The sequence below is a fragment of the Microvirga terrae genome (assembly GCF_013307435.2).
GTDB lineage: Bacteria > Pseudomonadota > Alphaproteobacteria > Rhizobiales > Beijerinckiaceae > Microvirga > Microvirga terrae.
The window spans coordinates 2110839-2164435 of sequence record NZ_CP102845.1 but is presented as its reverse complement, the minus strand read 5'-3'; the positions used below and the strand labels follow the sequence as shown (position 1 = coordinate 2164435).

The window sequence follows — 53597 nt, the reverse complement described above, 5'->3', positions numbered from 1 at the left end:
CCGCTTCAGCCATGGCGATCTTCTCGGGAGATATTCCGGGCTGTCTGCTGCGCATTCCCGGAACACCTGCGTCCGCCGCTTACACGGACGAGGCCTATGCATTGACCCGGAAGGGTCAGGCAGAAGTCGCTCTCGGTGCAGGCCTGTGGTTCAGCGCGCTTGGAGGAATCGCCGGAACGATCTCCCTCGTCGTGATGGCGCCCGCGCTCGCAGAGCTCGCACTGAATTTCTCGACATTCGAGTATTTCTGGCTCGCCTTTCTGGGCCTGATGTGCGCCACATTGGTCGCGCGGTCGTCCCCCGTGAAGGCCATCGCCAGCATGTTGCTCGGGCTTCTCATTGCGTGCATCGGCATGGAAAATCCCGGCGGCGTGCCTCGCTTCACATTCGGGATCACGGAACTCCTTGGCGGCGTCGAGGCGATTCCGGCCCTGGTCGGCGTCTTTGCAGTCTCCGAGGTGATCCGCGCCATGGTGTCACCCGAACCGCCTCCCCTGCCGCGTCGCAAGTTCGGAAGCATTCTGTCCGGTCAACTCGACCTCACCCGGAAATACTGGCGTCAGATGACTCGGGGCAATATCGTCGGCATCATCATCGGCGTTCTGCCGGGAGCCGGCGCGGATATGGCGGCCTGGGTTAGCTATGCGATGTCGAAGCGGTTCTCCAAGGAGCCGAAGAAATTCGGCACCGGTCATCCCGAAGGCCTCGTCGAAGCGGGGGCAAGCAACAATGCGAGCCTGGCCAGTGGCTGGGTGCCTTCCCTGCTATTCGGCATCCCCGGTGATACGATCACCGCGATCGCCATCGGCGTTCTGTACATGAAGGGGCTCAATCCCGGCCCGACTCTCTTCACAGAGAGAGCCTCGAGCATGTATGCGCTCTACATCATCTTTGTTCTTGCCAATATTCTGATGATTCCCCTCGGGATCGTCATGATCCGCGCGGCGAGTTCCGTTCTGCGGGCTCCCCGAGCGACAGTGATGCCGGTGATCCTCGTCTGTTGCGCCGTAGGGGCCTTCGCGACGGGGAACAACCTGTTCGCAGTCGTTCTCGTGGCAGCCTTCGGCGCTATCGGCTACGTGATGGAGAACAACGGCTATCCCGTCGCCGCAATGGTGCTCGGCATCGTGATGGGCACCATGGTCGAACAGAGCTTTGTCACGTCGCTCATCAAGTCCGACGGAAGCCTGCTGCCATTCTTCGATCGTCCCGTCTCGGCTGTTCTGGCAGCAATGACCATAGGCGCGCTACTGTGGCCCGTTTTCATCTGGTCTTGGAAGCGCATCCGACCTCGGCAACAAGGGCAGGCGCTGTGAGAGAACGGATGATCGACATGATAGATACCTTCGCGCCGGGGCTCTTTCGTGGCCGGACAGTGCTGGCCCTCGGTGGCACAAGCGGGATCGGGCTCGGCGCGGCGCGGGCTTTCCATGATCTCGGCGGGCAAGTCGTGGCCACCGGCGCCACCGAGGCCGAGTGCATCGCTGCAAGTGATGCATTCGGTTCGAGCGGAATCGATTTTACTCTCCTCGACGTGCGCGACGGTGCTGCCATTGAGACGCTCGTCGCTGGGCTCGAGCGCCTCGATGTGCTCGTCAACGCCGCAGGCGTGATCCGGCGCGACGCGGAACATGATCCGGATGTCTTTGCCGAAACTATAGCTATCAATCTAACCGGCACGATGCGGGCCTGCACGGCGGCGAAACCAAAACTGGCGTCGGCGAGGGGCTGCGTTGTGAACATTGCCTCAATGCTCACCTTCTTCGGCGGGGCCCGTGTCCCGGGCTATGCGGCGTCAAAGGGCGGCGTGGGTCAGTTGACCAAGAGCCTGGCTGCCGCGTGGGCCAGTGACGGCATCCGCGTGAACGCCGTTGCACCTGGTTGGATCGCCACCCCGCTGACGCAGGCCCTTCAGGATGATCCGGAGCGGGCAGGTCCGATACTGGCCCGAACGCCCATGGGCCGCTGGGGCACGCCGGACGAGGTCGCTGCCGGGATCGTCTTCCTGGCCTCTCCCGCCGCGGGTTTCGTCACCGGCGCCATCCTGCCGATCGACGGCGGCTATCTGACTGTGTGAACCTGAGAAATCTTGGAGGCCCCTATGAGCCAATCGGATCCGGTCCCCCCGCCTGCGAATGACAAGTGGATTCCTTACCGCCACCCGCAGCCGAAGGATTCGCCGCCGGAACTGGTGGTCCCGAACGCGATCCCAACGGACGAGCGCATCTGGGTGCCCGTCGAGAAGAATGTCTGGTTCCGCCCTCTCCTCCTGGCGGCCTCCCGCGGATATTGGATGAACCTGCTGAGAGTCCGAAAGTCGGGCGTGCTCTCATGCCACCGGCACCCGCAACCCGTCCATGCCTTCGTGCTCAAGGGCGAATGGCGCTACCTCGAGCACGACTGGGTGGCGACGGAGGGCTCCTACGCCTATGAAGCGCCGGGGGAGACCCATACCCTCGTGGTTGAACCTCATGTAGAGGAGATGATCACGTTATTCCAAGTGAATGGCGCCATGATCTATGTCGACCCGGATGGCAAGGCCGTCGGGTTCGACGACGTGTTCACGCGCATTGACAAATGCCGGGCCCATTATAGCCGGAACGGCCTAGGGGCGGACTACATCGACCAATTCATCCGATGAGGATCGCTCGTCCTCATGGAAGCCTTCGAGCAGTGACATCTAAGTGGTGTGAACGTCCGCAAGGGGTCAATCCGAGAAATATGCGCCTTTATCAGAAGGTCTGGTGTTCCCTCATGAAGGGGACGTCGAGCCACTTCCCCCGCGGGTCATGAACCCACGTCCTGCCGTGATCGGGGTCCCGCCCGGGAAAGGGCATCGATCAGAGAAGGATGATCGTCGCCGGAAGCCCTACTGCCGATGGGCAGGAGGCATGGGGAAACCTCGTGCACGCGAGGGTGTGCCGTTAGAGGAGCGGAGCCATCGTTCGCAAGTGCGTCTGTCTGATGACGGTGTCCCAGCACCTCATAGCCGACAATCGTGACCGGCGGCGCGAGCATGAGGATGATCAGGCAAATCGCCATGTCAATGCCGGCGAACGCCGCGACAACCGCCAGCACGACGACGCCAGTCGTCCCAACCAGCAACCAAGCGTGAAAGGGGTTGAAGCGGCCAAGGCGGGTCGTTCAAGACGCCAAGCATGTTCAGCGAGCAGATCACCAGCGCCGTTGAGAAGGCTACGGGCCTGCGGGTGCGGACCCATCAGTTTCGTCATGCCGCCGCAGTCCTAATCCTCAAGCGCGAGCCGGGCAACTATGAGTTCGTGCGCGGGACCCTGGGGCACAAGAGCCTGAAGACCACCACGAAGTTCTACATCGGCTTGGAGAGCTTCACGGCGACTGAGCGCTTTGGCGAGATGGTCGACACGCATCTTGATGGCGAGGAGTGAGCATGATCACCTCCTTGCCCCTTGACGAATGGCCTGCTACCGACCCCCTCGCATGGCTTCGGGCGTGCGAGCTTGGTGCGGGTTGGAGACGCGGGAGCGCGGCGTCCCGATGGACGCCGATCACCCGAGAGGATCTTGAGCGCCGTTACGGCTACTTCCACGAGTCGCTCCGGGAACGCGGCGCTCTCGATTTTCAGGCCGGAGCAGGTCGGCTGATTACGCCTGAGAACGTTGACTGCTACATCGAGCGCGTCCACTCTGGCTGGACCTCTGTGACCCTGGCCGGCTCAGTGTACAAGCTGCGAACCATAGCGAGGATCCTAGCGCCTGCTTCGGATCTTGAGTGGCTAACCGGGATCGCCAAAGACCTAGACCTTGTCGCCTACCCGCTGGAGCGGTTTGATCGTGTCGTCCTCTCCGAGGTCCTGATCACGGCAGGCCTCACGCTTGTCACGGAAGCCCAGGCAAGTCGCAGGCGGCGACCAATCTGGCGGGCGGGTCAGATCCGTGACGGGCTTATGGTCGCCATGCTGGCTTACTGCCCCATTCGGCTGAAGAACTTCTCGGAGCTCGAACTCGGCCACAGCTTTGCGCGTGAGCAGGACCGCCGGACGATCAAACTGCCGGGCCCAAATGTCAAGAACAGGCGGGCTGATCTCCGCCTTATCCGAGAACGCCTCAATCCTGCAATCGGTTTGTATCTCACCTGGGCAAGACCACGGCTGATGCGGCACACCGACGAGTTCATGATCGGGGATGAACAAAGCAAGTTGCTTACTGGTCCACTTTGGGTCGGGCAGTATGGCGAGGCACTCAGCTATGGCAGTGTCGAACGAAGGATTATGGAGACTACGAAGTCCGTCATTGGACGAGCTCTCAGCCCACACGATTTCCGGCGAAGTGGGGCTTTCACCGCTTGGTATCGAGCAGGAGCCGAGCCGCATCTGGCGAGCGGCTTGTTACAGCACGACGAGGAACTCGTCGACGAGAATTACAATCTTGCCAGCAGTCTGGAAGTTGCTGACCTGTTCGGTGGATGGATCGACAACATAGCCGGATCCTGATGTTGAAGGGAGCAAGGGAGATCCCTTACCCTTCCAAAGGTCCGCTTTAAGCCTATCACCCGACCTAAAGGTTAGGTCCGGAACGTGCCATTTCCAGACATTTCGAGTCTTGAGCGCTCAACTTTGCAGAAGACCATTTGTTGAACTGCCGGGTCTCCTCAGTGCCATTTCACAAGGCGCTCGGCGCCCTTCCTGGGCTGCACCCACATCGGCCAGCACGATGCTGTCGCGACGACACTTCAGAGCTTTGCCCACGGTCTCCTCAGACTCACCTGCTGTATCGCGGTTGGCGATGTCGATGAAGTTGATCCTTGCATCCAACGCTCTGTGGATGAGCCGAATGTTCAGCCGTCGACTTGGCGTTGGATTAAGCACTCATAAGACTATCTTTAGGTTGATCATGCTCGGGTTTTTTGCTTCGTTGCGCGAAGAGCTCTTCCGGCCCGAGATCAGGATCGACAGATCTCAATAGCTCTGGGGATGGGTCACGCCACAGGTGGCTAGGCGCCGAACGCGCCGTCGATGGTGTGCATCGCCCCCGTCACAAAGCCCGCCTCCGGACCCGCCAGCCAAGCCACCATCCCAGCAACCTCCTCGGGTCGCCCGTGGCGCTTGATGGCCATGAAGCTGTGCATCAGGTCCCTCATCGGCCCGCCTTCGGGGTTTGCGTCGGTATCGATCGGTCCAGGTTGTACGATGTTGATCGTGATGCCGCGTGGTCCAAAGTCCCGCGCCAAGCCACGCGCCATGCCCTGCAGGGCCGACTTGCTGAGCGCGTAGGATGCCATGCCCGGGACGGGCATCCTATCGCCGTTCACCGAACCGATCACAATGATCCGCCCACCGTTCGGCATCTGCCGCGCGGCCTCGACCGAAGCGTGATAGGGAGCGTGGACGTTGACGCGAAACAGGCGGTCTATCGCGTCCGGGTCCTGCTCCAGTGCGTCGCCGAACAGGGCGAACCCAGCATTCACAACCAGCACGTCCACGGGACTGCTGTCCCGCACCCGCGCAATCACTGCGTCCCGGTCGGCACTGTCGGTCAGGACGGCCGTGCTGCCCGTTTCGGCCGCCAGCTGCTGCGCCGCCTCATGCGATCCGGCATAGGTGAAGGTTACCTGCGCACCGTCGGCCCTGAAGCGCCGCACGATCGCGGCTCCAATCCCACGGCTGCCGCCGAGCACCAAAACTGACTTTCCTTCGAACAGACCCATCGGGGCCTCCCTTGAGACTTAATGTAGGTCGCACTACATAATTGATCGATTGATCGGGTTCAACGTTTTTGTAATGGTCACTACAAATAATTCCAAACGGCGGGGTCGGCCCCGGCGCTTCGATCCTCAAGAGGCGCTCGCCACCGCCCAGCATCTTTTCCATGCACGCGGCTACGATGCGGTCAGTGTCGCTGACGTTACCGAGGCGCTCGGCATCAACCCGCCGAGCTTCTACGCAGCGTTCGGCAACAAGGCCGGCCTTTACAGCCGTGTTCTCGAACACTGGGCCAGCACTGGGGCCATTCCACTGCGCGACATATTGCGACCGGACCGCCCCGTGGCCGAAGCCCTCGCCGCTGTACTGGAGGAAGCCGCCCGCCGCTACGCAGCCAATTGCGCGGCGGCGGGTTGCCTCGTGCTGGAAGGCACCCGATGCAACGACCCGGAGGCGCGCGAGGCGGCGCGCGCCTTCAATATCGCCGGGGAGGAACTGATCCGCGACTACGTCGCCGCGCGCCATCCGGAGGACGCCGCCCGTGTGACGGATTTCGTCAGCACGACCATGTCGGGTCTCTCCGCCAAGGCGCGCAATGGGCACGGCTTGGACCAGCTCCTTGCCACTGCCCGTCTCGCCGGCTTGGCCCTTGCGCAGGTCCTCCCCGCCTGAGCGCCACGCCCGCTGGTCGACCAACCATCGCTTTTTGCTATTAGGACGCAAGCGTCTGGCGGGTGCAACAGCATCTGCAGGCCTCAGTCCTCCAACGCCAGCGGCCAGCCGTGGTGGAAGTGAATCGGCTCCGCGTCCTTCTGACCCCGGTCCTTGTAGAAAATCTCGACGCCATCGTCGGTCGGAACGGAGCTCATTGCCTTGCTCCTTCTCGGTGTGGAGGGAGCCCGCGAGGCCAGCCGGATCGCGGGTCGCCTGGGGCCTAGTCCGCGCTATCGCAGCGCCGCGATCACCACTTCGGCCAGAGCCGCCGAGGATTGCGGGTTCTGACCGGTGAACAGGTTGCCGTCCTTGACGACGTGCGTGCTCCAGTTCGGTCCCTGCTCGAAGTGGGCCCCCAATTCGCGCAGCGTCTCGGCCAGCAGCCAGGGGGCGTTCTCGGCCGTTCCGAACTCAATCTCCTCCTCGTCGCTCAGCGAGGTCATCTTGCGTCCGGCGAAAGGCCAGCGGCCGTTCTCGTCGCGTGCCGCGAGCAGCGCCGCGGGACCGTGGCACACCGCGGCGATGACCTTCGACTCGCGGTCGGCCTCGAGCAGCACCCGACCCATGTCGGGATCCTTGTAGAGGTCCTCAACCGGCCCGTGCCCGCCCGGAACGACGATCGCGTCGTAGTGGCCGACATCGATCTCGGCGAGCACAAGCGGGTTTTCGATCCGCTGCGCGTTTTGCGCGAGATAGGCGCGCATGCGCTCCGCCACCGCCTTGCCCACTGCCCGAGGATCGAGGCTGCGCTTGTCCATCGTCGGCACGATGCCGCCAGGGCTGGCAAGATCGACCCGGAAACCAGCGCGGATGAAGGCCTCGTCGAGGTCGACGAACTCCTGGGCCCAGACACCGGATTCGTAGGCCGATCCGTCGGCACGGGTCCATGTGTCCGCGGCGGAAAGAACGATTAGGACATTGTTCATCGATATTCTCCTGCTGGTTGCCAAAAGATGACAGGTGGATGGGGCGAGCAGTCAGATGTTCTGGCCGCCCGACACTTCGATCCGCTGCGCCGTGACCCAGCGGTTATCGCGGCCGAGCAGACTCGCGATGGCCGGGCCGATGTCGTCGGGCACGCCGACGCGGCCGAGCGCGATCATATTGGCGAAGGCCTCGTTGTATTCGGGCGTGTCGCGTACCGCCCCGCCGAGGAAGTCGGTCTCGATCGCACCCGGGGCGATGACGTTTGCAGTGATGCCGCGGCTGCCGAGCTCCTTGGCCATGTAGAGCGTGAGTATCTCGATCGCCCCTTTCGCGGCCGAATAGGCCGAGAAGCCCGGGTAAGAGACGCGGGTCAGGCCCGACGAGAAGTTGACGATTCGCCCGCCGTCGGCGAGTAGCGGGAGCAGCGCCTGGGTGAGGAAGAAAACGCCCTTTACGTGCACGTCGAAGAGCCGGTCGAACTGCGCCTCCGTGGTTTCGGCGAAGCTCGCCATCTCGCCGTGCCCGGCGTTGTTCACCAAGTGGTCGAAGTTCCCGCGATCCCACGACTGGAGCAGCGCGCGAATACGCTCGACGAACGCCGGAAGCGCGGCGATGTCGCCGACATCGAGCTGCAGCGCGGCGGCCCTTTGGCCGAGCGCCTCGATTTCCGCGACCACTTCCTGCGCCTGCTCGGCATCGCTGCGGTAGGTGAAGATCACGTCGCCGCCGCGACGGGCTATGCTTATGGCGGTGTTGCGGCCGAGGCCGCGGCTGCCGCCCGTAATGATCGAAGTGGTGATCATCGGTAGGTCCTTTCGTGGTGCTTAGGGTGTCGGCGACCCGCCGACGGGTTTTGGGGGCCAGGCCTCAGGGTTCGTCGCCGAGGGCGGCTTGCGGAGTTGCGGTGCGCTGCATCGGGCTCTTGCTCGCGAGGGGGTGAAGTCGGACCATGGCGCGGCTGCACGCGCCCTCGCGAAGGAGCGCGCCGACCGCCGCGAGCATGACCGCGAGCGCGGCGCCGCCGGCGACGATCATGACCAAGCTGACCGCGCCGGAAGGCACGGACAGAGCCTGGACGAGGAAGGCGCCTAGCAGCCCGCCGACCGTAGTCACCGCGAACAGGGCGACTCCCGCGCTCAGCAGGCCGAGCGCGCGGAGCTGCAGGTGGATGCGCTGTTCGGCGAGCGACAGGGCGCGTTCCGGATCGATGTAAAGCAGCGACAGTCTGTCATCGCCCGACGCAATCAGCGCGCGAAACTCGCGCCATTGCGTGACCGCGAGGTTGTAGCGCGTGGTCGCGCCGTTTTGGAGAATCGCGCAGGCGTTCGTCAGTATCGCCGGGCCGGTGATGAAGCTCAGCGCCGAAAAGGGGTCGTACGGCATGACCTTGCTCCTTCTGCACACGCGCGCTCACGGCCCCGAAAATGCGGGCTGGCCAGCGGACGCTCTCGATTGTTCGTGATGCTTGGCTGGCATGCCCGCCAGCCAGTGCTCTTTGGCTGAGCCCAAAGATGGCTCATCCGCAGTCGCAGCGGAAAGACTTTGTAGCTTTCTCGACCATACCTGGTAGGCATGGCTGATGGAACTTCGTCATCTTCGATACTTCGTCGCCGTCGCCGAGGAAGGCAGCCTGACGGTTGCCGCCGAGAAGCGCCTGCACACCGCACAGCCTTCCTTGAGCCGCCAGCTACGCGACCTCGAGCTTGAGGTCGGCACCCAGTTGTTCGTCCGCACCTCGCGTGGGGTTGTGCTCACGGCAGCAGGGCAGGCTTTCCTCGACCATGCGCGGCTGGCGCTCGGGCAAGCGGCCGAAGCGGTCGCCGCTGCTCGGCGTGCGGTCCGACCGGCCAAGGCCAGCTTCTCGGTCGGTTTTCTGACGGGCCAGGAAGTCGAGTGGCTGTCGCACGTGACCCAGGTCTTGCGCGATCAGCTCAAGGATATTGACTTTCGCGTCACCAGCGACTTCTCGCCCGCCATTGCCGCCGCCGTGCAGCGCGGTGAACTAGATCTCGGCTTCTCGCGCATCGAGCCCCAGCCCGACGTCACCTACAAGGTGATCGCCGAGGAGCCGATCGTGGCTATTCTGCCGCGCGAGCATCCGCTCGCCGAACGTTCCGAGATCGACCCGGCCGACCTCGATCAGGTTCCCTTCATCGGCTATTCGGATACCCCTCATGTCCTGCGGAGCATCGTCGAGCGTTACCTGCGCGAGCGCGGCGTGGCGGTGGCGCCGAGCCACTTTCTCGATGGATTCGCGACGGGCATATCGCTCGTCGCGTCCACAGGGGGCCTCACGCTTCTCCCGGCGTATGTCGAACGGCTGCTGCCCCAGTCAGTCGTGAGCCGGCCGCTGGTGGGAAGCCCTCCGATGATTGAAATCGCCGCCGGCTACCGAGCTGACAATCTGTCGCCCGTGCTAGCGAGCTTCTTGCAGAATATCGACCAACTCATCGCTTCTCGTTCTGCCATGATCAGGCGTAGTTTCCCGCCATAGTCACTCGTGTGCGGCGGTTAGCTTTCGTACACTGCGTTGACATGGAAGTCCGACTCAAACACCTGTGAGCTTGCAAGAAGACGGTCGGCAGCCGGCCAGTTCCGATCGTTGTGGCCGCTGCGGTACAAAGGCGGCTTTGGGTCACGAGCAGGAGATCGCTGGCCGCCTTGGAGGGTCTGCTTACCCCTGCACTAGGGACGTAAGGCTAAGGTCGGCCCGGTGCCGCGAGCCGACCTACAGTGATTTGCGCTGTCTACTCGCCAGCCGCCACCTGTTCAGGCGTCGTGAGGGTTGTGACGCACCGGCTTATGCCAGCGGCTCCTGCCAATGCGGGTATGTGACGTAGGCGGTGATTGCTCCCTGAGCATGCGACCGGATGGTGACCACTTCACCCTTGGGCATATAGACAATCTCGCCCGGACCAGCAGTGACCGTGCCGTCACTCGATGTCACCGACAGGCTTCCCTCCAGAACCACCATCACGTCGTGCACGGCGAGAGTCTCATCAATGCTCTGGTTGGGCCCGTAGCGACCGTAGCCAATGGTGATAGGTCCCCCGTGATGTTGGTCTATCAGATTGCCTGCCCACACCTCCCCGTCCTGGCCAGGCGAGCGCTCGAACGATGCATCGGCGACAGACAACTTATGAACCTTCATGGGCATAGCTCCATTTTCCGCTAGAGTCTGAGCAAGATACGATACTCCATTGCAGAAGCGCGCTTTTGTGTTTAGCGCATGATCGGGTCTGGTGGCGTTTCAGACGGCCGCTGGAATCCGCGCGATTGCCTTGATCTCGAAGTCGAAGCCGGCGAGCCAATTCACTCCGACAGCCGTCCAGTTGGGATACGGCTCGTTAGGAAACACGTTGTCCTTGACGGACATGACGGTCCCGAACTGTGCCTCTGGATCGGTATGGAATGTGGTCACATCAACGATGTCATCGAACGTGCCGCCAGCCGCTTTCAGAACCTCGCTGAGGTTGTCGAAAGCAAGCTCAACCTGCTTTGCGAAGTCAGGCTCAGGCGAGCCGTCCTCGCGGCTGCCGACCTGCCCTGAGACAAAGAGCAGATCGCCGGACCGGATAGCAGCAGAGTAGCGGTGCATCTCGTAGAGTGCCTGCCGGCCGGCAGGGAAGACGGCGTTGCGCTTGGACATTTGTGTCTCCTCATCCATGTCGAATGGAACCTCAGAACGAAGGCACGTCCCATGAGAGTACTGGGATCTGCCTTGTTTGAGCAGGAGATAGTAGCCCTGGGCTTGCACGGTTAGACGTTGAAATCGACATGGTCTGATGCAAAATGGCCATCAATGATGCGCCCTTCCCTCAACGATCTCACCGCCTTTGTGGCAGTTGCCACCCATCGCAGCTTCCGTCGTGCCGCGGATGAACTCGGCACGGCGCCATCCACACTGAGCCACGCAATGCGAGGGCTTGAGGAACGCCTAGGCGTACGCCTTCTCAACCGAACAACCCGCAGCGTCTCACCAACTGAAGCGGGGCTTGAGATGCTCAGCCGGTTGCAGGTGGCGCTCACGTCCTTGGACGAGGCATTGGACGCCGTCTCCGCCTTCCGAGGCCAAGTGGCAGGCAGAGTCCGGATCAATGCACCGCGGGTGGCCGCGGCCGTTCTCGTCCGTGAGGTCCTCCCGCGCATGGCCGAACGGTTCCCCGATGTGACGGTTGATCTCGTCGTCGAGGGACGCTTGGTTGACATCGTGTCGGGCGGCTTCGATGCCGGTGTCCGTCTTATCGAAGCCATTCCGAAGGACATGATCGCGGTGCCCCTCGCCCGCCCGATCGGGTTCGTCTGTGTTGCATCACCGGCCTATCTCGAGCGCGCCGGTGAGCCGACAACTCCGGACGACCTTCAGCATCATCGCTGCATCGGCCACCGCACGCCGAGCGGCAAGCTGTACCAGTGGGAGTTCGAGCGGGCTGGGCAGGAATTGACGATCGATACAAGCGGACCCGTGGTTCTCGATGACGAGGGACTGATGGCGGACGCGGCCGCACACGGCTTGGGGATCGCGTATGTGGCGAGCTGGGCTGCCGAAGCCGCCATTGCAGAGGGGCGACTGCGGACGGTGTTGTCCGCCTGGATGCACGAACCGGGGCGAGCGGCCATCTACTACCCGGGACACCGAGCCGTGCCGCCGGCCTTGCGGGCCTTCCTCGATGTCGTCAGGGATGTGAGGCAAGTGAACAGTGGATAGTCGGTGTAGGTCTGGATCGGGTCAAACGCGGTCCGTGAGGGCAATTGTCTAAACGTCCGCTCCCCAGGCACATGTGGAAGGTCGGATCACCTGATGTCTTGCACCGCAGCGTCAGCCGACGCTGCGGTGCTCGGAGAAGCTCCCTACTTCTGAAGGCTGACTTTGAAGAATTTCAATGCTTCGCCCTTCGCCGCTTGGTCCACCTGTGCGTCGTACCGAAGCGGCAGGTTGAACTTCCGGCCGAGTTCTGTGGCCTCCGGGTTGGTGAAAGCATGCGCCGCCCCAGGATATTCAATGACCCGGTACTCAGCCTTCGCCGCATCGAAGTCCTTCTTAAGCGCCTCGTACTCCTCGCGTTTCACAAACGGATCGTCGGTCCCATTCAGAACAAGGACCTTGGCCTTGACCGTGCCAGGCGCAGGCGCGGGTGTGTTGAGGCCGAGCGTGGCGTGGAATCCGGCCACCGCATCGAGGTCGGCGCCGGCACGAGCCATGTTCAGCACGACAGCGCCACCAAAGCAGTAGCCAACCGCACCGATCTGCGTCGGGTCAACGGAGGGATGTCGAGCAAGTTGAGCTTGCGCGGCACCAAAGCGCGCTTCCATCACCTTCGGGTCCTTCATGACGAGAGTCGCTAAGGCGCCGGCGTCATTGGGATTGTCGGCGACCTTCCCGTCCCCGTACATGTCGGCAATGAACGCGGTGTAGCCCTGTTGCGCGAACTTCTGCGCCTCGGTGTGCATGTGCTTGGTGATGCCCCACCACTCGTGCACCATGATGATACCGGGACGCTTGCCCTGAACTGCATCGTCGTAGACGACGAAGCCCCTCATGGTCGTGGTGCCGTCCTGGTACGTGACCGGCTCCTCCCTGATTGCTGCGTACGAGCTTGTGGTCATCACCAACGCCCAGAATGCTGCTGCCACGATTGTCCTCATGAGGATCTCCTGCTCATTTTCAGGGACGGAAAAGCCTCCACAGCTCCCTAGTACGCAGCGCCTAGCTTCCCTCCCGGGGTGATACTGCTCCTTTCCAAGGGTCATGGCTATCGCCAGGGCACTCAAACAAGGAGGTCTTCGGAAGATTGTGCGAAGGTCCGCTCGCGCTGCGAATGCAGGCGGATGGGCAAGGTCAGTCCCGTGCCAATGGCAGACCTTCCCAAGCTCCTTTGACTTCAGGAATGCTCCGATTGGAAGGTCCACCATTGCAAGGTGAGAGGAATGCTGACTGGACCGGGGGTGAATTGCAGGGTCCACGTCATGACAGTCGAACTCGAAGCCGCGGTGCCGCCCAGTCGATGAAGGCCCGAGCCTTGGGTGCGAGCCGACCTCCTTCGGGATAGACAAGGGTCACAGGCATGGGCTCGGGGGCGAACTCTTCGAGGATCGCGAGCAGGGCACCTGAGCGCAACTCCTGCTCGATTTGATATGACAGGAGACGGACAGTCCCCAGACCCGCCACCGCCGCGGCCACCGCAGCTTCCGTCGAGTTCACAGCCAGGCGCGTCCGCGGCTCGGCTGTCCAGGCGGGGCTGTCGCCGCGATAGCGCCATTCGGGCGCGCGCTCAAAGCCCTGGAACGTGATGCCGTCATGCTGTGCGAGATCGCCTGGCGTATTGGGAACTCCGCGTCGAGCGAGGTAGGCAGGGCTGGCGCAGGCAATACGGCGGATAGACCCGACCTTCGTCGCCCGTAAGCCGCCATCGACCAAATGGCCAATGCGAACGGCAACATCGATGTGTTCCTCGACTAGATCCACTTGGCGGTCGTTGAGGAAAAGCCGCAGGTCGATCTCTGGGTGCTCCTTCAGGAAGTCGAGGGCGATCGGCAAGACATGAATTCGACCGAACATCGTAGGCGCTGTCACGTGAAGCTCACCCCTGAGCGTAGTGTACTCGCCCGCCGCCTCGCGCTCTGCTTCCCCGACTTGCTCCAGGATGCGTTTGGCCGCCTCCACATATCCGCGGCCCGCGTCGGTCAGCTCAACCCGTCGACTTGTGCGCACCAGAAGCTGGGCGTTCAGGTGCCGCTCCAGGTCCGCCACCTTGCGGCTCACCGTAGCTAGAGGCGCGCGCAGGCGGCGTGAGGCGGCCGACAGGCTTCCCTCCTCCACGACGGCGAGCAGAACGGCCATGGCGTCGAAGCGGTCCATCGCACCTTCCAAAAAATGAGAGGAAAGGTCTTGAATTCGTAGGATACCGGTTGGGACAGGGAGGGTCTAGTGTCTGCCCAGACTCGGGCGTCGACATCGATCAGGATCATCACCTGGGTCACAAAACCTTGGAGCTTCTCCCATGCCCCTCTCGCTCTCCCGTCGCGCTTTCGCCTTTGGACTTCCGACTGCCGGGCTTATGGCCGGTGCACAGACCCTGCCTGCACGAGCCGTAAGCAGCCAACCCGCCTCCGCTGTCACGCCGCTCGCGCAAATCAAGGTGGGCCGCTTTACCGTGACGGCGCTGTCGGATGGCTACGCGGATATGTCCTATGGCTACTTCCCGGGCCGGACGTCCGAGCAGGTCGAAGCCGCGGCCAAGGCCCAGTTCACGGCACGGCCGAGCGGTGTGCGCTTTCTGTTCAATCAGTATCTCATCGAGGACGGATCGAGCCGCATCCTGATCGATGCCGGACCCGCCGGCACGCTGGGACAAACCGGGCAACTTCCCCAGGCGCTTGCCGCCCGCGGGTTGAAACCCGAACAGGTCGACGCTGTGATCGTGACTCACATGCACCAGGATCACCTGGGAGGCCTTGTCGCAGGCGGCCGCCGTGTTTTCCCGAAGGCGGAGGTGTATGTCGACCGGCGCGACATCGCGCATTGGACCGATCCGAGCAAGCAGGCCGCCGCGCCCGACTATCTGCAACCCAGCTTCCGCCTCTCGGCCGACCTCGTTCGGCTGTATCCGAAGCTCCAGGCCACCCAGGGCGACCACCAGATCGCCCGCGGCGTGTCACTTGTCGACCTTGCGGGACATACTCCAGGCCACATCGGTGTGCGGATCGAGGACCGAGGACAAAGCCTAATCATGGTCTCCGACATGCTGTTTCCGGTGGTGCACCCGGCCATGGGAACCGACGTGAACTTCCTGATGGAGGCGGATCGGCCGGCAGCACAAGCCATGCGAGCCCGTTTCTTCCCCCGGGCAGCCGAGGAGGGTGTGCTCATTGCAGCAACGCACATGCCTTTCCCTGGTCTCGGCCGGATCGTGTCCGACCAAGGCCATTTGGCTTGGCATGCCGCTGACTGGGCCTACCAGGACTGATGCCGCAATCCTCCTGTTTTCCACGAGGTTGACCATGCTACACAGATGGCTCGAGATCGCATCGACCCCTTCAGTGAAGGTCGCGCGTGAGCGATACGGAAGCGCAGCCCAGTACGCGCGCCTGGATGGCACGCTGGACAGGGCTGGGCCGGTCCGCAACGACCGGCTCGGCGACGCAGAAGCGGCTTTCATTGAAGGACGCGACGGGTTCTATCTCGCCTCTGTCTCCGAAACCGGCTGGCCTTATGTGCAGTACCGGGGTGGCCCGGCGGGATTCCTGCGCGTCCTGGACGATCACACGCTTGGCTTCGCGGATTTTCGGGGCAATCGGCAGTATGTGACGACCGGCAACGTTGCGGAGAATGATCGGGTCTCGCTGTTCCTGATGGACTACGCTCATCAGCGGCGGCTCAAGATCTTCGGGCACTTGCGGATGATCGATGTGAGCGCGGACCCCGAACTGGTGGCAACCCTCGCCGTGCCAGACTACGCGGCTCGTTCCGAGCGCGGGGCCCTCATCCAGGTTGAGGCTTTCGACTGGAACTGCCCTCAGCACATCACCCCTCGCTTCACGCACGAGGAACTGGACCTGGTGCTCAATCCGGTGCGTGAGGAGATCGAGCGTCTGCGCGCCGAGAACCGACGCCTGCGTCATCGGCTGGGCCGAGAGGCGGGAACGGCCGGTCAGGATTGATATCACCAGGCGCACGATGCGCATCACTGTACGCAAGCAATACCGTCGGCGCACTTGAACCGCCCTTCGCAGATTTCAATGACGACCATCACCTCGGGAACACGTACGGTCCGCATTGGGTCATCCGAGGAGATGGCTAACGCCACAGGAATGTCTGTTGTCTCCTTCGTCAGCAGACCTTCGGTGTACTTCGCGAATGTGCCGAGACCTGACTTTCCTACACACGATGCGGCGCCATCGGAGAGCCGGATCGCCAGGGAATAGGGTGCCCTCTTGCCGCTGGCCTACTTCGGACCGGAACGTGGGTTGCGCGCGCAGGCCTCAGTCCGGCGCCCCCTCCATCTTGATCGCTTAGTAGCGGCCGCCGACCCCGAGGCTCATCGCCTGGTCGCCGATCTCGAACACCTTCGCCACCACGAGGTTGACCGGCACCGTCAGCTTGTTGTTCGTCCAGTCGGCGCTCGATTCCGTGTTGAGCGTGACGCTCCACCCCTGACCGAAATTGTACGACGCGAATGGCTGGACGAAGGTGGAGCTCACGTTGAAGCGACCGGGCGGCGGGCATAGGACCAGACGTGGTTGGCGAGCCCCCGATGGTCCACGCCCCTGGTGCGTCAGCACGACGCCGGTCGGACCCACGCCCCATTTCTCCGTGCCGAGGCTGTCATCGGTGGCGGCCGGCCACAGGAAGGCGGGGCCAACACCCCAGATCAGCCCGCCCGCCGTCGGCTTCGACGGCGAGAGGAAGAAGCTCTTGGTGGTTTCGCCTAATCCGAATTCGAAGGTCGGCACGTCCCGGGCGTGGAACCATCCCGCGATGATGCTGCCGGCAGCCAGCAATCCCCGGACGGCCCAACCGATCATCGCAACCTCCCCGAAATGGCCGCAAGGATGTCAGTGCACCGCGGAGGGACTCGTTGCGGCAGGCTCCCGACCGCTCCCGAGATCGGACGCGAACCCGAGCGGCAGGGTGGCCACGACCAGCGTACCCCGCGCATGGCTCAGGAGCCGCAGGCTGCCGCCGAACCGCACCATGCGGGCCTGCATGCTGGTGACGCCGACCCCGAGCAGGGCCCCGCTCTCGGCCGCCTTCCGGACGCCGCGGGTCAGCCCACAGCCATCATCGAGAACGCGCAGCTTCAGGGTATCGGCCTCGACCCGCAGGTCGATGATCAGCCGGGACGCGGCCGCATGCCGATAGGTATTGGTCAGCGCCTCCTGGATGACCCGGAGCAGAGCGCGCTGGACATCGAAGGGGAGGCTGTCAGCCGTGTCGGGCATGCGGATGGAGGCGTCCAGGCCCGTCCGGCGCGCGAAGCCGGCCGCAAAAGCCTGCACGGTTCCAGCCAAGCCGCTATGCTCCAGGCCCGGCGGGTGCAGGAGATAGGTAAAACTGCGCAGCTCCCTGGCAGCTTCCTCCACCGCGTCCGCGGCCTCATTGAGCACCTTCTGGCCCTCGCCGGAGCTGACATACTGCTTCAGCCGCATGAGGTGGAGGTCGGCTGCCACGAGATGCTGGGTAGTCGAGTCGTGCAGTTCCTCGGCGATCCGTTGCCGCTCCTCGTCCTGGAGGCTCAGGAAGCGTCCGGCGAGCTCATCCAAGGCTGCCTTGGCGGCACGCTGTTCCGTGACGTCGGTGAAGAAGACGCTCAATCCCTCCGTCGAGGGGCAGACCAGAAGATCGAGACAGCGGCCGCGCCGGAGGCCGGACATCACCTCACGCCGGATGCGCCGCCGCCCCTCCATGCCCTCGCGAATGACGCGGCTGCACTCGGCATCAGGACTGCACAGGTCCCAGAGGGACGTGCCCAGGACCTGGTCCAAATCCGGGCCCACCCAGTCCCTCGCCGCCTCGTTGAGGTCGGTGACGCGATAAGACCTGTCCAAGGTGAAATAACAGTCGCTGACGCTGGCCAGGACAGACCTGAGCCGCTCGTTTGCATGGTCGACCTCTACCGCCGCTCCGATGCGACCCGGCAGGTCATGCTGCTGCCGCTTCTCCGATGCGGTCCGAGGCGAGGACAGGTCACCCATGGCGCAGCTCCAGAACAAGGGAACAACCGGATGACGGAGATTGTCGCGGTGCCGTCGATGTGGCTGGCTAGGCGATCCGCATCCGATTGGCCTGGCAGTCTAACATAGATTAAACGGCGACGGGATGGGACGGCACCAGCTCGCGCTGGCATGTGTGTCGGCACCAATGACGGCTTCGGCATTGGATATGAGCGCTGATGTTGTTCCTATCAGAGCATCGATCTCACTGCGTACAAACTGCGCAAGGTCTCTTCAGGGTGAGGCAGTGACGATCCCCTGCCCTCCGGGAACGTCCGCTGTCCCTGGCGAGCCTGTGTGAAAACTCGAACAGGCTGGGCCTTGGCGCACTATTTATACAATCTTGTGCTTTTGCACCGGGAAATCCCCGGCCTTCTCGCGACCGCAAGACAGAAAATTGCTCGAAGACACGAACGGTCAGTGTTTTCACACAGGCTCCCTGGCAAGAGCAGACTTTAGGCCCACTTCCGAGAGGTGCCACGTCCGGACCTTTCGTCTACCGAGTTCATGCTTCGGCCGTCGCACGGCAGATGGTCACGCCCAGGGGGAGAACCGACATCGACTCAGAGTGCTTGCAGATCCGCTTGCGGTCAGTGAATGGTGGGATCCAACGTAATCGACAGCAAGGTACGGCCGGTGGGATCCGCGATATCGAGCCTCCAGCCTTGCCAGGATGCGCCGAGTTGGATCGCCTCGGTCCGAATATCCTCGATGGCCTGCAACGCCATTTCTTTCGCCGTGGCCAAATCCGAGACCTCGATGCCGATGTCATCCAAGATCATCTCTTCGCCGTTCGCCAGGTGAAAATAGCAGCGCATCGATGGTTCTGGATCCAAGAGGATGGCAGGGTGCTGACCGAGACCTCAGGTGGTATCGATACTGCTAAGGTCTTATACTGGTATTTAGCCGTACGCCATGGCCTTGCCAATAGAACGACTTGGCAATCCTCGTACGCGGAATAAAAACCACACCAAACCGTTACGCTTTCTTATTGGTGGTAATGTACTGGCCTTGCCAAGCTGCACAGATGGAAACGGTCCGCCACAATGAGAACGAGCATGCGCAGGAGATCAGCACCCACGGGCCGGTGGAGCGCTCCCATGACCGCATTCGTGGGATTCATGGCCGGCATTTTTCTCGCTACGGCTCGCCATTTCAGCCATAACCATCTCGGGTACACTCCAGACGGCTTGGTGGCGCATTTCATCCCCCACTTGATCGCCACCGTCTCGATCTGTGCACTCCTGTTTGCTCTCGCCTCCATGATCCTCAACCGGCTCATGCAGAAGCGATGATGATGAGCCAGTGTAGGTCGGCATGACGCTCTTGGGCGAGGTGGAAGCGCTTGAAATGCCTCAGGATGCAGCCACCGTAGTTTCGACCGTAACGACCTACCGCTCCATCATCGTGGGGACCAGATCCAATCATCGGGTGGGATGAGCCGGAAGGGGATCCAACTCGTAAAACGCAAGCCCTCACCTGGACAGCGTGCGTGGGGCTTGTGGGATGCTGTGTTGGCCGTTCTAGCGCTAGCCAGCTTTGGGAAATGGCACAACCGTTCCATCCACCCGATCGACCTCTGTCTCGGCCAAATGCCCTGCTCTGGCGGTTTGAGCGCGCTCGGCGGCGGAACGCACATAGGATACCAGGGTTTCGCTCGGGCAGGGCTTGGCCAGGAACGCGGCTCCCGGCGGCAGATCTCCTTGCCTCGGCCATTCCCGTCCCGAGGTGATCAGGATTTCGGTGCTGGGCCAGTGCTCGTGAACCTGGCGGGCGAGCGCGTAGCCGTTGCGGCCCGGTGGCATTTCGACGTCCGAGAGCACGACGTCCACCTCAACCCCGGCCCTCAGCAGGGTGAGGGCCTCGTCAGCGTTGGCTGCTTCGACAACCCGGAAGTCGGCTTCGATCAGCAGGTCAGCCGTCACCAGCCGCACCAGCGGCTCGTCCTCGACCAGCAATACGGTTCCTAGAAACAAATGCGACACGGGACGAACAGAACGAAAGAATGGCGAGATGAAACGCATCGGCCATGCTTCGGTTCCTTCTCGGAGCACCGCGCTTCGAAGAAGGAGCCGATGGATGATGGTTGGGCTGTTTCAAGCTGCCTCATTCTAGGCTTAAAGTCATAGTTAATGCGCTCCTAACAAGACAAACGAGTCGAATGCCGCAGATGTCGGCTTGGACAAAATTCGTTCGGGGGCATTCCTATGATGTCGATCTCTCGCTGCCTGGCTGGCGGCCTTGTACTCACCTTGGCGACGGCGCTTTATTCCGGGCCGGTCTCGGCTAAGCCTGCTGCGCACGTAACCCTCACGCCGGAGCGGATATCGGAGCTTCGGCAGATCAACAGCCATGTGAACAGCACCATTGTCGAAGTGTCCGACATGGACCAGTACGGACGCGAGGACGTCTGGACGCTTCCGACGAGTGGCCGGGGCGACTGCGAGGATTTCGCGCTGCTGAAGCGCAAGCTGCTCTTGCAGCGTGGCTGGCCGGCCTCGGCGCTGTCGATCTCGGTCGGCACGACCTCATCCGGTGAGCCGCATGCGGTGCTTGTCGTGACGACGGTCAGTGGCGAGTACGTCCTGGACAACCTGACCTCGTCCATCCTTTCGCCCGCCCAAACAGGCCACACGTTCCTCTCACGGCAGTCGGGCCGCGGGTGGGTTTCGGCTTCGGGCGCAAGGACCAGCGAGCCAACGGTGGATCTTCCCGTCGCCCGTGGCCTGCCGGTGGCGCAGGCCGGGTTTCGCCGGCCGCGCGGCTGACCCGCTCCCTCTCCAGGTAAGCCGTGGAACTGAGTTGGCTATAGGATCGTTCGCCGGTTGGGCCAAATCAGCGTCCCGTCGGGTATTGCTTGCCCCTGATAGTTGAAGACTATTAGGGGCTTTCCTTTAGTTCGCGCTCGAAGGACAGGCTAAAGCCGAGGTGCGGGCAGGTATAAAGATTGTCTATCCGTTAACAGGCGCAGGCATATTCACATATCATCTGAAAATATTTCTAAGGATGCGCCGGAACCATGTTCTTGGTTGGGCGTCATCTAGCAACCTGAGCCGCTCTTCTGCGATCAGCCTCCATTAGTACTCTCTTGTAAGGTGAACCATGAAGCGTTCGCACGCTCTCGCTTTGTCAGCGATGACCCTGTTTCTTGCCACGTCGGCCTCCGTTCAGGCCCAGATGCCCAGGTCAGGCCAACAATGCCAGCCTGCCGTTGCCAATGCATCCATGTACGGCAACTGCCGCCTCCGCATCGTCCAGGGCCAGGAAGTCTGCCGATGCGCGATCCTTCCGCAGGCACGACGTGCGGTAAACCAGGAGGCCAGAGCTGAGACGACCGGATCCATCGGGGCGCCTGGAGCATCGTTCCTGGATCGGCTCTTCGGCTCTGGCACCAACTCGGTCACGGCCGGCACTTCAGCGCGATCCGCGGCGGGTTCTCCTGCAATCGCTGGTTCCGTGACGGGCAGGAGTGCGACCTCCTCCGGCAGCGCTATGGCAGGCGCAGTCGGGAACTCGGGTTCCGGTAGTGCAGCCGGACGATCAGTAGCCGGAGGCCTCGCCGGGGCCGCGTCTGGAGAGGCATCGGCTGGCGCTTCCATCGGCGGGAGCTCTGCTGGTGGCAGCAGCCCGGCCGGCAGCAGCGGTGGCATCGGAGGCTCGAGCGGCAATGGCAGCCGCGGGTCGGCAGGATCCGGCGGCAATGGCAATGGCAACGGACCGGGCAACGGAAACGGTCAGGGGCCAGGCAACAACAACGGCCTCGGCAATGGATCGGAGCCCGCCGACAATACCAGTACCGACGTGAAGGGCACCGATCCGTCCAATCCAGGTGGCGGCAACGGCAACGCGGGTGACGGCGGCGATCGAGGCGGCAATGGGAATGGTGGTGGGAACGGCGGCGGCAATGGTGGAAGGCGCTGATCGCCGGCTCCTGCCGTCGGCCTGATAGTCCGGCCCGAGCGTCTTTCCGATCCACAGGTCGACATGGAAGCTCACCACGGCCCTTGGCTGCTTGAACAGCCAAGGGTTGAGCGGGCAATTCTACAGGCAAGCGGGACCTTCGCTCGCACTTTGGTGCAGGTTCTACAAGCCGCCTGAACCGATCACCGAGTTTGGGTGAAAAGTCCGCGCTGGGTCAAGCTGAGCCGCGGGCATGGCCGTGTGAGGGTCCGCTGTCGGGGGCTTCACGGACAGTATCCTCACGGTCCATACCAGGCTGCCTCCTATTTCGACGATTATGGAAGTAATGCTTGACCTGCGCAGCGGACCCCTGCATCTTATTTCCATGAACATCGAACAAGCCGCCAAGCAGCTCGAAGCGCTCGGGAACACCACGCGGCTCCAGGTCTACTGCACGCTGGTCCGGGCCGGAGAGGCCGGCCTGCCGGTCGGGCAGATCCAGGAACGCCTCGGCATTCCGCCGTCGACGCTCTCGCATCACCTCCAGCGGCTCCTGCTGACCGGGTTGGTGACGCAGGAGCGGCAGGCCACCACTCTGATTTGCCGGGCCAGCTACCCAGCGATGAACGGCCTCATCGGTTTCCTGGCCGACGAGTGCTGCGCCGACGCCGGATGCTCGACCCGGGCGGAGAACGCCGCCTGATCATTTTTTGCCCGATATTTCGATACTACCGGAAATATGAAAAGGAGAGACAAATGGCTGGCTTCCTACCCTTCATGCTCCATCTCGCTCGCGTGGCCCGGAACCGTCGGCATGTCGTCGCCCTCGGCGAACTGGACGACCATCTCCTGCGCGACATCGGCCTCGAGCGGGCGGACGTCCTCGCCGTCCTGGCCCAGCCGCGCCACCGCGATCCCTCGCGGATGCTCAAGGTCCTCTGCTGCCAGGGGCGCGTCTTCGTCGAGCGCGTCCGCGACGGCTTCGCTCCCCGCCCTGCTTCCTGCTGCTGACCAAGGAGTCCTCCCATGACCACGCTCGATAACCTTCCCGTTGCCATCATCGGCGCGGGCCCGGTCGGTTTGGCCGCCGCTGCCCATCTCATCCAGCGTGGCCTGCCCGTAAAGGTCTACGAGGCCGGAGCCACCGTCGGCGCCAACGTAAGAGACTGGGGCCACGTCCGCCTGTTCTCGCCGTGGGAGTACAACACCGACACAGCGGCCCGCGCCCTGCTCCAGTCCCATGGCTGGCGGGAGCCGCCCGGGAAGGTCATGCCGACGGGATCGGACCTATACGAGGCCTACCTCACGCCTCTGGCCGAAACGCCGGAAATGGCGGCGGTGATCGAGACGGGAGCCACGGTGAAGGCGATCACCCGGCAAGGAGCCGACAAGGTGCTCAGCAAGGGCCGCGAGACCAAGCCCTTCGTGCTGGCCGTCTCGAACGGCAACGGCGCGATCCGGCGCGACCGCGCCCGGGCGGTGATTGACGCCTCCGGCACATGGACGGTTCCCAATCCCCTCGGCGCGGGCGGCATCCTCGCCGAGGGCGAGGCGGAGAATGCGGCAAACATCGCCTATGGCATCCCGGACGTGCTCGGGCGCGACCGCGCTGCCTACGAGGGCAAGACAACGCTCGTCGTGGGTGCCGGGCATTCGGCCGCCAACGTCCTGCTCGACCTCGCCCGGCTCGCGGAGCGCAATCCCGAAACGTCCATCGTGTGGGCGACCCGCGGCGAGAACCTGATGCGCGTGTACGGCGGCGGAAGCGCCGACCAGCTTCCGGCCCGCGGCGAGCTCGGTTCGAGCCTCAAGGCCCTCGTTGATAGCGGACGGCTCACGCTGGTCTCCGGTTTCTCCGTGGTCCGCGTCAGGGCCGATGGCAATCAGGTCACCGTCGATGGCGAGACGCCGCAGGGCATCCGCGAGATCGGCCCGGTCGACCGGATCGTGGTGTCGACCGGACAACGCCCCGACCTCAACCTGACCCGCGAGCTGCGGCTCGACCTCGACCCGTGGCTGGAAAGCTCGAAGGCGCTCGGGCCGCTGATCGACCCGAACCTGCACTCCTGCGGATCGGTGCCGCCGCATGGCCACCGCGAACTCGCCCACCCGGAGCCGGGCTTCTACACGGTTGGCATCAAGTCGTATGGCCGTGCCCCTACCTTCCTGATGCTCACGGGCTACGAGCAGGTCCGGTCCGTTGTGGCGGCCATCGCCGGCGATCTTGCGGCGGCTGACGACATCCACCTCGTGCTGCCGGAGACGGGTGTGTGCTCGACCAACATCCCCGCAGATAGAGCAACGGCATCCTCGGGATGCTGCGGCGGCGCCGCCCCAGCGCAGGTCGATGCCTGCTGCGTCGCGGATGCCGAGGCCAAGGCGGCGGGCCAGTCGGGCTGTGGCTGCGGACCCGCGAAGACGCCGGAGAAGGTTGCAGAGCCTGTGGGCTGCTGCTGAGATCGGCCCGTGTCGAATCCGGTGAGCGAGTCCCTAGCGAGCGAATCCGCCATGCCGAAACAGAACCCGAGGGTGGTCATCTCCGCCCTCGGGATCACGCAGATCCTCGCCTGGGGATCGTCCTTCTACCTGCCGGCCGTGCTCGCCAAGCCGATCGCCGCCGACACCGGATGGTCGCTCGGCTGGGTCGTGGCCGGGCTGTCCGTCGGACTGCTCGCGGCCGGGCTGGTCGCGCCCCGGGTCGGGCGCACCATCGATGCGAAGGGCGGCCGTCCGGTCCTCGTCGGCAGCTCGGTCATGCTCGCGGCCGGACACGCGACGCTGGCGCTCGCCTATAGCCTTCCGGTCTACCTGATGGCTTGGCTCGTCATGGGCGTCGGCATGGGATCGGGCCTCTACGACGCGGGATTCGCCACGCTGGGCCGCCTGTACGGCAAGGATGCCCGGCGCGCGATCACCACCCTGACCCTGTGGGGCGGCTTCGCCAGCACGGTCTGCTGGCCATTCAGCGCCTGGCTCGTCGAGCACTTCGGCTGGCGCGGCGCCTGTGCGGCCTATGCCGCGATCCATCTGCTCGTATGCCTTCCGCTGCACGCCTTCGTCATACCCGGCATCGGGGCGCCCGCAGGTGGCGGCAAGGCCTCCGGCGCGAAGCCAGGGCAAACGTCTCCTGCCCACCTGACCGGAACCCGACGGACGCGCGCGTTCATGCTCCTTGCCATGATCCTCACCCTCGGAGCCATGACCGCCTCCATGATCGGAGTGCACCTGCTCACCTTCCTCCAGGCACGGGGGCTCGGCCTTGCTGCCGCCGTCGCGCTCGGTGCGCTGGTCGGCCCGTCGCAGGTCGGCGCCCGCATCGTCGAGATGACCTTCGGTCGCCACTACCATCCGATCTGGACCATGGCAGCCTCCGTCACCCTCGTTGCGTGCGGGGCCGTGCTGCTGTTCCTCGGGTTCCCGATCCTGGCGCTTGCCTTGGCGCTGTACGGTGCGGGCAATGGCATCGGCTCGATCGCGAAGGGAACCCTGCCGCTCGCACTGTTCGGAGCGGAGGGGTACGCGTCGCTCATGGGCAGGCTGGCGATGCCCAGCCTGCTCGCCCAGGCGCTCTCGCCCTCTCTCGGCGCAGTCCTGATCGAGTGGAGCGGTCCGGGTGCCGCCCTCGGCTTCCTCGCCGGGATGACGTGCCTGAACATCGTCCTCGTCGGGGCGCTGTGGGTGACGACCTGGGATCGTTGATGTCAGGCCGACGCCCCGCCATCGCCGCACGCAGGCGGCCATCGTAAGCGCTTGCCAGGTCGTGCAGAGCCCCAACCGTGTCGCCCACGAAGGACGAGCCGTGCATCAGGGCCAGAGCGCGTGGGGCAAGGTCGGCCAGCCGGCGAACGGTCGGTGCGATGCTCGGCCCGAGGCTCGTGTCGTAGAAGATGTCCTCGGCCGCAAGTGCCGGGCCCACGATGTCGCTTTCGGTGAGCGCAGGGCCGTTGCCCAGATGCGTGAAGAGATCGCCGCAGAACAACGTTCGGCTGGTCTCCTCAAAGATCACGCCGGCATCCCAGCCGTGCGGCACATGCGGCGTGTCGATGTACCGGATCCGCTTGCCGCCGATGTCGATCACCTCGCCATTCGACAGCACACGCGGCGCACGATCGGCCATGTCATTCAGCGACACCAGCATCCCGTCATTCCGTGCGCGACCTGCGCGTTCGGGGCCACGGCCAGCCATTCGTTCATAGCGCCGCATTCGTCGGCTTCGTAGTGGCCAAACGTAATCCAGCGTAGGTCCTGCACTGGCATGATCCGGGACACGGCTTTGGACACAAGCGGGAACATCTTCCGCAGTCCGGCGTGGAACAGGAGCGGCTCCTCCCCGACGACGAGGAACTGATTGAACGTAAATCCGGCTGGCGGCACGATGTCAGGCACGTAAGTCGAGAAACAGTAGATGCCATCTCCGATCTCGTCGATGCGTGTTTCCATCGAAGTGCTCCCTGGTCTACCCCGCGTCCACGGGATTAGAACCCGTTTTCGGTTCGGAAATGCGGCATTCACGACCCGTTCCTGGGACACTGGGCTGACAGTTCGGGACGCTCAACGTCATTTTCCCACCAGGTCTAAGGTCCGGTTGGGGTCAATCTGAGGCATTCAGCGCGACCGTAACAAGGTCCGCTCTCTGGCTGCTTCCTGACGTTTGCTGATTCTGGCAGTCAGGTTCGACCTGCGGGTGAACCGATGCGACAGCGTGGAAAAGCTCATTTAGTTGAGCTTGCTTCCCATGCGCTTCCCAATCCGGTTTTCTGGGAAGCAGGACCAAAACCAATCAGCATCTAAGTGCTTGATAGGACTTGGTGAGCGCGCTGGGACTCGAACCCAGGACCCTCTGATTAAAAGTCAGATGCTCTACCGGCTGAGCTACGCGCTCCCAGGGGTGAGCCCGAGATAGGGGCTATCGTGCGTCGGGTCAATGGAAAAGCCTTGCCGGGAGGGCAAAACCTCGGGCGCTGTACCGGAAGAGGGGTGTTTCGGCCAATGGTTACAGGCGGGAAGAGGCCTGCGCCGGCCGATCAACCCTCCGCCCCCATGGCCACGTTGTCGGCGTGCTGGCCGATCTCCGCCTTGCTGTCCCGCTCGCCCCTCGCCCATCCTTCCTTGACCTCACCGATATAATCGTCAAGCCTGCCCTCGGCGATCGCCTTGCGCAACCCGGCCATGAGTTCCTGGTAATACGCCAGGTTGTTCCAGGTCAGGAGCATCATGCCCAGGATCTCGTTCGAGCGGACGAGATGATGGAGATAGGCTCGGCTGTAGGTGTTGGAGGCACTGCACTTCGATTCCGGATCGAGCGGCCTCACATCCTCGGCGAAGCGGGCGTTGCGCAGGTTCATGCGGCCGTGGCGGGTGAAGACCTGGCCGTGGCGCCCGGCCCGTGTGGGCATGACGCAGTCGAACATGTCGACACCCCGGCGCACCGCCTCGACGATGTCGTCCGGCGTGCCGACCCCCATGAGATAGCGGGGCTTTTCTCGGGGCATATGCGGCTCGACCGTTTCGATCATGCGCAGCATCACGTCCTGCGGCTCGCCCACCGCCAAACCGCCGATAGCGTAGCCTTTGAGGCCGAGCGCCGCGAGTTCCCTGGCGCTCTCGATGCGCAGCCGCTCCACGGCTCCTCCCTGGACGATGCCGAACATCGCCTTGCCGGGCTGCTCGCCGAAGGCCACCCGGCAGCGCTCGGCCCAGCGCAGAGACAGGCGCATGGCCTTTTCAGCCACCTCGTCGGAACAAGGCAGCTTCACGCATTCGTCGAGCTGCATCTGGATGTCGGAGCCGAGCAGGCCCTGAATCTCGATCGAGCGCTCCGGCGTCAGCACATGGGTCGAGCCGTCAATATGGGACTGGAAGGTCACCCCGGTCTCGTCGATCTTGCGCAGGGCCGACAGGGACATGACCTGAAAGCCGCCGGAATCGGTCAGGATCGGATAGGGCCAGTTCATGAATTGATGCAACCCGCCGAGCCTGGCAACGCGCTCCGCCCCGGGCCGGAGCATCAGGTGATAGGTGTTGCCGAGTACCACGTCGGCGCCGAGCGCCTTCACCTGGTCGGGATACATGGCCTTCACGGTGGCGGCCGTACCGACCGGCATGAAGGCGGGCGTGCGGATGACGCCGCGTGGCATCCGGATCTCGCCGTTGCGCGCCGCGCCGTCGGTCTTGTTGACGGAGAAGGTGAAGCTCTCGGTGGTCATTCAGAAACTCTCTGTGTCGTTCCCGGTCGAAGCGCAGCCAACGGAAGGCCATTCATAACCGCCGCGCCTCGGCGATGGCCCCTGCCCGGCCTTCTGAGCCGGGGACGGCAGGCGGCTCAGCGGCGGTAGAGGAGGCTTCCATCGCCATAGGAGTAGAAGCGATAGCCGGTCTCGATCGCATGGGCATAGGCCGTCTTCATGCATTCCAGCCCTGCAAAGGCGGAAACCAGCATGAAGAGAGTCGAGCGCGGGAGGTGGAAATTGGTCATCAACACGTCCACCGCCTTGAAGCGATAGCCGGGCGTAATGAAAATGGCGGTATCGCCGGAGAAGGGTGCGATCGTCCCATCGTCCTGGGCGGCGCTTTCCAGCAGCCGGAGGGACGTCGTGCCGACCGCCACGATGCGCCCTCCCCGGGCCCGCGCCTCGTTGAGGGCCCGAGCGGTCTCCGCCGAGACGGAACCCCATTCGGCGTGCATGCGGTGCTCGTCGGTGTCATCGGCCTTCACCGGCAGGAACGTGCCCGCCCCCACATGGAGCGTCACGAAATGGCGGGCGATGCCGCGTTCGTCGAGGCGACGGAAGAGATCCTCCGTGAAATGGAGGCCGGCCGTCGGGGCTGCCACTGCCCCCTCATCCCTGGCATAGACGGTCTGGTAATCCGACAGGTCCTTGTCGTCGGTCGGTCGCTTTCCGGCGATGTAGGGCGGCAGCGGCAACTCCCCAAGCCGGGCGATCGCCTCATCCAGGAAGGCTCCGGCGAAGGAAAAGCGCAAGCCGACATCGCCGCCCTCCCCCTTCTCCACAACCTCCGCGTCGAGGCGCACGAGTTCGCAGGCCGTGCTCTCGGACTCGTCCCCGAAGCGGATTCGGTCGCCGACATTGAGCTTCTTGGCCGGACGGGCGAAAGCCCTCCAGCGGTCGCCCCCCTCCCGCTTGTGCAGCATGATCTCGACCCGCGCGGCGGTGTCCCCGCGAACGCGCAGGCCGTAAAGCCGGGAGGGTATGACCTTGGTGTTGTTGAGCACGAGCACGTCGCCCGGCTGCAGCAGATCCGGCAGATCGCGAACGATCCTGTCCTCGAAACCGGCCTCGGGCCGGACCACGAGCATGCGAGCGGCATCCCGCGGCTCCGCCGGGCGGAGCGCGATGCTGTCTTCGGGAAGATCGAAATCGAACAGATCGACGCGCATGGATCCTGATTGCCGGGCCGTTTGGTCCGCTCCCCGCGGCCGTCGTCGGGCTTGTCCCGGCGAACCCGCCACGTGAGGCACTCTTCCGTTCGTCATGGCCGGGAACGGGCCCGGCCATGACGAACGATAACGCTTTAAGCCGCGTCCGCCGCGACCTTCATGGACACGATGCGGTCTGGATCGCGCACGGGCTCGCCGCGCTTGATCTTGTCCACGTTCTCCATGCCCTCGGTCACCTTGCCCCAGACGGTGTATTGCTTGTCCAGGAAGCGGGCATCGTCGAAGCAGATGAAGAACTGCGAATTCGCCGAATGGGGAAAGTTGGTCCGCGCCATGGAGCAGGTGCCGCGCACATGCGGCTCCGCGTTGAACTCGGCCTTCAGGTCAGGAAGATCCGAACCGCCCGTGCCGGTGCCGGTCGGGTCGCCGGTCTGGGCCATGAAACCCTCGATCACCCGATGGAACGGCACGTTGTCGTAGAAGCCCTGGCGGGCCAGGGTCTTGATGCGCTCCACGTGACCGGGAGCCAGGTCGGGGCGCAGCTCGATGACCACGCGGCCCTTGGTGGTTTCCATGATGATGGTGTTTTCCGGATCTGCCATCGGGATCTCCTGTGCTGGCTGTATTGGCTGAAGTAAGTCGCCTGCCCGCTCACATAGGCCGGGCATCGACGAAACGGAAGGAGAAGACGCGCCCGGCAATGGCACGTCCAAAGCTTTCCGTAAAGGGAAGTGGCGTGCAGCGCTCAAAGGCTTCGCGCACGGCTCGGGTGAAGGGCTCGCGCCGGTCGTCCTGGGTTCCCGCTTTGTAATAGGTGATCCGGGGCTGGCCCAGCACCTCGCCGTTGCGCTTGAAGCTCAGGCGCAGGGTGATTTCCTGACCGGAATAGCCGCTGCCCGAGGCCGGGCGCCAGCAGGCCTGAATGGCCTGGAAGATCTGGGCGATCCGGTCGATACGCTCGACCTTCGGGGCATCGGGACGCGGGCGGACCGTGCCCCTGAGGCCCTCTGGAAGCGGAGGCGGCTGCTGATAGGGCTCTTCCCACGCATACGGGTCGAATGCCGGTGAGAGCACCTGAGCGGCGAGCGGCGGAGCGGCCAGGTTTCCGAACAGGAGCGCGGCGAGGACCAGCCGCGCTCCGGATTCCGGATGAAGGCGCATCACTTCGCGTCGGCGGCGAGCTGCATCTTCACGATCTTGTCGGGGTTCGACACCATGCCGTTGGCGGCGGCATCGCCCTTCTTGATCTTGTCGACGACGTCCATGCCGGACACGACCTCGCCGAAGAGCGTGTACTGGCCGGTGAGCGGCCCGCAGCCCTCGTAGCAGATGAAGAACTGGCTGTTGGCCGAATCCGGGCTCTGGGACCGGGCCATGCCGACGGAGCCGCGCTTGTACGGCGTCTTGGTGAACTCGGCAGGGAGGTTGGGCAGGCTGGACTTGCCGGTGCCGGTTCCGGTCGGATCGCCGGTCTGGGCCATGAAGCCGTCGATCACCCGGTGGAACACGACGCCGTTGTAAAAGCCCTGCTTCGTCAGGGCCTTGATCTGCTCGACATGCTTCGGAGCGAGATCCGGGCGCAGGCGAATGGCGATGCGGCCGTCCTTGGTGTCGAGGAAGATCGTGTTCTGCGGGTCGTTGGCCTGCTGGGCGAGGGCCGGGACGAGGCCGGCGAGCACGAACGCTCCGGCGGCGAGCAAACGCTTCATGGTGGGAAGTCTCCTTATCGAGGACGATGCTACCTATGGCTGCCTGAATCTGGCTTTCAGGCGCTCGGCGACAAGTCCCGGCACGAAGGCCGAGACGTCGCCGCGCATTCCGGCGACCTGGCGCACAAGCGTGGCCGTGATGGGGCGAACAGGGGGCGAAGCCGGGAAGAACAGGGTCTGGACCTCGGGCGCCATGGCGGCGTTCATGGAGGCCATCTGGATCTCGTAGTCGAAATCCGTGCCGTCCCGAAGGCCGCGCACGATCAGGCTCGCGCCGTGGCGGCGGGCCGCCTCGACCGCGAGGTCGTTGAAGGTCACGACCTCGAGCGCGACGCCCCGCTCCTGCAGAACCGGCCCGCAGACCTCGCGCAGCATGTCGGCCCGCTCCTCCGCGGAGAAGACCGGAGCCTTCGAGGAATGGACCCCGATGGCGACCACGATCCGATCGGCCACGCTGCAAGCCTGGCGCAGGACGTCCAGGTGGCCGTTGGTCACCGGGTCGAAGCTGCCGGTATAAAGCGCGGTGCGTGTCATGGGCCAAGGCGTAGCTGGATTAGGGCCATCCGGCAAGCCGTGCGCTGGCACACGGCAAGCCGAGCCGCCCCGTGAGAGATAAGGCTCACCTTAGGTCAGGAGAGAGCCATGATCGTCCGTCTTGTCATTGTCGTCGTCACCGCCGTGGCCGTGTTGAGCCCGGCCGCGCTGTCGAGCCTCGTCTGAGCACAACGGCGGCCGGGACAGACTGCCTTCCAGCCGACGAAAAACCCGCCGACCTGAGCCGGCGGGTTTTCCAATGTTCTCAATCGGCCGACGGGTCTTACCCTTCGGTGGGCTCGCCGCCCTCGGTCGAAACCTCGTCGATGCCTTCGCCGTCCTCGTCCTCGCCCTCGATGTGCTCCACCGAGACCACCTTCTCCTTGTTCTTGGTCGAGAAGACGGTGACGCCCTGCGAGTTGCGGCCGACGACTCGGATGCCCTCGACCGGAACGCGGATCAGCTGGCCGCCATCGGTCACGAGCATGATCTGGTCGGAACCCTCGACCGGGAAGGAGGCGACCAGCTTGCCGTTGCGGCTGTTGACCGCCATGGCCGTGATGCCTTTGCCGCCGCGTCCCGTGATGCGGTATTCGTAGGACACGGTGCGCTTGCCGTAGCCCTTCTCGGAGAGCGTCAGGATGCACTGCTCCTGCGCGCTCATCTCCGCATAGCGCTCCTGGGACAGCGAGAAGTTCGCGCCTTCCGTCTCCTCCGCGTCGTCCGTCGCGTCGGCATCGGCGCCCATCTGCTCGCCGGTCACGGCGCGGCGCATCTTGAGATAGGCCGAACGCTCCTCGCCGGTCGCTTCCACGTGGCGCAGGATCGCCATCGAAATGATGTCGTCACCCTCGGCCAGGTTGATGCCGCGCACGCCCATGGAGTCGCGCCCCTTGAACACGCGCACGTCCGTCACGGGGAAGCGGATGCACTGGCCCTTGGCCGTGGTGAGCAGCACGTCGTCGTTCTCCGAGCAGATCTGCACGTCGACGATGTGGTCGCCCTCATCGAGCTTCATGGCGATCTTGCCGCCGCGATTCACCTGGACGAAGTCCGACAGCTTGTTGCGGCGAACGGTCCCGCGCGACGTGGCGAACATCACGTCGAGCTTGTCCCAGGACGCCTCGTCCTCGGGCAGCGGCATGATGGTGGTGATGCGCTCGCCCTGCTTGATCGGCAGCATGTTCACCAGCGCCTTGCCCTTGGCGTTGGGAGCGGCCAGCGGCAGGCGCCACACCTTCTCCTTGTAGGCCTGGCCTTCGGAGGAGAAGAAGATGACCGGCGTGTGGGTGTTGGCCACGAACAGGCGGGTGACGAAATCCTCGTCCCGGGTCGTCATGGCGGAACGGCCCTTGCCGCCGCGGCGCTGCGCACGATAGGTCGAGAGCGGCACGCGCTTGATGTAGCCGGCATGGGACACGGTCACGACCATGTCCTCGCGGGCGATCAGGTCCTCGTCGTCGACGTCGGAATCCCAGTCGACGATCTGGGTTCGGCGCGGGGTCGCGAAGGCGTCCCGGACCTCGATCAGCTCGTCCTTGATGATGCCCATGATGCGGGCGCGCGAGCGCAGGATCTCGAGATAGTTTGAGATTTCCGCGGCCAACTTGGCGAGCTCGTCGCCGATCTCGTCCCGGCCGAGTGCGGTGAGGCGCTGCAGGCGCAGGTCGAGGATGGCGCGGGCCTGGGTCTCGGAGAGGCGGTAGGTGCCGTCCTCGTTGATCTTGTGGCGCGGATCGTCCACGAGCGCGATGAGCGGCGCGATGTCGTGCGCCGGCCAGTCGCGGCCCATGAGGGCCTCGCGGGCAGCATTCGGATCGGGCGCCGTGCGGATGAGGCGGATCACCTCGTCGATATTGGCCACCGCGATGGCGAGGCCGCACAGCACGTGGGCGCGCTCGCGGGCCTTGTTGAGCAGGTACTTGGTACGCCGGGAGACGACCTCCTCGCGGAAGTCCACGAAGGCCCTGATCAGATCCTTCAGGTTCATCAGCTCGGGACGGCCGCCGTTGAGCGCCACCATGTTGGCGCCGAAGCTCGTCTGCAGCGGCGTGTAGCGATAGAGCTGGTTGAGCACCACGTCGGCCATGGCGTCGCGCTTGATCTCGACCACGATGCGCATGCCGTCGCGGTCGGATTCGTCGCGCAGGTCGGCGATGCCCTCGATCTTCTTCTCGCGCACGAGTTCGGCGATCTTCTCGATCAGCGAGGCCTTGTTCACCTGATACGGGATCTCGGTGAAGATCAGCGCCTCGCGGTCCTTGCGGATCTCCTCGACCTCGGACTTCGCCCGCATGACGATGGAGCCGCGGCCCGTGGTGTAGGCGGACTTGACGCCCGCGCGGCCGAGGATCAGCGCCCCGGTCGGGAAGTCGGGACCCGGAATAAGCTCGATCAGCTCCTCGGTCGAGATGGCGTCATTGTCGATGAAGGCCAGGCAGCCGTTGATGACCTCGCCCAGGTTGTGGGGAGGCATGTTGGTGGCCATGCCGACCGCGATGCCGCCAGCCCCGTTGACGAGCAGGTTCGGGAAGCGCGCCGGCAGGACCGACGGCTCGTCCTTGGACTCGTCGTAGTTGGGCGTGAAGTCGACCGTGTCCTTGTCGATGTCGTCGAGGAGCGGCATCGCCGCCTTGGCGAGGCGGGACTCGGTGTAGCGCATGGCCGCCGGCGGATCGCCGTCCACGGAACCGAAATTGCCCTGCCCGTCCACGAGCATGAGGCGCAGCGAGAAATCCTGCGCCATGCGCACCAAGGCGTCATAGATCGCGCTGTCGCCGTGCGGATGGTACTGACCCATCACGTCGCCGACGATGCGGGCGGACTTCACGTATTTCTTGTCCGGCGTATAGCCGTTCTCATGCATGGAATAGAGGATGCGCCGATGCACGGGCTTGAGGCCGTCGCGCGCGTCGGGCAGAGCGCGGCTCACGATCACGCTCATGGCGTAATCGAGATAGGAGCGCTTCATCTCGTCGACGATGGAAATCAGCTTGATGTCGCTCGCCGGCTGGTCCCCCGCGGGGCCGCCGGAGCGGATATCGTTCGGATCGGTCAAGGTTGGTCTTTCTTAAAACGGTCTGCCCTTTCGCGAGAGGCGGCTTATCGGCGCCGCTTCGTCAAGCCATTCGGCAGGCCCGCGAATCCAATTGAAATCAGTCCCTTAGATGGGGGAAAACGGCGCGATTTTCAAGCTTTTTGACGGGTTTTCCAGAGGCAAGGCAGGGGCCAAAATCCGTTTACGTTTCAGCAACTTATTGTCGGGTCGGGCATCGCCCCGGGACGCCGACCGCCTGCGGCCCTTTCGCGGCCGTGCCCGGATGGTGACATTTTGGGTCAACTGCCACGTCTAAAGGCCTGACCCCGCTTCGTTTCCAGCCGATCGCACGGGTGACGGTCGATGTCCCTCCGGCCCGAGCCCCATCCAAGGCGCCTCTTCGCACGCCGGGGCCGGCATGGCCGGCCCTGACCTTCTCCCCGTCATCACCAGGCTTGTCCCGGCGATCCCGCTTATAGGAACGCCGCGCCTGTCCGAATCGGGACGGGCTCGCCCTGATCCTCCCTACGTCATGGCCGGGCTTGTCCCGGCCATCCCGCTCATGTGAAGCGCCGTGCCTTACGGATCGGGATCACCGGCACAAGGCCGGTGATGACGTGGGAGTGGTGGACAGGTGTGGGTGAGATCATGTTCTCACTTTGTTCTTGACACATGCATCAAGCTAAGCTATATCATGGCGCAGATCGGTTCCTTCGAGGGGCGCGCTCGCGAGGCGTCGCAAGTGTGGGAGCCGGCACGGTCCTGCGACAGGCTTCGCACCCCTGGGCGCGCAGGAGGCCGACCTTGGGCTCTGCCCAGCTGGTCCGCCTGAAAAGAACCGTGCGCGACGAGCAGCTTGGCTCTCGCTTATCACCTCAGACATCGAGCCGGGCTGCCACTCGCGCCACCCTCGATCCTCCTGAAGGCTCGCAGCGCAAGCTGCGGGCCCACAGGTGCTGGCCTCACGGCCTCATCAAAGCCAGCGCTTCTCCCGGAAGCGCCAGTAGAGCCAGGCGCAGGCCACCACGATCACCGTCAGCACGAAGGGATAGCCGTATTTCCAATGCAGTTCGGGCAGCACGTCGAAATTCATGCCGTAGATACCGGCGACCGCCGTGGGAACCGCCAGAATGGCCGCCCAGGCGGCGAGCTTCCGGGTGATCTCGTTCTGCTGGGACTGACCCGTCATCAGGCTCGACTCGAACGCGAAGGCCAGCACCTCCCGCAGCGACTCGATCTCCTCCTGGACCCGCCGGATATGGTCGGACACGTCGCGGAAGAGCGGCTGCATCGCGCCATCGATTCCGGGCAGTCCTGGCTGCTCGAGCCGGCGGCAGACCTCCACCAGCGGCACGGCCGCGTTGCGCAGGCGCAGCAGATCGCGCCGCAGCTGATAGAGCCGGACGATCTGGTCCTGCGGCTGGCTCGCGGTCAGGATGCTGTCCTCGATCTCCTCCACCTCGGCCTGGATCATCTCGATGACCGGCATGTAGTTGTCGACGATGAAGTCCAGGATCGCATAGAGAATGAAGTCCTCGCCCTCCGCGAGCGCCTTCGGGGCCGCCTCGCAGCGCTGCCGGACCGGCGTGTAGGTCGTCGAGGCGCCATGGCGGACGGAGACCACGTAGCCGCGTCCGACGAACAGGTGCGTCTCGCCGAAAGCGATGCGCCCCTCCACCATCTGGGCCGTCCGGGCGACGACGAACAGAGCATCGTGGTATTGTTCGACCTTGGGCCGCTGATGAGCCTTCAGAGCGTCCTCGATGGCGAGCTCGTGCAGGTGGAACTCCCCCTGGACCCTCCTCAGGAGCTCGAGGCTGGGCTCGTGCAGGCCGATCCAGACCACGTGCCCGGGCTTCTTGGACCACTCCCCGGCCTCTTCGATGGGGATCTCCCTGAGACGTCGGCCACCCGCATAGACGGCGGACGCAACCACGCCGGGCATGCCCAGGGACGGAACGGAAACACGCTTGAGAGGCTTTGCCATGTCGATCCAACGCGCAACCATCCTGGCCCGTTGTCGCCGCCGGGGCAAGCCGCTCCCGCGGCCTCCCTGGGGACAGGTGGCCGATCCAGGGGCGGCGTGGTACATTGGCCCCTTGCAGGGGATCGACCGATGACCAAGACCGTCACATCCCTCTTCCACAGCGAACATCACGCGACCACCGCGGTGAACCGCCTGAAGCAGGCGGGCATTCCGGCCGACGATTTGGACATCTGGACCACACCTCACAATCTCGCTCCTCTCCTGGAGGATCTCGGGGTGTCCCGCGCCGACGCTCACGCCTACGCGGAGGGCGTGGTGCGCGGCGGCACCGTGGTGATCGTGCGGTGCCAGGCCCCGGAGGTCGGGAAGGTCGTCGAGATCCTGGACCAGGAAGACGTTCTCGATCTCGACGAGCAGCAGGCGGAGTGGCGGATCGAGGGCTGGGAAGCCGCAGGACCGGCGGGCGACATCGCCCCATCGCCGGACGTGATCCCGGCCGCGGCGGAGACCGACCGGGTGGTCGAGGCCATCCATGGCCGCATCCGCGTCCAGTCCCGCCGGACGGAGCGCCCAGGACGGGAATAGCCGGATCCGCGATCATGCCGCCTCGACGCTGGCGAAACGCCCCTGGAGCGCGGCCGACCGCGTCCGGACGCACAAGGAACGGGCAGCGCCCGCACGAGACCAGCAGCTCGGATGAACGCGCCGCGCCAGCCGCGAGGCGTTGCCTATTGCATCTCCTTCGGCAGGAGGGCGTCGTACTGCTCGGGGGTGAGATAGCCCGTCACGGAGGCGTTGCGGCTTTTCTGGTAGCCCATGATCGCCTCGCGGGTCAGCGGCCCCATGATGGCGTCGACGGGACCCGTGTAGAGACCCAGATCGCGGAGCCGCTGCTGGATCAGGCGGCGCTGCTTCTGACCGAGCTGCGAATCCTCGATGGAAGGCCCGACGGATGCATGCCGCAATCCTTCGGCCTGGGCGGCCGCGATCTGCGCCTCGGCCTCGACGCGCCTCGCCTCCTGCTTGGCCTTCTCGGCATCGGCCTGCGCCCGCTCCACATCGGCCTGAGCCTTCTTGGCGTCGGCTTGCGCCTTCATCACCTCGGCCTGAGCCCGTTCGGCCCTCAACTGCTCGTCACGGGCGCGCGTTTCCGCCTGTTCCCGCGCGCGACGCTCCGCTTCGAGCCGTCCTTCGATGTCCTCCGACTTCTGGACCATGGGCACGGCCTGCGGCGATGTCGACGCGACCGTTTGCGATACAGGCGCGGGAGCAGGAGCGGGAGCGGGCCTCGCAAGATTGACTTCCTGCACCTGCCCGAACACGGCCCCGAGGCTGCCGTTCGACGCGACCTTGACGGCTTCGCTGAACGATGGACTCGGTTGTTGGAGCAGCTTGGCCAGGGCGTCGGCGGCCTGCTCGCCGGCCCCGTCGATGCGGGATACCGGGATGCGTGCCGAGCTGGAGAAGGCCGTGACGGCGTTCTTCGGAATCTCGCTGGTGAATTGAGGCCGCGCGTCCAGCCCTTCGATGGCATTCTCGAAGGTCGGGGACGTCATGAAGAAGAACACGCCGCCCGTCTGCGCCCGTGCCGCGATCTGCGCCATGTTTGTGGTCGAGAGCGCGCGGGACAACAGGTCGGCCGCCCGGCCGATCTCAGTGTTGGTCGCCAGGAAAAAGGTCTGACCGCCCCAGGCGATGCCGTGACCGATCAGAACGACCAGAGCCAGATCGGCACCCTCCGCCTTGGCGGCGAAGTCCCGCAGGCTGGCTCGGGCGGTCGCGTTGGTCGGATTGGGACTGACGATGACATCGAAGCCCCGGGCCTTCAGCGCCTCGGCGATTTCGGCACCGCGCTTCGTCCCGATGCTGGACTTGGGAAGCTTCTGATATTCCTCCGCCGTCAGGACCAGAGCGACCCTTCCGGAGGCATGAGCAGTAACGACACTCGCGAGAAGCAAGGAAAACGCAAGGACAGCGATCCCCAGAAAGAGTATCGGGTGCGCCCGATCAAGGTCTCCCGATGTGCTTTGGCGCACAGGGGATCGGCCCGCAAATCCACCCACAAGACCGAAATGCATGGCACGTCTCCAAGACTTGCACTATCATGAAATCCGGTAGTTGTAACGCAAACTAACCTCACGAGCCGTTGGAGATCTCCCGTGGGACTACGGCTGAAATTCAATATCATTCTCGCCGTTTGCTATCTGCTTGGGCTCAGCCTGTCGATTTATCCATTCTATCAAATTTCCCGACAGGAAGCCATGGATCAGCTCCAGTCGCAGATCGACGTTCTGCGAGCCCAGGCGCTGTCCGTCCGCCGCTATACGTCGGAAGAGATCCAGCCCTTGCTCGCGGAGCACTCGAGCGTCCAGTTCCTGCCGCAGACGATCCCGTCGTTCTCGGCCCAGACGGCATTCCGCAACTTCCGGGGATTCTATCCTCAGTTCTTCTACAAGGAAGCTGCGCTCAACCCGACCAATCCGGCTGATCTTGCACGGGACTGGGAGCGAGAGGTCATCGAGAAGCTCCGGGCCAACCCCGAGCTCACCAAGGATATCAGCTATCAGACGATCAACAATCGCTCGCATTACACGGCGACCTATCCTTTGGTGATCAAGGACGAGTCGTGTCTGACCTGCCATTCGACTCCCGATCGGGCTCCGACCTCGATGGTCGCCCTTTACGGCAGCAAGAATGGATTCGGCTGGAAGCTCAACGAGACGATCGGAGCGCAGATCATCTCCGTGCCCATGGACATCGCCGAAGGAGCGATCTGGCGGAACCTGCTTCTCTTCGTCGGCACATCGAGCGTCATCTTCCTGGTCCTGCTGGTTCTGCTCAATGTCCTGCTGAATCGCTACGTGATCAGCCCGGTGACCCGCATGGCCAAGACGGCCGAGGCCGTGAGCATGGGCGACGCGTCCGTTGCCGAGTTCGAATATCCGGGTTCCGACGAGATCGCATCCCTGTCGCGATCCTTCAACAGGATGCGCAGAAGCCTGGATAGCGCATTGAAGATGCTTGAAAAGTGAGCAGTACGATTGATCCGTGGCCCAACAGAACCAGATTACCGCTCGTCATGGAATTGCATCCGATGACCGCAGACAAGGATCTGAGGACGGGCAGCAGCCAAGGCGGCACAAGCGGCATGCCCGCCCGAGTCGGCAAGTATCGCCTCGACCACGTCATCGGCCGTGGGGCCATCGGTGTTGTCTACAAGGGCTATGACGAACAGATCGACCGACCGCTCGCGATCAAGACGCTTCGTCCCGAGATTCTCGAGAACCTGAACGAGAACGACGAACTGCTCCGTCGGTTCGCCACCGAGGCGCGCTCCGCCGCGCGGTGCCTGCATCCCAACATCGTCACGGTCTTCGATTTCGTCGAGCAGGATGGCGCGCCCTACATCATCATGGAATATGTCAATGCCGGCACGCTGGAGAACGTGATCCGCCGGGGGACGCTGCTGCCGATCCGACAGGTCGGCGAGATCATGGCGCAGCTGCTGTTCGCTCTCGGCTACGCTCATTCGAAGGGCGTCATTCACCGGGACGTGAAACCGGCCAATATTCTCTGCCCTTCGGCAGCCTCGATCAAAGTGTCCGATTTCGGCGTGGCCCATGTGGATGCCCTGGATCTCACCAAGCCTGGCGGCATCCCCATCGGGACGCCGAACTACATGGCGCCCGAGCGGTTTCTCGGGCGCCCGGCGGATATTCGCGCCGATCTCTTCTCCGCCGGGGTCATCCTGTTCCAGATGCTGACGGGCACAAAGCCCTTCATCGCCGCGGATCTGCCTGAGCTGATGCGCAAGCTGATGAACGATCCGCCACCGGAGGTAAGAACCTATCGGCCCGAGCTTTGGCCGGAGATCGACGTGGTCGTTCAGCGCGCATTGGCCCGCAACCCCGAGGATCGCTTCCAAACGGCGGACGAATTCATCGTATCGCTCAATGCATCCATCGAGATGCGCCCCAGTGCAGACCTCCCTCCCCTCGACCTGACCGAGCTCTCCCACCTGCCGGGAAAGGAGCAGGCCGCGCCGGCCAAGGAGCGTCTCAACCAGACCATGGCGGAGGTCCTCACCCCCACGACGCTCGACGCGCTCGGGCGCTCGCTGGCCAGTTCGCTCGGCCCCATCGGTCATCTTCTGGTAAGGCAGGCCTCGCACGAGACCATGGACGTCGATACGTTCCTCGATCTGCTCGTCGAGAAGATCAAGACCGAGGCCGAAGCGTCGACCTTCCGAAAGGCGGCCCAGCAGGTGCTGCGTGACGACAAGGGTTTCAAGATAGCCCAGATGGAAGCCGTCATATCGCTGACCGAGATCCGGGCTGTATCGGAAGCGCTCCTGCCGCTCATCGGCCCGGTTGCGCCGACGCTTGTCGCCCGCCAGGCAGAGAAGGCGGTCGGCCGAGACGATTTCTATCGCCGCCTTTCAGATTTCATTCCCAACGAGCGGGACCGGGCGCGGTTTCTTGAGATCCGTGGTAAAATTGGCGAGACGAAACAGTGACATGTAGGCACTCGATGAAAGCGTGATGGACGATCCGGCCCCTGATGCACCCCAGCCTGCAGGCAAACGAGTTCGACGTCTACGAGCGGTCTTCGCGGCCGACATGGCCAACTTCGGCGGCCTGGTGTCCGTCGACGAGACCAATACCCTTGACGCCCTGTGGGCGACGAGGCGCATTGCCCGGGAGGAGCTTGCGGCTCACGGCGGTTGGCTCTTCGGGATGCCGGGAGACGGGCTCTTCGCGCTCTTCGAGAGTGCGGTCGATGCCGTCCGTTGCGCGCTCGACACCCAGGCGCGTCTCGCCGCGATGACGAAGCTCGATGCAGTCCGCATGCGGATCGGCATCCATCTCGGGGATGTCCTGTTCCAGGACGATCTGCCCTTCGGCGAGACCCTCGTGATTGCGGCCCGTCTGGAAAGCTTGGCGGATCCAGGCGGCATTCTCGTATCGGCAGCCGTCATGGAAGCCGTAGCCCCCCGCATCTCGGCGACCTTCGGCGAGCGCGGAGTGTTCGACCTCAAGCACAGCCCGCGACGGATCACGACGTTCAGCGTCGGCCTGCCGCCGTCCTCGGGCGACATGAACGCGACCCTGAGCCTGATCGAGCCGCTCGATCGGACGGTCCTGTCAGTGGCTTCGGCGCGCATTGAAGAGACAGTGCCGGCACCCTTGCCCCCGGCCGCCTGCCTGGAGCCGCCGGCCCTCACGCTTCCGAAGGCCGCCCCTCTCGTCGTCCCGCACGGCCGTGCGGCCCCCGATCCCGCGCCTCCCGTCGCCCTGGAGCCGGAGGTCCCGCCGGCTCGTCAGACTTCCATGGATCCGGGGGCCGTTCAGGGCTGCCTCGCTGAGCTGGCTCATGCCCTCACAGTGTATCTCGGTCCCGTCGCGGGCCTGCTCGTGAAGCGGCACGCGGCAGAGCTGGCGGATCCGGCCAAGCTCGTCGAGGATCTTGCCCGCGAGATTCCCGCACGAGACGAGCGTCTGCAGTTCATCGCCCGCGCCCAACAGATCGTGGCGCGGCGGCGCCACTGACACTTCCTACTCGCCGAATTCCGCGATCTCGTCGATCCGCTCGAGATCATGGACGATCAGCCCGCCTCGATCCTGGCTCAACAGGCGCTCCTCCGACCATCGGTTCAGAAGCTTGTTCAATCCCTCCCGCGACATGGCCGTCCATTGAGCCATCTCGCTCTGGGTCAGCTTGAGAACGACCTCGATACCTCCAGCCGTCGCCCTCCCGTGATCCCGGGCGAGATGCCCGAGAATGCGGGCGAGGCGCTGCGGCGCCTGACGCAGGGTGGCATCCTCCATCCGGGCGCTGGTCCATCTGAGCCGGCTGCACAACAGGTCGATGACGTTGCGCACCAGCTGCGGATCCCGGTCCAGCGCCTCATAGAAGGTTCGCCGGGCGATGCTCGTCAGTCTCGTCCGCAGCATCGCGGAGGCGCCGGCGGTCCGCACGCCGCCGTCGAGCATGCCGATCTCGCCGAAGACGGCACCATTGGTCAGCACATTGAGCGTGACTTCGGCGCCGGCAGCCGAGACCGTCCAGATCCGGATACGGCCCTCGGCGATTACGTAGAGCGCGTCGGAGGTGTCACCGACATTGAACAGCAACTCGCCCTTGTCCAATGTCCGACTCTGAGCCCTGCGGGCGATCTGGTCGACCGTCGACGGGTCGATAGCCTTGAAGATGTCGAGTGCTTCGAGATGGACCAGCTTGTCGGCGCCGGTCGCCGGTTTGGGCGGTTGCACGTCTGGCATGACCGAATTCCCACGGTGTGGAGCACGAGGCCTGCCAGCATAGCGTTCGACGGGTCAGGGGCAAAGGCGCACCGCCGGCCGCGATGTTCGGACAATCCCGCCAGGGCTGTCCGCCGAAATGGGCGTTTGTGATCCCCGTCACAGTGCTCGGCGCGAAGCCGGCCCATGATCATCCCACAGACGCCCTCCTCGTTGCCCGTCTCGTTGCGTGCGGAGGGTCGCAACAGGGATGCTCGCGATGAGAAATGGAATGAAGACCAGCGCCGAAGTCCAACTCCGGACGGCTCTTCGCACGCTCAAAAAGCCGCTGATCGGGATCAGTGTCATCAGCTGTCTCGGAAACGTCCTGATGCTGACCGGCCCCATCTTCATGATGCTGGTCTACAACAAGGTCCTGGCAAGCAAAAGCATCCCGACGCTGGCAGCCCTCTCCCTGCTCGCTCTGCTGCTCTATGCCTTCTATGGCCTCCTGGAGGCGTTGCGCGGCAAGCTCATGGCCCGCGTCGGCATCACGTTCGACCACCGGCTGGCTCCCACTCTGTTCGAGGCGACGCTGAAGCTGCCGCTCCATTTCGGACCCCATGCCCGCAATCACGATCCGCTCCAGGATCTGGCCTCCATCCGCAACTACCTCATGGGTCCCGGACCGGTCGCGCTTCTCGATCTGCCCTGGATGCCGATCTATTTCGCGATCCTGTTTCTGGTCAGTCCGATCCTGTTCCTCGCCGCGGGAGCCGGCGCTCTGTTTCTCGTCATTCTCAGCATGGTCAACGAGCTCGTCACCAAAGGAACGGTCAAGTCGGCGAACCAGGTGCACGCGGCCACCATGACCCTCCTGCTGGATGCAAGGCGCAATTCGGAAGCAGCCGCCGCCATGAGCATGGGAGACGACCTGTGCAAGCGCTGGGGCGGCGGTTACGTGAACTCGATCTCGCACGCCCGCGACCTCGCCGACCACGCCAGTGTGTTCGGGGCGATCTCCAAGACGGTCCGGCTCGTCCTGCAATCCGCGATGCTGGCGCTCGGAGCCTTCCTGGTCATCGAGGCGAAGATGTCCCCCGGCGCCATGATCGCGTGCTCGGTCATTCTCGCACGGGCTCTCACCCCCATCGATCAGGTGATCGGCAACTGGCGCAGCACCTCGGCCGCGTGGCAGGCTTTGCGCCGGCTGAGGGCGCTCACCTCCAAGCTTCCCCAGGCGGCCAAGCAGCAGCACGGCATGCCGCGGCCGCGCCACACCCTGTCGGTGCGGGATGTCGCGATCGTTCCCCCGGGCGGGACCATCGCGACCGTGTCGGGCGTCTCATTCGAGATCGAAGCCGGCGACGCTCTCGGGATCATCGGCCCCAGCGGATGCGGCAAGTCCACCCTCGTTCGCGCCTTGGTCGGCGCCTGGCCGACCGCGCGGGGCGATGTCCGCTTCGACAACGCTCTGATCGCTCAGTACTCGCCCGATGCGCTCGCGGACGCCATCGGTCACCTGCCGCAGAGCATCGAGCTGTTCGATGGAACGATCGCGGAGAACATCGCGCGTTTCCGGAAGGACGCGACCGTCGACCAGGTAGTGGATGCGGCCCGCATGGCTGGCGTGCACGACATGATCCTGGCGTTCCCGAAGGGATACGACACTCCGGTCGGCGAAGGCGGCGCCATCCTGTCAGGCGGTCAGCGCCAGCGCATCGGGCTTGCCCGAGCCCTGTTCGGCAATCCTTTCATCGTCGTGCTCGACGAGCCCAATTCCAATCTGGACCCGCTCGGGGAGCAGTCTCTGAACGACGCTATTCAACAGATGCGACAGGCCGGAAAGATCGTCGTCATCGTGGCCCACCGGCCGAGCGCCATCTTCGCCGCCAACAAGATCCTGTCAGTCCGCAACGGCCGCGCCGAGATGTTCGGCCCGAAAGAGCAGGTTCTGGCCGCTCTGTTCCCGCGCATCGGGCAGCCGCACAAGCCCGCTCAGGCGATGGGTCCGCAACCGGTCGGTGCTCCCTCTGTCGTCGCGACAGCGCAGCCAGGCGCGACCCGTTCCGACCCGAGCACCGCATCGGGTCCGCAGGATGGTCTCGGCACGGCGGCGGCAGAACCGGCGAACGGAGACGCCGGCCCGGCCACCGCGACCGTCACCAGTCTGGACGCCACCCGGACCCAGCGGGCAAGCAGCCACGCGAGCTAGCGGATGTGAACTGGGCCACAGCACGGGCGCGCCGCGCATGCCAACGTGATGCCGGACCGAGCGTCGGTCCGTCGAAACCGACGCAGAATCCTGACAATGGAATTGCCTGTTGCCCAGCCGACGACGGCAGCCCACCCGATGGAGCGCACCATGACCGAGTTCGAAAACGACCTTGCGGCTAATTCCTCCTCCATGCGCCGGCTGATGCGCTGGTTCATCCTGAGTTCCTTCATCGTATTCTTCGGGATCGGCGGCTGGGCGGTCGCCGCCAAGGTCGACAGCGCGGTCGTCACCTCGGGCACGTTCGCAGTCCAATCGAGCGCCCAGGCGGTCCAGCACCTTGAGGGCGGCGTCATCGGGGCGATTCTCGTCAAGGGAGGAGAGCTCGTGCAGGAGGGACAGGTGCTTGTCCGGCTCGATGCGGCGAAGGTTACGGCGGATGCGAGCATCCTCGAACGCAAGCTGATCGATCTCACCGCCCAGAAGGCACGTTTGGAGGCCGAGCAGTTGGACCGCACGACGATCGCGCGGCCGGAGCTCTCGATCCCGTCGAAACAGGCCGAGACAGCCTTGAGAGCGGCTCTTGCGGCAGAGGAAGGCCTGATGAACGAGCGGCGCTTCACGCGCCTGAGCCAGCTCTCGCAGCAGCAGGAGCGCAAGCATCAGGTCGAGAGGCAGATCGACGGGTTCAACGAGAGGTCCCGGGCCCTCAAGGAGGAGCTCGCCCAGGTGACCGCCGAGTTGGCCGACCAGCGCATGCTGGACAGCAAAGGTCTGATCCGGCGCCCGGTGCTGCGTCAGACGGAACGCGAGGTGAGCCGCCTGAAGGGCGAGATGGGCGACATCGAGGCCCGGATAGCGGGTGCCCGGTCCCAGCTCACCGAGATCCAGTTCAAGATTGCCGAGCTCACTCAGAATGCCCGCTCGGAAGTCCTGCGACAGCTTCAGACCGTCACCGCCAGCCTGGCCGAAACGGAAGAGCAGCTTGCGGCCGCCCGGGATCGGCTTCAGCGGCTCGATATCCGGGCTCCGAGGACCGGGCTCGTCCACGAGCTCATGGTGCACACGATCGGCGGGATCGTCGCCCCCGGGCAGAAGCTGATGTCGATCATCCCCAGCGCCGAGCCGCTGATCGTGAACGCGAAAATCCGCCCCGAGGAGGTCGATCAGGTGCATATCGACCAGCCAGCGACCATCCATATCAGCTCGTTCAAGCTCCCAACGCCTTTGGAACTCGAAGGGATGGTCACCAGTGTCTCGCCGGACCAGGTCGTCAGCGGCGAATCCGGGCAGGCCTATTTCACCGTGAAGATCGCGATCGCCCCGGGCGAGCGTAGCAAGCTGGAGGGGAAGGAACTGACGCCCGGCCTGCCGGCCGAGGTGCTGATCCGCGGGGAGACCCGGCGGATCATCACCTACCTGACCCAGCCGCTCACCGATCGGCTCGCCGTCGCCTTCCGTGAAGAGTAACCCGAGAAGTCCGTCGTCGGACGCCCGTGCAGGATCCTGTGCGAGCGTCCGGGCAGCACGACCCGATCCATGCCCTCGTCAGACGGGACCGACGTCATGTAAGATCCTCTCGATCAGAATGCTGAACGATCCCGACGCCGAGGCGACCATGAACAGGGCAGACAGCCGCAGTTCCCGGACGAGACGCTCAGCGCCGCGGCAGGAGGTCAAGTCAGTCAATCTCGCCCTTCAGGGGGGAGGTGCCCATGGCGCCTTTGCATGGGGCGTGTTGGACCGTCTGCTGGAAGAGGACGCCATCGGCATCGAGGGCATCAGCGCGACGAGCGCAGGAGCGGTCAACGCCGTGGTCTGTGCCCATGGGCTGATCAATGGCGGGCGCGAGGGAGCGCGCCAGGCGCTTGGGGAGTTCTGGCGGCAGATCTCGCAAGCCGCCCTCCTCAGCCCCGTTCAACCCTCCGCATTTGATCGCCTCACCGGAAGTCACAGCCTCGAAACTTCGCCGGTCTTTCTGCTCTTTCACATGCTCACGCAGGTGGTCTCGCCCTACGAGTTGAACCCGTTCAACTATAATCCGCTTCTCCACGTGCTCGAACGAACGGTCGACTTCGAGCGTCTGCGGTCGGATCCTCAAGTCAAACTGTTTCTCTCGGCCACCAATGTTCGCTCCGGGAAGATCCGGGTTTTCGAGAACCATGAGATGAGCGCCGAGGTGGTGCTTGCGTCGACCTGCCTGCCCTTCATCTTTCAGGCCGTGAGGATTGACGACGAGTATTACTGGGATGGGGGCTACATGGGAAATCCGGCCCTCTTCCCGCTGATCTATCGATGCGAGACATCCGACATCGTGGTGGTTCACATCAATCCGATCAGCCGGCCCACCGTCCCCAGGACGGCCGCCGAGATCCTCAACCGGATCAACGAGATCAGCTTCAACTCGTCGCTCATGAGAGAAGTTCGCGCGGTCGACTTCCTCAACAGGCTCGTGGAGGAAGGGCGGGTTCTGGCGCCCGATATCAGGGAGGTGCGCCTGCATGCCGTCGAAGCCGACGACGTCATGCAGCACCTGGGCGCCGCCTCGAAGCTGAACGCGGATTGGAGCTTCCTCACCGATCTGCATGCGATCGGACGCGAAAAGGCCGACGCGTGGCTGAGGACCAGTTTCGCAAAAGTCGGGTTCGAATCTTCCATCGACATCGGCCACCGATACCTTTGAGCGACGAGGCGAGGCCGAGATCGACCGTTGCCGTCGCGCACCCGAGACCATCCTGCTGGTCCTCACCGGGCGACCCACAATCGGACATGCCCCCTATCGTCCGACCCAGCCGAAATTTGTGATCACGTGCACAGAAGGACCAAGCGGAACAGGTCAGTCTGATCCCATGAGCAGTTCGGGCCAAGAGGAATGGTCCTCCCCGGTCTGATCACCGGCATCTCCTGAGGAGATCGACATGGGAAGACGGATTTGGATCGTTCTGGCCTTGCTGCTGTCGGCGATAAGTTCCGGCCATGCCGGTCCTCACCTCTTCCGGGATGAGGCAGCTCCGCCCCTGCCCGGCTGGGTTGCATTCTGCAGCCGCCATCCGGAGGAATGCGCCGTCGATCTGAAGGAACCGGAGTTCCTGCCGCTGACCGTGGAGATCGCGACTCTCCTCTCTTCGGTGAACCTCTCGGTGAACCGTTCCCTGATCCCGGTGACCGACCAGAAGCATTGGGGCGTCGTCGATCTGTGGAGCTACCCGAGCGACGGTCTGGGCGACTGCGAGGACTACCAGCTCCTGAAGCGCAGGATGCTGGTCGAGGCCGGTCTTCCGCGCCGAGCCATGCGCATGACCGTGGTGATCGACGAGAACGGCGAGGGTCACGCGGTTCTGACCGTCCGCACGGATCGGGGCGACTTCATCCTGGACAACAAGACGGATGATGTGCTGGCCTGGTTCAGCACCCACTATCGCTACATCAAGCGTGAAAGCGCCGAGACCGCAGGCTGGGTCTTCCTCACGCTCGAACAGGCCGGTACGTCGCTGACCTCGTCTTCCGACAGGTAGCCCTTGCCTCCTCGGATCTGCCCGGAGGCGCCTGTCCCAGGGCAGCCGGGATCCGTGCATTCAGGCTGTTGCGGCCAAGTTAAACCGCACGTCATTGGGAATCCCGGTCACGCTCGACGGCTTCCTGCTGAAGGCGCCGGATGTCGATGATCTTCACGCGGGCTCGTCCGAGCTCGACAGCGCCGCTCTTCCGCCATTTCTGCAACTGCCGATTGACCGTCTCCCGACCCGCTCCGACAAGCACGCTGAGTTCCTCCTGCGTGATGTCGATCTCCTCGCCGAAATCTTCCGCGAGCTTCAGCAGGCGCCGCGCCAATCGGGATCGGAGAGACAGGAGAGAAGCCTCTTCCAGACGTTCGCTCGAGAACCGTACGCGCTCACATAGCAGTTCGATGATCCGCGTGGTGATTTCCGGTCGCCTCTTCAGCAGATCCTGGAAGTCGCTTCGCCGGATCATGAACAGCTCGACACTGCCGGACGCAACCGCATCGGCACTCCTCGGGTGTCCGTCCAACAGGGCGAGCTCGCCGAAGATATCGCCCGGCCCGAGAATATTGAGCGTGAATTGTCGTCCGGCATCCGTCGTCGTCGTGATGGTGATCTGCCCGCGACGGACGCCATAGAGGGCATCGCCCGGATCTCCCTTGAGAAACAAGGTTTCGCCGTCGTGCATCTTTCGGGACGTGCATAAAGCCGCAATCTGGGCAATTTCGTCCGGGCCTAGCGCAGAAAAGAACGAACTCACGGAGAGAGCCGAGAAAAACGGCAAATCCTTCCGGATCTGTTCTCCATCGAGACGCACCTTCACGCCTCCCCTGTATGAGTTCACCAACAGAGATCGCAATCCAAGACGGAAACCAGGCAACTATAGATGAAAGAGGAATAGTCTCAACAAGAGACAGGGAGATTCTCAACCGCAGGAACGTCGGAGGAATTCAGCTGGTCATTAGACGCGAACCTCCCGTCTCGGCTGGCGTGGTATGTTATGTAATTTTGAAACCATGCGGATGAACCGCCGGCCGGCGCAGGTGCTCTGGCCAAGTTTCCGCGCTTGAGCCGGCTGAACGCCCCGAGAGCTTGCCTTAGAGCTTGACGGACTACGCTTTGTTGCGCGTCGGTTAAGGCTTGCCTCCTGCGAGCTCCTGGAGAATCCGGCGGCGCGCCCGCCGCATGGCCGAGAGTTTGGAGGGTTTCATGACGGGCTCCTGCCGGCGAACTGACGGGGACGGATGACGACCGCGGGTTCGTCCTTCCGGACGGCGGGGCGGACCGGGACGGAAACGATCACCGGCTGATCGGTCCATCGATCGAGAACGATGAGAACCATGGCAATCTCCTTTCATGTGCTCCTACGGTGTCCGAGATGAGCATGGTGTTCTGTGACGGTGGTCACACAGAGGGGGGCGGCTCAGGCCGCGGGGGAAACCTGCAGACGGGTGAACCGGGTCACATCAAGCATCTCTTTGCCAGACAGAACGACGGGCCGCGGAGCGCGGCCATTCACCGCGATGGCGTCGGCCACGAATAGGAGGGCGAGTAGACAGAGGATGCGACGGGACATGTTCGGACTCCATGTGAGGCCGACCATGCCACCGGCCCTTTCCGGGAACCGTGATCATGAGCACAGAAGACGGATCCTTCCTGTGGGAGAGTGGAAACATCGAGATGGAGGCTCAAATGTTCTATCTGTACTTCCACTGCGCAGGCCCAGGCGAAATCCTGATCGACCGTCACGGAGCGGAGGTTCTCGACCTGATCGAGGCTCGCGACCGAGCCCTCACCCTGGCGCGAGCCCTCGTCGAGAAAGCCTATGGCGCACGCGACTTCGCCGACTGGCACGTCTATGTCAGCGACGAGGACGACGACGAGATGCTGCTCATCCCTTTCTCAGACGTCATGCCGACCCTTCACTGAGGGATCCGCGACAGGCGAGGCAAGCGCACTCCCTCTCGATGCCACGAGCCTCCTGCGCCTGCGCGGGCGGCCGGCGGCAGACAAGCCTCCGTCCCGCGGCTCTCCGCAGACACCCGTGCCGCGCGGAGCCGCGATCAGCACGGAATCCCGTGCTGACGCGACCTCTCCGGCAATGATCGGACGGCCAAGCCGGACGGGGATCATACAGCTGAAGGTCATATGCCCCTGATGACCTCAGCGCTCGGGATAGCGCGACCGGCGGGCGCGCCAGTCCGACATCTCCGCCAGGTGACGCCATCTGCGTGCCAACGAGCGAAACTCGACGCGAGACTGCGCCTTCTGGTACGGATCCTCCGCGAGGCGCTCGGCCTTCGCGGCCTTGTCCTGATAATGTTGTTTAAGGTTCATCGGTCTTATCCGGCAGGAATCGAGCGAACCATCCTTCGGAAGGATCCGCCCAGTACATGCGTCACTGCCTTTTCACGCAACCCGCCGGCTTGTCGGGAAGCGAAATGGTCACCTGCTGGCCGGATCGGGGATCAAGAATGGTGATGGTCATGATGAACTCCTTCAGTTGAGATCATCATCGCCCAATCCCTGCCGGTCTTCCGTGACGGACATCACACAGACCCTGATGTGATGCAGCGCACAGTCTGCCCGAGCGGGATCGGTTACCTTGAAAGCCTTCCTCCCTGTCAACTCGGCGCCCTGTTCCAAATTCGGGGCGCTTCTCTTTGTGCGGTGTCGAGATCAGCCTGCCGCCCAGAGGCGTCTCTTCGCGCCTGCAGGAGGCAGTCCATCGACGATCCCATTGCGGAATTCGGGCGGAGCGGTCCTTCCGCCCGCGGACCATGCCGACCTTGTGGGCGATAACGCGGCCTCGTGATCAGTCGAGCGGCGTTATCGCTGCGCCGCCACGATGTATCGCCGGGCAAGCTCGCGCTCCTCGGCCTCGAAATATCGCTGGAGCCAGATGTAAGCCTGTCGGATCAGAGCCCGGCGCTCCGCCGGGTCCCTCGCCTGACGAGACAGTGCCATCGCGTCCATGTAGCGGGCCCAGTATCGTGTGCACCTGTCCATGCGCTCACTCCTGCCTGTAAGGGTTCGGTTGTCGACATGGTGTCGTGAAAGGCGGTGCACATCTGTAACCCGCATCACAGAGGCTCGATGAGGAGGCAGGAGCGCGGTTGCCTAAACCCTGAGCCTTATCCGCCCTAAGGGAGAAAACGGGCTCCAGTCTCGGGATTGTGACGGCGGACACAGTCCTGCAGGGCGTTTCGGGATACCAATGGTCCATCCTGAACTGGGAGCCAATCATGAAGCGCAATCGGAAACCGTTCGTGTCCATCCGGAAAAGAGACTGCAAGTCGGTCTTCGACTCGATCTATCTCCGGGAAGCCGTGTTCCGCAAAGTCGTGACGGCGGCCGATGTCAAAGCCGGCATTCTGCCAAGGCGGATCGTTTGAGGAACCATTGTTTCCAGCAGATATGAGCGGGGTCTGAACCATCAGGCTCTTCGACCGGGATCATTGCTCCCGATCGAATAACTGAACGACCGCGAGACGATTGGCGTCCGCCAGAACGACGGATCGCGCGGGACGCATTCCAACGAATTTCACGGAAATCTTCCTTGCATCCGGTGCACCACGGATGTCCGGTGCACCCTTTTCTGGGTGAAGTTCAGCAAGCCGAGGCTGATGCTCCTTCGCGCTCCTGACCGGATCGAGGCTGTCGGCTGAACCTCTCCCAACCAGCGACGGGCATGGCTACTCATGGAGAATGGGGCGGGATGATCAGCTCACCCGCCTCCAGTAACCTTCGAACGGGATCGCGATGTCCCGACGCTCTTCGGTCGAGAACCGGGGGTAGTCGCTGCCCTGCGTCCAGCCGCCGTTTCCGCCGGGAACGAAATGCAGATACGCGAACACGATATGAGAGATGACCCACATGCCGACCTCCTGACTTGATATCCATACTAACCCGGAGGCGCTGCGCGCTCTGAGACGAATGTCACACAGCGCGCAGCGGCACCCGGCACGGAAGCCCGGTGATCGGCGAAGAGATCCATGATGCCATGTGTGAACGGGCTCACAGCCTTCGAGGCTCGGATCGCTAGAATGAGTTCATTCTCGTAGTCCTCCCTCATCTCAGCGCCTCGGCACCCGACCGAGGCGCACTTTTTTGGTGTCGCAGGGGGATCCTTACGGATTGGCGAGCTGGCTCCTGATCGCCCGATCGATCCACGCGTCTCGGCTCATCCCGGCACGGCCTGCCGCTTCATCGACCTGATCGAGCAGACCCGGGGACAACGCCGTCTGCACGAGGACCTCGACCTCGCCCGGATCGGCCGGCATGTAGGCCATTCCCGTCACAAGACGGGCGAACCGCCGAACCCGATCGGCCTTCTGTCGATCCGAGAGGGCAGCGTCGGCCGCGACGAGCGGGCAATACTCACCGATCAGTCGGTCGACGATCAGGGCAGGCTTCAGCCCGCTGCTGCGGAGGATGGCCATGAGTTCGCCCAGCCGATTGCCCGCCGTGATGTCGTCGGCTCCCGAATAAAGATCCGCACGCGGGAGTGAAGGCCCTGACGCGCCGTCGGGACTGGTCTCCGGGCAGGTGAAGGCTGCTGCGCCGGCGGGCGCGATCAGGGCGTTTCCTGGACCTGCGAGAGACATCAAAGCGACGATCAACCCGTGACGGACGGTCATCATACCCTCCCTGGAAGAGCTCGCGGCATTTTAGCGCCCCGAGCACGCAAGCGGTAGACCGCTCGGCCGAACGGCACGGGTCCGTGAGTCCTGCTGGAAGCCGTGCAGGTGCAGGCAGAACGCTGCGCCGCTCAGGGAATATGCCTCCTGCGGTTCTCCCAGAGTTCCCTTGCCTGCGCGCGGAACTTCTCGAACTGGCCCGAAGCGCCTCTCCTCAGCGTCAGAAGAGCGGTCGCCGCCGTGGCGACGATGATCTCGGTGGCGCGCTCGTCGCGCGCCGTTCCGGCCCAGACGGCGCGCCAGTATTCCTGGCTCGTCATTCCCGTCAGCGGGTAGGCGTGCGGCTCCGGCCGCGCGGGCACGAACAGGTTCTCCGCTTGACCTCCGACAAGGCGAAGCAGCG

Annotated in this window: 59 protein-coding genes, 1 tRNA gene and 1 pseudogene (2 of these 61 cut by a window edge); 26 read left to right on the top strand and 35 right to left on the bottom strand. The window is 63.9% G+C overall.

Going from position 1 to position 53597, the window contains the following annotated elements; genetic code table 11:
• The 5 genes from HPT29_RS10320 to HPT29_RS10300 all read left to right on the top strand — a co-directional run.
• A protein-coding gene (locus HPT29_RS10320; protein WP_173948702.1) for a tripartite tricarboxylate transporter permease crosses the window boundary here: on the top strand, nucleotides 1–1316 show its 3' portion. 190 nt of this gene lie to the left of the window's left edge; only the last 1316 of its 1506 coding nucleotides appear in the window; its start codon lies beyond the left edge, outside the window; its stop codon occupies nucleotides 1314–1316.
• An 8-nt stretch (nucleotides 1317–1324) separates the two neighbouring features.
• Nucleotides 1325–2077, top strand: a complete 753-nt coding sequence (locus HPT29_RS10315) for an SDR family NAD(P)-dependent oxidoreductase (RefSeq protein ID WP_173948703.1) — start codon at nucleotides 1325–1327, stop codon at nucleotides 2075–2077.
• 24 nt (nucleotides 2078–2101) lie between these two features.
• A complete protein-coding gene (locus HPT29_RS10310; protein ID WP_173948682.1) occupies nucleotides 2102–2641 on the top strand; it encodes a 2,4'-dihydroxyacetophenone dioxygenase family protein in 540 nt (179 codons plus the stop codon).
• A gap of 517 nt (nucleotides 2642–3158) precedes the next feature.
• Nucleotides 3159–3407 (top strand): site-specific integrase, encoded by a 249-nt coding sequence (locus HPT29_RS10305; protein WP_173948683.1) that lies wholly within the window; start codon nucleotides 3159–3161, stop codon nucleotides 3405–3407.
• Between the two features lie 2 nt (nucleotides 3408–3409).
• Nucleotides 3410–4471, top strand: a complete 1062-nt coding sequence (locus HPT29_RS10300; RefSeq protein ID WP_173948684.1) for a site-specific integrase — start codon at nucleotides 3410–3412, stop codon at nucleotides 4469–4471.
• Nucleotides 4472–4588: 117 nt separating this feature from the next.
• Here the strand turns inward: HPT29_RS10300 and HPT29_RS28825 are convergent, their stop codons facing one another.
• Both HPT29_RS28825 and bdcA read right to left on the bottom strand, forming a co-directional pair.
• Nucleotides 4589–4846 (bottom strand): aldo/keto reductase, encoded by a 258-nt coding sequence (locus HPT29_RS28825; protein ID WP_173948685.1) that lies wholly within the window; start codon nucleotides 4844–4846, stop codon nucleotides 4589–4591.
• Nucleotides 4847–4971: 125 nt separating this feature from the next.
• Entirely contained in the window at nucleotides 4972–5685 is a 714-nt protein-coding gene (bdcA, locus tag HPT29_RS10290; RefSeq protein WP_173948686.1) for an SDR family oxidoreductase, read from the bottom strand.
• A 73-nt stretch (nucleotides 5686–5758) separates the two neighbouring features.
• Between bdcA and HPT29_RS10285 the strand changes: the two genes are divergently transcribed.
• Nucleotides 5759–6352 carry a TetR/AcrR family transcriptional regulator gene (locus tag HPT29_RS10285; protein ID WP_173948704.1) on the top strand — a complete coding sequence of 198 codons (594 nt, stop codon included), beginning with the start codon at nucleotides 5759–5761 and terminating at the stop codon, nucleotides 6350–6352.
• A gap of 86 nt (nucleotides 6353–6438) precedes the next feature.
• Here the strand turns inward: HPT29_RS10285 and HPT29_RS28820 are convergent.
• From HPT29_RS28820 to HPT29_RS10270, 4 genes and pseudogenes are all read right to left on the bottom strand, one after another.
• A pseudogene (locus HPT29_RS28820) lies at nucleotides 6439–6549 on the bottom strand (alpha/beta fold hydrolase); the annotation flags it as partial.
• Nucleotides 6550–6624: 75 nt separating this feature from the next.
• Entirely contained in the window at nucleotides 6625–7320 is a 696-nt protein-coding gene (locus HPT29_RS10280; protein WP_173948687.1) for a type 1 glutamine amidotransferase domain-containing protein, read from the bottom strand.
• A 51-nt stretch (nucleotides 7321–7371) separates the two neighbouring features.
• Nucleotides 7372–8124 carry an SDR family NAD(P)-dependent oxidoreductase gene (locus tag HPT29_RS10275; RefSeq protein ID WP_173948688.1) on the bottom strand — a complete coding sequence of 251 codons (753 nt, stop codon included), beginning with the start codon at nucleotides 8122–8124 and terminating at the stop codon, nucleotides 7372–7374.
• A gap of 64 nt (nucleotides 8125–8188) precedes the next feature.
• Nucleotides 8189–8704, bottom strand: coding sequence for a DUF2721 domain-containing protein (locus tag HPT29_RS10270; protein ID WP_173948689.1), 516 nt, complete (start codon nucleotides 8702–8704; stop codon nucleotides 8189–8191).
• Nucleotides 8705–8900: 196 nt separating this feature from the next.
• Between HPT29_RS10270 and HPT29_RS10265 the strand changes: the two genes are divergently transcribed.
• Entirely contained in the window at nucleotides 8901–9815 is a 915-nt protein-coding gene (locus HPT29_RS10265) for a LysR substrate-binding domain-containing protein (protein ID WP_173948690.1), read from the top strand.
• A 306-nt stretch (nucleotides 9816–10121) separates the two neighbouring features.
• Here HPT29_RS10265 and HPT29_RS10260 read toward each other — a convergent pair whose 3' ends face one another.
• Nucleotides 10122–10472, bottom strand: a complete 351-nt coding sequence (locus HPT29_RS10260) for an AraC family ligand binding domain-containing protein (protein WP_173948691.1) — start codon at nucleotides 10470–10472, stop codon at nucleotides 10122–10124.
• Between the two features lie 99 nt (nucleotides 10473–10571).
• A complete protein-coding gene (locus tag HPT29_RS10255) occupies nucleotides 10572–10970 on the bottom strand; it encodes a RidA family protein (RefSeq protein ID WP_173948692.1) in 399 nt (132 codons plus the stop codon).
• A 153-nt stretch (nucleotides 10971–11123) separates the two neighbouring features.
• On the opposite strand from HPT29_RS10255, the gene HPT29_RS10250 reads away from it, so the two are divergent.
• Complete coding sequence (locus tag HPT29_RS10250; RefSeq protein WP_173948693.1) at nucleotides 11124–12029, top strand: LysR family transcriptional regulator; 906 nt, start codon at nucleotides 11124–11126, stop codon at nucleotides 12027–12029.
• 143 nt (nucleotides 12030–12172) lie between these two features.
• Here HPT29_RS10250 and HPT29_RS10245 read toward each other — a convergent pair whose 3' ends face one another.
• A complete protein-coding gene (locus HPT29_RS10245; protein ID WP_247654102.1) occupies nucleotides 12173–12967 on the bottom strand; it encodes a dienelactone hydrolase family protein in 795 nt (264 codons plus the stop codon).
• 319 nt (nucleotides 12968–13286) lie between these two features.
• Nucleotides 13287–14180 (bottom strand): LysR family transcriptional regulator, encoded by an 894-nt coding sequence (locus tag HPT29_RS10240; protein WP_173945545.1) that lies wholly within the window; start codon nucleotides 14178–14180, stop codon nucleotides 13287–13289.
• A gap of 142 nt (nucleotides 14181–14322) precedes the next feature.
• On the opposite strand from HPT29_RS10240, the gene HPT29_RS10235 reads away from it, so the two are divergent.
• Nucleotides 14323–15288: an MBL fold metallo-hydrolase gene (locus HPT29_RS10235; protein ID WP_173945544.1), complete on the top strand. Its 966-nt coding sequence runs from the start codon at nucleotides 14323–14325 to the stop codon at nucleotides 15286–15288.
• A gap of 34 nt (nucleotides 15289–15322) precedes the next feature.
• Nucleotides 15323–15982 carry a pyridoxamine 5'-phosphate oxidase family protein gene (locus HPT29_RS10230; protein ID WP_173945543.1) on the top strand — a complete coding sequence of 220 codons (660 nt, stop codon included), beginning with the start codon at nucleotides 15323–15325 and terminating at the stop codon, nucleotides 15980–15982.
• 351 nt (nucleotides 15983–16333) lie between these two features.
• Here HPT29_RS10230 and HPT29_RS10225 read toward each other — a convergent pair whose 3' ends face one another.
• The 3 genes from HPT29_RS10225 to HPT29_RS10215 form a co-directional block, all read right to left on the bottom strand.
• Complete coding sequence (locus HPT29_RS10225; RefSeq protein ID WP_173945542.1) at nucleotides 16334–16846, bottom strand: hypothetical protein; 513 nt, start codon at nucleotides 16844–16846, stop codon at nucleotides 16334–16336.
• 30 nt (nucleotides 16847–16876) lie between these two features.
• On the bottom strand, nucleotides 16877–18016 hold the full coding sequence (locus tag HPT29_RS10220) for a sensor histidine kinase (protein ID WP_173945541.1): 1140 nt from the start codon (nucleotides 18014–18016) through the stop codon (nucleotides 16877–16879).
• A gap of 608 nt (nucleotides 18017–18624) precedes the next feature.
• Complete coding sequence (locus HPT29_RS10215) at nucleotides 18625–18852, bottom strand: DUF6894 family protein (RefSeq protein WP_173945540.1); 228 nt, start codon at nucleotides 18850–18852, stop codon at nucleotides 18625–18627.
• 282 nt (nucleotides 18853–19134) lie between these two features.
• Between HPT29_RS10215 and HPT29_RS10210 the strand changes: the two genes are divergently transcribed.
• Complete coding sequence (locus HPT29_RS10210; protein ID WP_173945539.1) at nucleotides 19135–19329, top strand: hypothetical protein; 195 nt, start codon at nucleotides 19135–19137, stop codon at nucleotides 19327–19329.
• 234 nt (nucleotides 19330–19563) lie between these two features.
• Here the strand turns inward: HPT29_RS10210 and HPT29_RS10205 are convergent, their stop codons facing one another.
• A complete protein-coding gene (locus HPT29_RS10205; RefSeq protein ID WP_173945538.1) occupies nucleotides 19564–20058 on the bottom strand; it encodes a response regulator in 495 nt (164 codons plus the stop codon).
• A 183-nt stretch (nucleotides 20059–20241) separates the two neighbouring features.
• Between HPT29_RS10205 and HPT29_RS10200 the strand changes: the two genes are divergently transcribed.
• Complete coding sequence (locus HPT29_RS10200) at nucleotides 20242–20802, top strand: transglutaminase-like cysteine peptidase (protein WP_173945537.1); 561 nt, start codon at nucleotides 20242–20244, stop codon at nucleotides 20800–20802.
• Nucleotides 20803–21574: 772 nt separating this feature from the next.
• Here the strand turns inward: HPT29_RS10200 and HPT29_RS10195 are convergent.
• Nucleotides 21575–22033 (bottom strand): hypothetical protein, encoded by a 459-nt coding sequence (locus tag HPT29_RS10195; RefSeq protein WP_173945536.1) that lies wholly within the window; start codon nucleotides 22031–22033, stop codon nucleotides 21575–21577.
• A gap of 286 nt (nucleotides 22034–22319) precedes the next feature.
• Between HPT29_RS10195 and HPT29_RS10190 the strand changes: the two genes are divergently transcribed.
• The 4 genes from HPT29_RS10190 to HPT29_RS10175 are packed head-to-tail and all read left to right on the top strand — an operon-like array spanning nucleotide 22320 to nucleotide 25633.
• Complete coding sequence (locus HPT29_RS10190; protein ID WP_173945535.1) at nucleotides 22320–22637, top strand: ArsR/SmtB family transcription factor; 318 nt, start codon at nucleotides 22320–22322, stop codon at nucleotides 22635–22637.
• A 53-nt stretch (nucleotides 22638–22690) separates the two neighbouring features.
• Nucleotides 22691–22945 (top strand): DUF1127 domain-containing protein, encoded by a 255-nt coding sequence (locus tag HPT29_RS10185; RefSeq protein WP_173945534.1) that lies wholly within the window; start codon nucleotides 22691–22693, stop codon nucleotides 22943–22945.
• 15 nt (nucleotides 22946–22960) lie between these two features.
• Entirely contained in the window at nucleotides 22961–24391 is a 1431-nt protein-coding gene (locus HPT29_RS10180) for an FAD-dependent oxidoreductase (RefSeq protein ID WP_173945533.1), read from the top strand.
• Between the two features lie 51 nt (nucleotides 24392–24442).
• Nucleotides 24443–25633, top strand: a complete 1191-nt coding sequence (locus HPT29_RS10175; RefSeq protein ID WP_173945532.1) for an MFS transporter — start codon at nucleotides 24443–24445, stop codon at nucleotides 25631–25633.
• Between the two features lie 423 nt (nucleotides 25634–26056).
• On the opposite strand, the gene HPT29_RS10170 is transcribed toward HPT29_RS10175, so the two are convergent.
• From HPT29_RS10170 to corA, 10 genes are all read right to left on the bottom strand, one after another.
• Nucleotides 26057–26374 (bottom strand): oxygen-binding di-iron domain-containing protein, encoded by a 318-nt coding sequence (locus HPT29_RS10170; RefSeq protein ID WP_259060534.1) that lies wholly within the window; start codon nucleotides 26372–26374, stop codon nucleotides 26057–26059.
• Nucleotides 26375–26740: 366 nt separating this feature from the next.
• Nucleotides 26741–26816 (bottom strand) — tRNA-Lys (locus HPT29_RS10165).
• Nucleotides 26817–26958: 142 nt separating this feature from the next.
• Nucleotides 26959–28140, bottom strand: coding sequence for a tRNA guanosine(34) transglycosylase Tgt (gene tgt / locus HPT29_RS10160; protein WP_173945531.1), 1182 nt, complete (start codon nucleotides 28138–28140; stop codon nucleotides 26959–26961).
• A 116-nt stretch (nucleotides 28141–28256) separates the two neighbouring features.
• The gene (gene queA / locus HPT29_RS10155; RefSeq protein WP_173945530.1) at nucleotides 28257–29333 is read right to left on the bottom strand and encodes a tRNA preQ1(34) S-adenosylmethionine ribosyltransferase-isomerase QueA; all 1077 of its coding nucleotides are present in this window, start codon (nucleotides 29331–29333) and stop codon (nucleotides 28257–28259) included.
• 134 nt (nucleotides 29334–29467) lie between these two features.
• Entirely contained in the window at nucleotides 29468–29935 is a 468-nt protein-coding gene (locus HPT29_RS10150; RefSeq protein ID WP_173945529.1) for a peptidylprolyl isomerase, read from the bottom strand.
• 49 nt (nucleotides 29936–29984) lie between these two features.
• Nucleotides 29985–30494 carry a UCP034077 family protein gene (locus HPT29_RS10145; protein ID WP_173945528.1) on the bottom strand — a complete coding sequence of 170 codons (510 nt, stop codon included), beginning with the start codon at nucleotides 30492–30494 and terminating at the stop codon, nucleotides 29985–29987.
• A complete protein-coding gene (locus tag HPT29_RS10140) occupies nucleotides 30494–31042 on the bottom strand; it encodes a peptidylprolyl isomerase (protein WP_173945527.1) in 549 nt (182 codons plus the stop codon). The genes HPT29_RS10145 and HPT29_RS10140 overlap by 1 nt, the downstream gene beginning before the upstream one ends.
• A gap of 33 nt (nucleotides 31043–31075) precedes the next feature.
• Complete coding sequence (gene coaD, locus HPT29_RS10135; protein ID WP_173945526.1) at nucleotides 31076–31576, bottom strand: pantetheine-phosphate adenylyltransferase; 501 nt, start codon at nucleotides 31574–31576, stop codon at nucleotides 31076–31078.
• Nucleotides 31577–31859: 283 nt separating this feature from the next.
• Nucleotides 31860–34547, bottom strand: a complete 2688-nt coding sequence (gene gyrA, locus HPT29_RS10130; RefSeq protein WP_247654156.1) for a DNA gyrase subunit A — start codon at nucleotides 34545–34547, stop codon at nucleotides 31860–31862.
• 1039 nt (nucleotides 34548–35586) lie between these two features.
• Nucleotides 35587–36600: a magnesium/cobalt transporter CorA gene (corA, locus tag HPT29_RS10125; protein ID WP_173946563.1), complete on the bottom strand. Its 1014-nt coding sequence runs from the start codon at nucleotides 36598–36600 to the stop codon at nucleotides 35587–35589.
• A 129-nt stretch (nucleotides 36601–36729) separates the two neighbouring features.
• Here corA and HPT29_RS10120 point away from each other — a divergent pair, with 129 nt between their 5' ends.
• Entirely contained in the window at nucleotides 36730–37185 is a 456-nt protein-coding gene (locus tag HPT29_RS10120) for a hypothetical protein (RefSeq protein ID WP_173946562.1), read from the top strand.
• Nucleotides 37186–37328: 143 nt separating this feature from the next.
• On the opposite strand, the gene HPT29_RS10115 is transcribed toward HPT29_RS10120, so the two are convergent.
• On the bottom strand, nucleotides 37329–38678 hold the full coding sequence (locus tag HPT29_RS10115; protein WP_173946561.1) for a peptidoglycan-binding protein: 1350 nt from the start codon (nucleotides 38676–38678) through the stop codon (nucleotides 37329–37331).
• A 183-nt stretch (nucleotides 38679–38861) separates the two neighbouring features.
• On the opposite strand from HPT29_RS10115, the gene HPT29_RS10110 reads away from it, so the two are divergent.
• From HPT29_RS10110 to HPT29_RS10100, 3 genes are all read left to right on the top strand, one after another.
• Nucleotides 38862–39632: a c-type heme family protein gene (locus tag HPT29_RS10110; RefSeq protein WP_247654437.1), complete on the top strand. Its 771-nt coding sequence runs from the start codon at nucleotides 38862–38864 to the stop codon at nucleotides 39630–39632.
• Between the two features lie 62 nt (nucleotides 39633–39694).
• Nucleotides 39695–41116, top strand: coding sequence for a serine/threonine-protein kinase (locus HPT29_RS10105; protein ID WP_173946559.1), 1422 nt, complete (start codon nucleotides 39695–39697; stop codon nucleotides 41114–41116).
• Nucleotides 41117–41141: 25 nt separating this feature from the next.
• Nucleotides 41142–42149, top strand: a complete 1008-nt coding sequence (locus HPT29_RS10100) for an adenylate/guanylate cyclase domain-containing protein (RefSeq protein WP_173946558.1) — start codon at nucleotides 41142–41144, stop codon at nucleotides 42147–42149.
• Nucleotides 42150–42155: 6 nt separating this feature from the next.
• Here the strand turns inward: HPT29_RS10100 and HPT29_RS10095 are convergent, their stop codons facing one another.
• Entirely contained in the window at nucleotides 42156–42881 is a 726-nt protein-coding gene (locus HPT29_RS10095) for a Crp/Fnr family transcriptional regulator (RefSeq protein ID WP_173946557.1), read from the bottom strand.
• A 250-nt stretch (nucleotides 42882–43131) separates the two neighbouring features.
• Between HPT29_RS10095 and HPT29_RS10090 the strand changes: the two genes are divergently transcribed.
• The 4 genes from HPT29_RS10090 (at nucleotide 43132) to HPT29_RS10075 (ending at nucleotide 48569) form a co-directional block, all read left to right on the top strand.
• Nucleotides 43132–45054 carry a type I secretion system permease/ATPase gene (locus HPT29_RS10090; protein WP_173946556.1) on the top strand — a complete coding sequence of 641 codons (1923 nt, stop codon included), beginning with the start codon at nucleotides 43132–43134 and terminating at the stop codon, nucleotides 45052–45054.
• Nucleotides 45055–45204: 150 nt separating this feature from the next.
• A complete protein-coding gene (locus HPT29_RS10085) occupies nucleotides 45205–46524 on the top strand; it encodes an HlyD family type I secretion periplasmic adaptor subunit (RefSeq protein ID WP_173946555.1) in 1320 nt (439 codons plus the stop codon).
• Nucleotides 46525–46642: 118 nt separating this feature from the next.
• Nucleotides 46643–47737 carry a patatin-like phospholipase family protein gene (locus HPT29_RS10080; protein WP_247654438.1) on the top strand — a complete coding sequence of 365 codons (1095 nt, stop codon included), beginning with the start codon at nucleotides 46643–46645 and terminating at the stop codon, nucleotides 47735–47737.
• A 235-nt stretch (nucleotides 47738–47972) separates the two neighbouring features.
• Complete coding sequence (locus HPT29_RS10075; protein ID WP_173946554.1) at nucleotides 47973–48569, top strand: transglutaminase-like cysteine peptidase; 597 nt, start codon at nucleotides 47973–47975, stop codon at nucleotides 48567–48569.
• 91 nt (nucleotides 48570–48660) lie between these two features.
• On the opposite strand, the gene HPT29_RS10070 is transcribed toward HPT29_RS10075, so the two are convergent.
• From HPT29_RS10070 to HPT29_RS10060, 3 genes are all read right to left on the bottom strand, one after another.
• Nucleotides 48661–49242, bottom strand: coding sequence for a Crp/Fnr family transcriptional regulator (locus HPT29_RS10070; protein ID WP_432807286.1), 582 nt, complete (start codon nucleotides 49240–49242; stop codon nucleotides 48661–48663).
• 519 nt (nucleotides 49243–49761) lie between these two features.
• On the bottom strand, nucleotides 49762–49896 hold the full coding sequence (locus tag HPT29_RS10065) for a hypothetical protein (protein ID WP_256439494.1): 135 nt from the start codon (nucleotides 49894–49896) through the stop codon (nucleotides 49762–49764).
• Nucleotides 49897–49977: 81 nt separating this feature from the next.
• Nucleotides 49978–50130, bottom strand: a complete 153-nt coding sequence (locus HPT29_RS10060; RefSeq protein WP_173946552.1) for a hypothetical protein — start codon at nucleotides 50128–50130, stop codon at nucleotides 49978–49980.
• A gap of 56 nt (nucleotides 50131–50186) precedes the next feature.
• On the opposite strand from HPT29_RS10060, the gene HPT29_RS10055 reads away from it, so the two are divergent.
• Nucleotides 50187–50483 carry a DUF6894 family protein gene (locus tag HPT29_RS10055; RefSeq protein WP_247654440.1) on the top strand — a complete coding sequence of 99 codons (297 nt, stop codon included), beginning with the start codon at nucleotides 50187–50189 and terminating at the stop codon, nucleotides 50481–50483.
• Between the two features lie 234 nt (nucleotides 50484–50717).
• Here HPT29_RS10055 and HPT29_RS10050 read toward each other — a convergent pair whose 3' ends face one another.
• Nucleotides 50718–50891 carry a hypothetical protein gene (locus HPT29_RS10050; RefSeq protein WP_173946551.1) on the bottom strand — a complete coding sequence of 58 codons (174 nt, stop codon included), beginning with the start codon at nucleotides 50889–50891 and terminating at the stop codon, nucleotides 50718–50720.
• A gap of 492 nt (nucleotides 50892–51383) precedes the next feature.
• Nucleotides 51384–51563 carry a hypothetical protein gene (locus tag HPT29_RS10045; RefSeq protein WP_173946550.1) on the bottom strand — a complete coding sequence of 60 codons (180 nt, stop codon included), beginning with the start codon at nucleotides 51561–51563 and terminating at the stop codon, nucleotides 51384–51386.
• 236 nt (nucleotides 51564–51799) lie between these two features.
• On the opposite strand from HPT29_RS10045, the gene HPT29_RS10040 reads away from it, so the two are divergent.
• Nucleotides 51800–51949: a hypothetical protein gene (locus tag HPT29_RS10040; protein WP_173946549.1), complete on the top strand. Its 150-nt coding sequence runs from the start codon at nucleotides 51800–51802 to the stop codon at nucleotides 51947–51949.
• 327 nt (nucleotides 51950–52276) lie between these two features.
• Here HPT29_RS10040 and HPT29_RS10035 read toward each other — a convergent pair whose 3' ends face one another.
• From HPT29_RS10035 to HPT29_RS10025, 3 genes are all read right to left on the bottom strand, one after another.
• Entirely contained in the window at nucleotides 52277–52432 is a 156-nt protein-coding gene (locus HPT29_RS10035; RefSeq protein ID WP_173946548.1) for a hypothetical protein, read from the bottom strand.
• A gap of 252 nt (nucleotides 52433–52684) precedes the next feature.
• The gene (locus HPT29_RS10030) at nucleotides 52685–53194 is read right to left on the bottom strand and encodes a ribbon-helix-helix domain-containing protein (protein WP_173946547.1); all 510 of its coding nucleotides are present in this window, start codon (nucleotides 53192–53194) and stop codon (nucleotides 52685–52687) included.
• 131 nt (nucleotides 53195–53325) lie between these two features.
• Nucleotides 53326–53597, bottom strand: the 3' portion of a protein-coding gene (locus tag HPT29_RS10025; RefSeq protein WP_173946546.1) for a glycosyl transferase family protein. 1195 nt of this gene lie beyond the right edge of the window; only the last 272 of its 1467 coding nucleotides appear in the window; its start codon lies beyond the right edge, outside the window; the stop codon is at nucleotides 53326–53328.

Excerpts from the sequence above, each read along its gene's own strand:
- HPT29_RS10315 (WP_173948703.1), top strand. The coding sequence starts at position 1,325 with ATGATCGACATGATAGATACCTTCGCGCCGGGGCTCTTTCGTGGCCGG.
- HPT29_RS10310 (WP_173948682.1), top strand. The coding sequence starts at position 2,102 with ATGAGCCAATCGGATCCGGTCCCCCCGCCTGCGAATGACAAGTGGATT.
- HPT29_RS10305 (WP_173948683.1), top strand. The coding sequence starts at position 3,159 with ATGTTCAGCGAGCAGATCACCAGCGCCGTTGAGAAGGCTACGGGCCTG.
- HPT29_RS10300 (WP_173948684.1), top strand. The coding sequence starts at position 3,410 with ATGATCACCTCCTTGCCCCTTGACGAATGGCCTGCTACCGACCCCCTC.
- bdcA (WP_173948686.1), bottom strand. The coding sequence starts at position 5,685 with ATGGGTCTGTTCGAAGGAAAGTCAGTTTTGGTGCTCGGCGGCAGCCGT.
- HPT29_RS10285 (WP_173948704.1), top strand. The coding sequence starts at position 5,759 with ATGGTCACTACAAATAATTCCAAACGGCGGGGTCGGCCCCGGCGCTTC.
- HPT29_RS10280 (WP_173948687.1), bottom strand. The coding sequence starts at position 7,320 with ATGAACAATGTCCTAATCGTTCTTTCCGCCGCGGACACATGGACCCGT.
- HPT29_RS10275 (WP_173948688.1), bottom strand. The coding sequence starts at position 8,124 with ATGATCACCACTTCGATCATTACGGGCGGCAGCCGCGGCCTCGGCCGC.
- HPT29_RS10270 (WP_173948689.1), bottom strand. The coding sequence starts at position 8,704 with ATGCCGTACGACCCCTTTTCGGCGCTGAGCTTCATCACCGGCCCGGCG.
- HPT29_RS10265 (WP_173948690.1), top strand. The coding sequence starts at position 8,901 with ATGGAACTTCGTCATCTTCGATACTTCGTCGCCGTCGCCGAGGAAGGC.
- HPT29_RS10260 (WP_173948691.1), bottom strand. The coding sequence starts at position 10,472 with ATGAAGGTTCATAAGTTGTCTGTCGCCGATGCATCGTTCGAGCGCTCG.
- HPT29_RS10255 (WP_173948692.1), bottom strand. The coding sequence starts at position 10,970 with ATGTCCAAGCGCAACGCCGTCTTCCCTGCCGGCCGGCAGGCACTCTAC.
- HPT29_RS10250 (WP_173948693.1), top strand. The coding sequence starts at position 11,124 with ATGATGCGCCCTTCCCTCAACGATCTCACCGCCTTTGTGGCAGTTGCC.
- HPT29_RS10245 (WP_247654102.1), bottom strand. The coding sequence starts at position 12,967 with ATGAGGACAATCGTGGCAGCAGCATTCTGGGCGTTGGTGATGACCACA.
- HPT29_RS10240 (WP_173945545.1), bottom strand. The coding sequence starts at position 14,180 with ATGGACCGCTTCGACGCCATGGCCGTTCTGCTCGCCGTCGTGGAGGAG.
- HPT29_RS10235 (WP_173945544.1), top strand. The coding sequence starts at position 14,323 with ATGCCCCTCTCGCTCTCCCGTCGCGCTTTCGCCTTTGGACTTCCGACT.
- HPT29_RS10230 (WP_173945543.1), top strand. The coding sequence starts at position 15,323 with ATGCTACACAGATGGCTCGAGATCGCATCGACCCCTTCAGTGAAGGTC.
- HPT29_RS10225 (WP_173945542.1), bottom strand. The coding sequence starts at position 16,846 with ATGATCGGTTGGGCCGTCCGGGGATTGCTGGCTGCCGGCAGCATCATC.
- HPT29_RS10220 (WP_173945541.1), bottom strand. The coding sequence starts at position 18,016 with ATGGGTGACCTGTCCTCGCCTCGGACCGCATCGGAGAAGCGGCAGCAG.
- HPT29_RS10215 (WP_173945540.1), bottom strand. The coding sequence starts at position 18,852 with ATGCGCTGCTATTTTCACCTGGCGAACGGCGAAGAGATGATCTTGGAT.
- HPT29_RS10210 (WP_173945539.1), top strand. The coding sequence starts at position 19,135 with ATGACCGCATTCGTGGGATTCATGGCCGGCATTTTTCTCGCTACGGCT.
- HPT29_RS10205 (WP_173945538.1), bottom strand. The coding sequence starts at position 20,058 with ATGCGTTTCATCTCGCCATTCTTTCGTTCTGTTCGTCCCGTGTCGCAT.
- HPT29_RS10200 (WP_173945537.1), top strand. The coding sequence starts at position 20,242 with ATGATGTCGATCTCTCGCTGCCTGGCTGGCGGCCTTGTACTCACCTTG.
- HPT29_RS10190 (WP_173945535.1), top strand. The coding sequence starts at position 22,320 with ATGAACATCGAACAAGCCGCCAAGCAGCTCGAAGCGCTCGGGAACACC.
- HPT29_RS10185 (WP_173945534.1), top strand. The coding sequence starts at position 22,691 with ATGGCTGGCTTCCTACCCTTCATGCTCCATCTCGCTCGCGTGGCCCGG.
- HPT29_RS10180 (WP_173945533.1), top strand. The coding sequence starts at position 22,961 with ATGACCACGCTCGATAACCTTCCCGTTGCCATCATCGGCGCGGGCCCG.
- HPT29_RS10175 (WP_173945532.1), top strand. The coding sequence starts at position 24,443 with ATGCCGAAACAGAACCCGAGGGTGGTCATCTCCGCCCTCGGGATCACG.
- HPT29_RS10170 (WP_259060534.1), bottom strand. The coding sequence starts at position 26,374 with ATGGAAACACGCATCGACGAGATCGGAGATGGCATCTACTGTTTCTCG.
- tgt (WP_173945531.1), bottom strand. The coding sequence starts at position 28,140 with ATGACCACCGAGAGCTTCACCTTCTCCGTCAACAAGACCGACGGCGCG.
- queA (WP_173945530.1), bottom strand. The coding sequence starts at position 29,333 with ATGCGCGTCGATCTGTTCGATTTCGATCTTCCCGAAGACAGCATCGCG.
- HPT29_RS10150 (WP_173945529.1), bottom strand. The coding sequence starts at position 29,935 with ATGGCAGATCCGGAAAACACCATCATCATGGAAACCACCAAGGGCCGC.
- HPT29_RS10145 (WP_173945528.1), bottom strand. The coding sequence starts at position 30,494 with ATGCGCCTTCATCCGGAATCCGGAGCGCGGCTGGTCCTCGCCGCGCTC.
- HPT29_RS10140 (WP_173945527.1), bottom strand. The coding sequence starts at position 31,042 with ATGAAGCGTTTGCTCGCCGCCGGAGCGTTCGTGCTCGCCGGCCTCGTC.
- coaD (WP_173945526.1), bottom strand. The coding sequence starts at position 31,576 with ATGACACGCACCGCGCTTTATACCGGCAGCTTCGACCCGGTGACCAAC.
- gyrA (WP_247654156.1), bottom strand. The coding sequence starts at position 34,547 with ATGAAGCGCTCCTATCTCGATTACGCCATGAGCGTGATCGTGAGCCGC.
- corA (WP_173946563.1), bottom strand. The coding sequence starts at position 36,600 with ATGGCAAAGCCTCTCAAGCGTGTTTCCGTTCCGTCCCTGGGCATGCCC.
- HPT29_RS10120 (WP_173946562.1), top strand. The coding sequence starts at position 36,730 with ATGACCAAGACCGTCACATCCCTCTTCCACAGCGAACATCACGCGACC.
- HPT29_RS10115 (WP_173946561.1), bottom strand. The coding sequence starts at position 38,678 with ATGCATTTCGGTCTTGTGGGTGGATTTGCGGGCCGATCCCCTGTGCGC.
- HPT29_RS10110 (WP_247654437.1), top strand. The coding sequence starts at position 38,862 with ATGGATCAGCTCCAGTCGCAGATCGACGTTCTGCGAGCCCAGGCGCTG.
- HPT29_RS10105 (WP_173946559.1), top strand. The coding sequence starts at position 39,695 with ATGACCGCAGACAAGGATCTGAGGACGGGCAGCAGCCAAGGCGGCACA.
- HPT29_RS10100 (WP_173946558.1), top strand. The coding sequence starts at position 41,142 with ATGGACGATCCGGCCCCTGATGCACCCCAGCCTGCAGGCAAACGAGTT.
- HPT29_RS10095 (WP_173946557.1), bottom strand. The coding sequence starts at position 42,881 with ATGCCAGACGTGCAACCGCCCAAACCGGCGACCGGCGCCGACAAGCTG.
- HPT29_RS10090 (WP_173946556.1), top strand. The coding sequence starts at position 43,132 with ATGAAGACCAGCGCCGAAGTCCAACTCCGGACGGCTCTTCGCACGCTC.
- HPT29_RS10085 (WP_173946555.1), top strand. The coding sequence starts at position 45,205 with ATGACCGAGTTCGAAAACGACCTTGCGGCTAATTCCTCCTCCATGCGC.
- HPT29_RS10080 (WP_247654438.1), top strand. The coding sequence starts at position 46,643 with ATGCTGAACGATCCCGACGCCGAGGCGACCATGAACAGGGCAGACAGC.
- HPT29_RS10075 (WP_173946554.1), top strand. The coding sequence starts at position 47,973 with ATGGGAAGACGGATTTGGATCGTTCTGGCCTTGCTGCTGTCGGCGATA.
- HPT29_RS10070 (WP_432807286.1), bottom strand. The coding sequence starts at position 49,242 with ATGCACGACGGCGAAACCTTGTTTCTCAAGGGAGATCCGGGCGATGCC.
- HPT29_RS10065 (WP_256439494.1), bottom strand. The coding sequence starts at position 49,896 with ATGGTTCTCATCGTTCTCGATCGATGGACCGATCAGCCGGTGATCGTT.
- HPT29_RS10060 (WP_173946552.1), bottom strand. The coding sequence starts at position 50,130 with ATGTCCCGTCGCATCCTCTGTCTACTCGCCCTCCTATTCGTGGCCGAC.
- HPT29_RS10055 (WP_247654440.1), top strand. The coding sequence starts at position 50,187 with ATGAGCACAGAAGACGGATCCTTCCTGTGGGAGAGTGGAAACATCGAG.
- HPT29_RS10050 (WP_173946551.1), bottom strand. The coding sequence starts at position 50,891 with ATGAACCTTAAACAACATTATCAGGACAAGGCCGCGAAGGCCGAGCGC.
- HPT29_RS10045 (WP_173946550.1), bottom strand. The coding sequence starts at position 51,563 with ATGGACAGGTGCACACGATACTGGGCCCGCTACATGGACGCGATGGCA.
- HPT29_RS10040 (WP_173946549.1), top strand. The coding sequence starts at position 51,800 with ATGAAGCGCAATCGGAAACCGTTCGTGTCCATCCGGAAAAGAGACTGC.
- HPT29_RS10035 (WP_173946548.1), bottom strand. The coding sequence starts at position 52,432 with ATGTGGGTCATCTCTCATATCGTGTTCGCGTATCTGCATTTCGTTCCC.
- HPT29_RS10030 (WP_173946547.1), bottom strand. The coding sequence starts at position 53,194 with ATGACCGTCCGTCACGGGTTGATCGTCGCTTTGATGTCTCTCGCAGGT.